We start from the raw sequence: 57,671 nt of genomic DNA on the forward strand, positions 1-57,671 counted from the left end.
ACGGGCGTCGGCGTCAGCCCGCGGAACACCAGCGTGCCCAGGGTGGTGAGCGCGGCGAGCCACACCCCCGCCAGCCACGGCCGGTAGCCGTAGCCCACGGTGACGTCCAGCAGGCCGCCCCACACGCGTCCCACCACGCTCGTCGCCGTCCGGCGGCGGTGGCGCTGCTTGTGCAGCAGGACGCGGCGGGCGTGGTCGTCGTGGCCTATGCGCCGGTAGTACGACGCGAGCTGCTCGTACGGCTGGGGCGTGTAGTCGCGGTCCCGCTGGAACCACAGCAGCCGCTGCGCCGGTGCGACGCCGCCGGGCATCGCGTCCTCGTCGTCGAACCGCACGGAGTCGTACACGAAGCCGTCGAGCCGCAGGACCGGCGGCCAGGTGCGCCGGTCGTCGACGACACCCGCGGCGCGGGCGTTGCGCAGGTCCACCCGGCCGCCCGGCGGGGCGGCGAAACGCAGGTCGAGGTCGGCCGTCCGCATGCCGACGCAGACCAGCGAAGTGTTCTCCCCGGCCAGGTCCGCCCCCTCGAACGACAGCAGGTCCGCGACCTGGGCGCCGCGCAGCCGGACCTTGCCGTCGGCGGTGAATCCGCGCGAGAGCCGCACCGTGCTGACGGCCATGCTGTCCCCGCTGAGCGCCACGCCCTCCGGGTTCTCCAGCCGCGCGCCCCGCAGGAACAGGCCGCCGTTCAGCTGCGCCCCCGGCAGCTGCACCGCGCCCCGCGCGTGGAACCCGTTCTCGCCGTACAGCGCTCCGTCCAGCACCATGCCGCCGCCGGACAGCGCGATGCCGCCGGGCGCCGAGAGGGTCGCCCCGGTCAGCAGCAGCTCACCGCTCACGTGCGCGTGGATGAGCTGGACGGCTAACCGGTCGGCGCTCCCCTCCACGACGGAGCCGCGCAGCGTCAGCCGGCCGCCGATGCGGGCGCTGGGCGCCCGGAAGCCGGGCAGCCGGCTGTCCACGATGCCCACGGCCAGGGTGGAGGCCGCTTCGAGGCTGATGTCCTCCTCCAGCACGCACTCCCTGAGGCGGAACAGGTGCCGGATCTCCGCCCCGTCGAGCACGATCCGGCCCGTGATCCGCGCGCCGGTGAGCCGGAGGGCGGGCACGGCTCCGGACGGCTCGGCGTTCTGGCCGAGCAGCAGGGCGACGACCACGGCCGCCCGGACCGTGCGCTCCTCGCCGCCGCGCAGGTCGGCCTCCCGCCCCTCGGGGAAGGCGTCCCACAACTGGCGCTCGGGCGGGGTCAGTTCCTCGTATGACAGCACGGGTGCAGGGTACGGGCGGGCGGACGCGGACAGCGCTCGTACGGTCACCGCGGTACGCCGCGAGCGGGTCGCCACCCGGCGGCGGTCGTGTGAGCCGGGACACCTTTCGCGTACCCCTGCCCGTCGCCGGGCAGGGGTCCCCGTCGAGCGGGCAGGACCTGCCGACGTGACCGGATCATGAGCGGGACATCTCACGATGTGGTATCGCGTGGGCAGGCCCCGTCCGCTCGGTAAACTGAGCCGACCGCAGTAATGACTAACGAGGAGCGCACGTGGGCCTTGTCGTGCAGAAGTACGGAGGCTCCTCCGTTGCCGATGCCGAAGGCATCAAGCGGGTCGCCAAGCGAATCGTCGATGCCAAGAAGAACGGCCACCAGGTCGTTGTCGTGGTGTCGGCGATGGGCGACACGACGGACGAGTTGATCGATCTCGCCGAGCAGGTATCCCCGATCCCTGCCGGCCGTGAATTCGACATGCTGCTGACCGCGGGTGAGCGGATCTCCATGGCGCTGCTGGCCATGGCGATCAAGAACCTGGGCCACGAGGCCCAGTCGTTCACGGGCAGCCAGGCGGGTGTCATCACCGACTCGGTCCACAACAAAGCGCGCATCATCGATGTCACGCCGGGCCGTATCCGCACCGCCCTCGACGAGGGCAACATCGCCATCGTCGCCGGGTTCCAGGGTGTGTCCCAGGACAAGAAGGACATCACCACCCTCGGCCGGGGCGGGTCGGACACGACCGCGGTCGCCCTCGCGGCGGCGCTGGACGCCGAGGTCTGTGAGATCTACACCGATGTGGACGGTGTCTTCACCGCCGACCCTCGGGTCGTGAAGAAGGCCCGGAAGATCGACTGGATCTCCTTCGAGGACATGCTGGAGCTCGCAGCCTCCGGCTCCAAGGTGCTGCTGCACCGGTGCGTCGAGTACGCACGCCGATACAACATCCCGATCCACGTGCGGTCGTCCTTCTCGGGACTGCGCGGCACCTGGGTCAGCAACGAGCCGCAAGGGGACCAGCAGGTGGAGCACGCCATCATCTCCGGAGTCGCCCACGACGTCTCCGAAGCCAAGGTCACCGTCGTCGGTGTGCCGGACAAGCCGGGCGAGGCCGCGGCGATCTTCCGGGCCGTCGCGGACGCCGAGATCAACATCGACATGGTCGTGCAGAACGTCTCGGCCGCGTCGACCGGTCTGACCGACATCTCCTTCACCCTTCCCAAGACCGAGGGCCGCAAGGCCATCGACGCGCTGGAGAAGACGAAGACCGCCGTCGGGTACGACTCCCTCAGGTACGACGACCAGATCGGCAAGATCTCGCTGGTCGGCGCCGGCATGAAGACGAACCCGGGCGTCACGGCGGGCTTCTTCGAGGCGCTGGCCGACGCGGGCGTGAACATCGAGCTGATCTCGACCTCCGAGATCCGCATCTCGGTCGTGACCCGCGCCGACGACGTCAACGAGGCCGTGCGCGCCGTGCACTCGGCCTTCGGCCTCGACAGCGACTCCGACGAGGCGGTCGTCTACGGCGGCACCGGAAGGTGACGCACCAGTGACGGGCAAGCCGACGCTCGCGGTCGTCGGAGCGACCGGAGCCGTCGGCGCCGTCATGCTCCAGATCCTGTCCCAGCACGCCGATGTCTGGGGCGAGATCAGACTCCTCGCGTCCCCGCGCTCGGCCGGCCGCAAGCTGGTCGTGCGCGGGGTGGAGACCGAGGTCCTGGCGCTGTCGGAGGAGGCCCTGGCGGGCGTCGACGTCGCGATGTTCGACGTACCCGACGACGTGGCCGCCCACTGGGCGCCGATCGCCGCCGCCCAGGGCGCGGTGGTGGTGGACAACTCCGCGGCCTTCCGCATGGACCCGGACGTTCCGCTGGTCGTCCCCGAGGTCAACCCGCATGCCGTACGGGTCCGCCCGCGCTCCATCGTGGCGAGCCCGAACTGCACCACGCTGTCGATGATCGTGGCCGTGGGCGCGCTGCACGCCGAGTTCGGCCTGGCCGGCCTCGTCGTCTCCTCGTACCAGGCGGTGAGCGGTGAGGGCCGCGCCGGCGTCGACACGCTGCGCACCCAGCTCTCCCTGGTCGCCGGTACGGAACTGGGGACGAACCCGGGCGACGTGCGGCGGGCCGTCGGCGAGGACACCGGCCCCTTCGCCGCGCCGATCGCGCTCAACGTGGTGCCGTGGGCCGGGTCGCTCGCCGACGACGGCTGGTCCTCGGAGGAGCTGAAGGTACGCGCCGAGTCGCGCAAGATCCTCGACCGGCCCGGACTGCCGGTCTCGGTCACGTGCGTACGGGTCCCCGTGCTCACGACCCACTCGCTCGCCGTGCACGCGCGGTTCGAGAACGAGGTGTCGGTCGAGCGGGCGCACGAGATCCTGGCGACCGCGCCGGGTGTGGTGCTGTTCGACAACCCGGCGGCGGGCGAGTTCCCGACACCGGCCGACGTGGTGGGGACGGACCCGACGTGGGTGGGGCGGGTGCGGCGGTCGCTGGACGACCCCACGGCGCTCGAGCTGTTCGTGTGCGGCGACAATCTCCGCAAGGGCGCCGCGCTCAACACCGCGCAGATCGCCGAGTTGGTGGCCGCGGAATTCGGGACGGCGTGAAGCGGAGTACTGCGTAGAATCTGTGACGCTCTGTGAGTAAGTCGAAGTCTGGACTACTTGAACCGGGGCGTCGTTCTGTTCGATCATTCGCTCCCCGCCCCTGCTGCAACCGCAGTCGGGAGGGGAGCGTCTTTGCGGTCGTCCCGGCAAAGGTCGCGACACATGGGGCATTCAGGAGGGGGAGTACGCATGCGGGCGTTTACTGCCGCGTCAAAAGCGGTGCGTCGCGCGTACAACCCTGACGGGGGGAAGAGTGTCCAACAGGCGTGGCAGAGGTTCTCGACATCACAGTGGTCCCGGTTCGCGGCGCGGCAGTGCGCCCTCTCCGCCGACCCCGCACGCCCGGCGGCATGCCGGTGATCGCTCCCATGCCGACGGCGCGGTCCGCGCGCATACCGTCCCCGCGCGAGGGCGTTGAAGACGCCATGACCGCGGGCACCACAGTTGACCACCTGACCGAAACCTATCGAGCCCACTACCGCTCGCTGCTGGGCCTGGCGGCGCTGCTGCTCGACGACACGGCCTCGTGTGAGGACGTCGTGCAGGAAGCGTTCATACGGGTGCACTCCGCGCGCAACCGCGTCCGCGACCCCCAGAAGACCCTGGCCTACCTGCGCCAGACGGTGGTCAACCTCTCCCGCTCGGCGCTGCGGCGCCGCATCCTCGGGCTGAAGCTGCTGTCGAAGCCGATGCCGGACATGGCGAGCGCGGAGGAGGGGGCGTACGACCAGCTGGAGCGCGACGCGCTGATCAAGGCGATGCGCGGACTCCAGCGGCGCCAGCGCGAGGTGCTGGTCCTGCGGTACTTCGCGGACATGACCGAGGCCCAGTGCGCCGAGACGCTGGGCATATCCCTGGGCTCGGTGAAGGCGTACGGCTCACGCGGCATAGCGGCGTTGCGCGTCGCCATGGAGGCCTCGGCATGAGCGGCAAGCAAGAGCGGCACGGGCCGGACGGGCCGTTGAACGACCTGACTGGAAAAGCGATTGTGAACGACGGGCCGAACAAGCGCGAGAACCGCGACGAGCCGGAAGCGGAGCCGACCGTCGAGCCGGACACCGAGCCGACCGACGAACAGAGCGCGGAGCCGGACATCGAACAGAGCGACGAAACGGCGGGGCCGGAAGCGGCGGGTCCCGAACCGGACGCCGAGACCCCGGACGCGGCCTCGATCTCGGACGCCATCCTCAAGTCGATGCCGGCCGCGGATTCGGCCCCGGACTCGGACGCGACCCCGAAGTCGGACCCCGGCACCGACTCGGACCTCGACGACTTCGGTACGGACGAGCTGGCCCTGCGCCGGATGCTGCGTGGCGCCGTCGAGGAGCTGGAGCCGTCGCGGAACGCCCTGGACCACCTGCGCAAGGCGGTACCCGCCCGGCGCGCCAGGCGACGCCAGGCCGTCGTCGGCATGGCGGCCGCCGCGCTGTTCGTGGGCATGGCGGTCCCCGCCTTCGTCCATGTGGCGAACACCGCCGACTCGTCCGACGCGCGTCCCTCGATAGCGGGCCACGGCCAGGACACGCACGGTGGCACCGGCTGGCAGAAGGGCAACGAGGGCGGCAAGAAGGAGGCGGAGAAGCCTTCCGACAAGTCGACCTCGAAGAGCGACAAGGAAAAGAAGGAAGACAAGAAGAAGAATCCCAGGAAGGGTTCTTCGGGGACCGGAACGGGAGCCGGCACCGGCACCGGGGGCGGTGACGCCGGCGAGGCGCCTGGCAGCGTGTCCGCTTCCGTGCCGACGTGCGGCGCGAGCCAGCTCGCCACCTTCGCCGCCTACGTGAACGCGCCGGACGCCGAGGGCAAGGTGTACGGCAAGTTCCAGATCTCCAACGCCTCCCAGATGGCGTGCACGATCGCCGGCAGCGGATCGGTGGGCGTCCAGGCGATGGGCGCGGCCGACCCGGCGCGCGTCAACGTCGTCGACCACACCTCGGGCGACGCGGCGTACGGCCTGCCGGACCCGTCCCTGGAGACGACCGGCCTGCTGCTGGAGCCCGGTATGAGGTACGAGGTGCAGTTCGCCTGGGTGCCGACGGAGACCTGCCCGACCACCGGTACGCCGCCCGACCCCACGCCCACCCAGGACCCCGGCCCCGGCCCGACCGGCGGCGGCACGGGAAGCGGTGACGGCGGCAGCGGCGCCGCGACCGGGGGCGGCGGCGACGCGGAGCAGACCGGCACGGAGCCGCAGCTCGGCTCGGAGGACGGCGGCACGGCGGACGGCAGCGTCGTGGTGAGCCACACCCCGGCGGCGGGCGGGCCGACACCGGTGGCGACGATCACGAACGCCTGCGCGGGGACGGTCTACCGCACGGGCGTGCTGGCGGCGTCGTAACGACGGAGCGGCGGGCAAGCGGGGCGGGCATGGCCGAAGGCGGCGCCCGCCCCGCTCCCGTACGACGTCAGCCGCGCGCCCCGGACCCGGAGTCCGTACTGGCCGCGGAGGCGGAGGCGGGGACGGCGGCCGGACCGGAGGCGGCGGCCACCGGCTCGCCCTCCTCCTGGATCCCGAGGGCGAGGTCCCGGGCGGCTTCCGCCTCGCGGCGCATGAGACGGAACCACATGAACAGCACGAAGCCGGCGAAGACGAACCACTCACCGGTGTAGCCGAGGTTCTGGAACGCCTTGAGGTCGAGGCCGCTGCCCTGCGGGGCCACCGCCGGGACGGGCAGCATGCCGGAATCGCTTTGGGTGAGCGTGATCCAGGCGTCGTACACGTCGTACGGAACGAGATTGACGAGCGAGGCGGCGCTGATCATCCCCAGCTGCCCCTTCGGCAGCCCGCCACCCGCGTGCACACCGTCGGTACCCGGGTTCTCCGACGCCTGGAGCGCGCCGGTCACGGTGACTTCGCCCGAGGGCGCGGCGGGGGCCCCGGCCCCGGCGGGCAGCCAGCCGCGGACGACGGGCAGTGCCTTGCCGCCGTCCGTACGCAGCAGGGTCAGCACGTACGCACCGCGCCGGCCGTCGACCTCCCGCCCGGGCACGACGAACTGCTCGGCGTAACGCCCGGTCGCGGTGGCCGGGCGCCCGGAGGTCTCCTTGTCGACGGGCAGCAGCCTGTCGAGCGGTACGGCGGCCTGCCTGCCGGGGTCGGGCTTCTCCTCGGCGGCCTGGTGGGTCTCGACGCGGTCTTCGAACCGCCCGAGCTGCCAGGACCCCATGAAGACGCAGAAGGGAATGGCCAGCACGACGAAGAGGTGGATCCCCCACCAGCGGGGCGTCAGCAGGAACCGGTACACCCCACCAAGGTACGGGCCCACCCGCCGGCACACCCAGTCCGGGGTCGAGCCACGCCTACCCGAGGTACCGCGCGGCGAAGTCGATCTCCAGCCGGACCTGCTTGATCCGCTCCTCCACCACCAGCGACCCGTGCCCCGCGTCGTACCGGTACACCTCGTACGTCGCCCCCCGCGCCTCCAGCCGGTCCACGTAGTTCTCGACCTGGCGGATCGGGCAGCGCGGATCGTTGACGCCCGCCGAGATGTACACCGGCGCCTTCACCGCGTCGACGTACGTCAGCGGCGACGAGGCCGCGAAGCGCTCCGGCACCTCCTCCGGCGTACCGCCGAACAGGGTGCGGTCCAGCGCCTTCAGGGCCTCCATCTCGTCGTGGTACGCCGTCACGTAGTCGGCGACCGGCACCGCCGCCAGCCCCACCGCCCAGGCGTCCGGCTGCGTGCCGAGCCCGAGCAGCGTCAGGTACCCGCCCCACGAACCGCCCGCCAGCACCAGCTTCGCCGGATCCGCGAGCCCGGACGAGACGGCCCATTCCCGCACCGCCGCGATGTCCTCCAGCTCGATCAGCCCGACCCGGTGCTTGAGCGCGTCCGTCCACTCGCGCCCGTACCCGGTCGAACCCCGGTAGTTGACCCGCACGACCGCGTAACCGTGGTCCACCCACGCCGCCGGCCCGGCCGCGAACGCGTCGCTGTCGTGCCAGGTCGGACCGCCGTGGATCTCGAAGACCGTCGGGAACGGCCCCTCACCCACGGCGGGCCTCTGCACGAGCGCGTGGATCCGCCCGCCCGGGCCCTCCACCCACACGTCCTCGACCGGCACCGAGCCGGGCGCCTTCATCCCCGGCGGATCGAGCACCACGCGCCCCGACGTCGACCGCACCACCGGCGGTTCGGCGGCCGAGGACCACAGGAACTCCACCGTCCCGTCCGGCCGGGCCGTGGCCCCGGACACCGTCCCGGCCGGCGTCGGCACCGCCGCGAGCTGCCGGGTGGCGAAGTCGTACCGCCACAGCTCGCTGCGGGCCTCGAAGCTGTGCGCGACGAGCAGCGCGGAGCCGTCGGGGCACCACTCGGCCGCCACGTCACCCGGCAGCTCGATCCCGAGCTCCGTCTCCTCGCCCGACGCGACGTCCCACACCATCGGCTCCCAGCGGCCGCGCCGCTGGTGCCGGACGAGCAGCCGGGTGTCGCCGTGGACCGGTGCGAAGCCCAGCACCTCCAGCCCCAGCTCGGCCTCCCCGCCACGGGTGTCGTCCAGCTCGGCCACGGACGTGCCGTCCAGCCGCGTCACCCGCAGCGCGGAGTGCAGGGCGTCGCCGTGCTCGGTGTGCTCGATCGCGACCAGCGTCCCGTCGTACGACAGATCCCCCACCCCGGCCGACTCCCGGTGCCGGTAGATCTCCACGGGCTCGGCGCCCGGTCGTACGACGTGCACCGTGGACCCGTCCTCGTCGGTCGAGCGCCCGACGACCGCCGTCCCGTCCCGCCCGAGCGCGAGCCCGGCGGGATACGACGCCTCCAGGCCAGGAGCGGCGGGCTGGTCCTCACCCCCGGCGAACGGCTGCCGCATCCAGACGCCGAACTCGTCCCCGTCCGTGTCGCTGAACCACCAGATCGACTCGCCGTCGGGCGTCAGCACCCCGTCGGTGGTGCCGTTCGGCCGGTCGGTGGCCTGCCGCTGCGCCCCGGTCGCCCGGTCCCACGCGTACAGCTCGTAGGTCCCCGTGGCGTTCGAGACGAACAGCGCCCGCTCCGGCGCCTCCTCGGCCCAGTCGGGCAGCGAAACCCGGGGAGCCCTGAAGCGCTTCTCCCAGTCGGGCATGTCCACGTCCTGCACGTCCCCGGTCTTCTCAGTCATCCCCCTATTCTGCTCCGCCCCAGTGACAGCGATCCTCCCCCCGGTGGCCTGAACCGCCTTCCAGCTGCGGCGGACCACCCTCGCCCACGGCTTGGGGACCGGCGGGGGTCGAGGGCCTGGCCGGCAACCCAGTGCACACGGGACTTCGTCCCGCTGGCTCGTTGCTGTCTGCTAGCAGTCGGCACCGGCGAGCGGCCAGGCGTGGAGAGCGGCACGAGCGAGCCACAGGCTGCGCAGGGCAACCCGGTCCTCGTCCCAGGTGACAGCCCATGCTTCGCCGTCCCAGTGCGCGCCGAGTCCCTCCGGCACGGAGAGAACGGACGAGGTGGTGAGCCGCATCAAGCTGTGCGAGCGGAGCTCCTCCTTCTTCCGCCCCCACGCCTGGTTGCTCAGCGAAGGATTGAGTTTGGTAGTGAGGAGCGTCAGGTTGCCCAGCTGGTGCACGGCATCCTGACGCCGTTTCAGCCGCTGCTCGTGGTCACCGTCACTGTCCTCGGTCAGAGGCCAGTGCGTTTCCCACTTCTGCGGAAGGATGTGCTCGATGTTCAGACTCGCGTCCGTACTCGAAAGGACGGGCCCCACCTCGGTTCTGGGCGTGCGCAAGTGGTTCTCCAGCCCTACGAGCAAAGCCTTGAGGCGGGCACGGTAGGAGCGGCGGTAGAGGTCCGGCGCGAGCAGTGCTTCCAGGAACATGGTGTCGTCGGGCCACAGGCGGGCGTCGGCTGTCTGTCCCCGCAGGCTCCGCACGACGGCGTCACCGGCCTGGGAAGGGTCGCTCTGCCGCGCGTCGGCGAGGACCTGTACGAACAGCCGGTTGTAGTCCTTGGACGTCAGCAGGCAGACAGCCCGCCGCATGAGAAAGGAGTCGATGGCCCGGGCCGCGATCGCACGCTGCTCGTCCGGCACCGCGTCCGTGGCGTGCAGGTACAGCAGAACCGGCCAAGGGGTCGCTGTCATGGTCTGCATGCGGTCGAGGAGACGCCCCGTCGGACTGGTCATCGGCAGATCACGCAGCCGCAGATAGGTATCGGCGTAGTGCCTGATGTCCAGGATGACGTCGGCGGCCTGTGCACCGCTGCCCCGCAGCCACGTCTTGAAGTCGGCGAAGAGGTGCTCAACCAGAACGTCCTCGCGCTTGTGGACGGTGAGCCAGTACGCCAGGAGCAGGTCGACCAAAGCACGTTTGATACGTCCGGTGGTGACCTGGCCGCGCCACGGTTCGGCGTCCAGCGGCAACCAGCCCTGCATGAGCAGCTGTTCGGCACGGTGGTGCTGACCCTGGGCGTCCACCGTCTGGAAGAGCAGGTTCTTCACCAGGTCGGCAGCATCCAGTCGCACACCGCGATGATTGAGCGCTTCGAAGATGACCTGCGGGTCATCGCCGGTGTCGAGAACGATCTCGACGAGCTGCATCCGCTCCTGAAGGGTGTAGTAAAGATCATCCAGCCGCTGCGCCGGCTTCTCGACCCCTCTCACCCAGTCGCCGACCTCCTGCTCGAACCACAACCGGGCCCTGACGAGCCGGTGCTGCGGGTCGGGCGCGGCCCGCTGGTCCTCGCCCCGGCGTACGGCCCACAGGAAGGCGTTCCGGTCCTGTGGCAGGGGCCACACCTTGTAGCGGTCGTCGGGGAAGGCCTCGTGGACGGTCTCGGCGCGGTTCTCCAGCAGGCTCGTGAAGCGGCCGGCCACACTGTCGGCGCCCAGCTCCTGAGCCACGGCGCGTGCCGCCGCGAAGAGAACCTGCAAGGTGGTCATGCGCTGCTGTCCGTCGATGATGTGCGAGGACCCGAGCCGCCGCGGTGGCCGGTGCCGCTCCTGCACGACCACGGCGCCCAGAAAGTAGGTACGCGCCTTCGCCGGCCCGGCCCCGCCTTCCTGCCCGGCCTCGGCCTCCACCTCCTCGGCAGCGGTGCGGACATCCCCCCATAGGGGCTCCCAGTTGCGCTCCTGATCCCAGACATACGGCCGCTGGAAGATCGGGATCACGCTCTGGTGGTCGTTCGCGAAGACTTTCCCGAGTTTTACGTCGCCGGCTTGCATCGCACCTCCGGTCGTACAAAAGAAAGATCCCGGCAGCGTATCGGCGCCCCGTACGACCGGGTGGCGGATGCGGAAACCCCAGCAGAGCGCGATCCGTGAGGGGGCTCCCGGTCGAGTACGTGTCGATCCCGCTTCTTGTTCTGAAAGCCCGTGGTGAGCCGGCCGGCCGGTCGAATCACCACCGGGCGTGCCCCGTGGACCCGCTCTTTCGGCACGCCACCCTTCGCCACGTGTCGCCGGACTTTCGCGCCACCCCCGTACGACCCTGACCTGCGGAGAATCGCCAGAAGACCTGAATTCGCCAGGGGACGCCATGCGAACGCAGCATGGGCACGCCACCCCGTGACCTGGGACAACGCGATCGGCGCCGCCTGGGAGTCGTGAAGCCCGTCTGTAAAGTGAGCTCAGCTGCAGGTGCGAGTCGTCGGACGAAGTCGTGACTGCTCACAGAGCCTTCCTGAACTCCCGTGTGCACGAAAGCCCGACCCCGGCGGTATCCGGGACCGGGCCTCGCGCGCGGGGACCGTGAGCCCGGCCGACTAACAGGCGGCCGGGCTCACTCTTGCCCGACCAGGCGTCCGGATCATCGGTGGTTCACCTCGTCAGAGGAGGAACCGCTCTACGCATCCCGCGATGGCGGTAACCGCGGTGAGGGCCGCGACGGCCGCCTGAAGCCAGCCTCGTGGCTGGCGCTCACGGCTCCGGGACCTCGACTTCTTGCGTCGCGCCATCAGATTCAGCTCTCCTCTTCTCGTCACCCGGCCGAAGCCGGGCCCCTGCTCACGCCGAGCAGGGGCACTCAGGGAGAGCCAGAGCTGAACTCCACGCAACGTACCTCGCGTTGCCCACAGGAATGGCCGGGCGCAATCAACCGCCAGGGTTCGCCAGGGGGCGCCACAAGGTGAGCCACTGGGAGCGACGCTCAGGGGCAGCCCGGAAACCCTCGGCCCTCTGCCGCAGAGCGCGCTCTCGGGTGAACGGGCCGGGCTCTCCCTCGCAATGAATCCCCATGACAGCCGTCAAGCGGCTCCGTGATCACGGGCCCATGACCACAGAGCCGGACCTTGTGCAGCGAGGAGTGCTGCGGCGTGCTGTACGTCACGGTCGGACGGGACGGCGGGCATGTGGTCTGGGCGGGCTGGCGCGACCCGGCCACGCCCGGCGTCTACCTGCCGGAGCTCCGGTGCGACGCCGGCCCGTACGAGGTGGAGGTGCGCCAGGCCACGGAGGGCGGGGCTTGGGAGTGGCCGGGCGGGGCGCTCGCCAGGCTCCTGGAGGCCAGGCTGCGGGGGCGCGCGGACTGGCAGGAGAGGTGGGACTGCGAGGTGGAGGGCGTCTGGGCCTCCCACACGGAACCCGACCGGATCCCTGTCGTCCTGATGCATCCCCGCATCCGGACCGAGCCCGCAACGCCCTGGCTCCAGTTCGGGATACCCCTCCCCGTCTCCGAGGACACCCCGCCCGACCAGACCGAACGCCTCGAGGCCCGCCTGACCGCGGCCGACCCCGCGCCGTCGCCGAGGTCTGGGGAGGCTCGGAACGGTACGCCGAGCAGCTCGGCCATCCATGGCCGCCGGTGAGGCAGGCGGCGCCGACCTCAGGCCCCGAGAAGCAGATCCGCCCCGGGATCCAGCCGGGCGCCGCCCGGACACACGGGCCGCACGCCGGGTGCCGTCCGGTGCCGCAAGCCCTTTACCGGGGGCGTCGGTTGGGTGATGCTGACCCGGCGTTGGAGTGATGATCAACGTCGTAGGGGCCGATCGGTCCGGAGGGGGAGACCGCCGTGGTGCGCGTGAAGTTGCTTGGCCCGATCCAGGTGTACGCCGACGAGGGGACGCCGGTAGAGGTGGGCGGCGTCCGGCTGCGGATGCTCCTCGCCAGGCTCGCCCTCGAAGGGGGCCGGACGGTGTTCGCCGACTCGCTCGTCAACGGGCTGTGGGGAGAGGAACCGCCCGCCGACGCGGCCAACGCGCTGCAGGCGCTGGTGTCCCGGCTGCGCAGGGCGCTGCGCGGGTACGCGACGGTGGAGTCCGCGTCCGGCGGCTACCGGCTGTCGGTGCGGGCCGAGGACGTGGACGTGCGCCACTTCGAGGACCTGACCGCTCGCGGCAGGCGGGAACTCGCGGCCGGGCGGGCCGACGAGGCGGCCACGCTGCTCACCACGGCGCTCGGGCTGTGGCAGGGCGCGGCCCTCGCCGACGTCCTCGACGCCCCGTTCGCCGCACCCGTGGCGACCCGGCTCGACGATCTGCGGACCGGGGCCGCCGAGGACCGCTGCGATGCCGAGCTGCGGCTCGGACGGTACGGAGAGGTGCTGGCCGACCTCGAAGCGGCCGGCGCTGAGCGGCCGTTGAGCGAGCGGGTCGCCGGGCTGCGGATGCGGGCGCTGGCCGCGGCCGGCCGGCAGTCCGACGCCCTCGCGGTGTACGAGGCGATACGGGAGCGGCTCGGCGACGAACTCGGCGTCGATCCGTCGGCCGAGCTGCGGGAGACCCATCTGGCCCTGCTGCGAGGTGAGCTGGAGACGCCCGTCGAGCGCGCCGAGGCCGCCCCGAGCCGCCTCCCCGCCAGGCTGACCAGCTTCGTCGGCCGTGACAAGGAACTGGGCCGGCTCGCGGCCCAGTTGGTCCGCAACCGGCTCGTCACCATCGTCGGCCCCGGTGGCGCGGGCAAGACCCGGCTCTCCCTGGAAGCGGCCACCCGGGACCGCGCCCACGCGCGCGGCCGGGTCTGGTTCGTGCCGCTCGCGGGCGTGAGCGCACCGGACCAGCTGGCCGACGCGGTGCTCGGCGCCCTCAGCTCCACCGACGGCCGCCTCTACGACGCCGGCCCGGGGCAGCGGGCCACCCCGGTCGAGCGCATGGCCGGGCTGTTCGGCAGCGGCGACGCCCTGCTCCTGCTCGACAACTGCGAGCACCTCGTCGAGGCGGCAGCGGAACTCGCCGCGGAACTCCTCGACCAGCTGCCGGAGCTGCGGATCCTCGCCACCAGCCGCGAGGCCCTCGCCATCACCGGCGAGTCCCTGTGCCACCTCGGCCCCCTCGACGTACCCACGGGATCTCCGGAGCCGGCCGAGGCCGCGCAGTCGCCCGCCGTACGCCTCTTCGTCGACCGGGCCGTCGGAGTCCGGCCGGACTTCACGCTCGACGACACGACCCTCGACGCCGTCGTCGAGGTCTGCCGGCGGCTCGACGGGGTGCCGCTCGCCCTCGAACTGGCCGCGGCGAAGCTCCGCTCGATGAGCGTCGAGCAGATCGCGCGGCGCCTCGACGACCGTTTCCGCCTCCTGGCCTCGGGCAGCCGCACCGCCCTGCCCCGCCAGCGCACCCTGCTCGCGCTCGTCGAGTGGAGCTGGGACCTGCTCGACGAACCCGAGCGGACCCTCGCCCGCAGACTGTCGGTGTTCCCGGGCGGCGCGACCGTCTCCGCGCTCGAAGCCGTCTGCGCGGACCCGTCGCTCCCGGCCGGCGACATCCCGTACGTCCTGGACGCCCTGGTCGAGAAATCACTGGTCGGCACCGTCGACGGCGGGGCGGGCGAGCCGCGCTACCGGATGCTGGAGACGGTACGGGCGTACGCGGCGAGGCGGCTCGCCGACGCCGAGTCCACCGACGCCGTGACCCAGCGCTTCGCCGCGTACTTCCTGGCCCTCGCGCAGGAGTACGAACCCCCTGCGTACCGGCGAGCAGCTGCGTGCGATCGGGGTCTTCGACGCCGAGCACGACAACCTCGTCCTCGCGCTGCGCTCGGTCGTCGACGCCCGGGACGGGGATCTGGCCGCACGCTTCGCCAGGGCGATGTTCTGGTACTGGGGGATCAGGGGGATGAGCACCCGGCTCGACACCTACCTGGCGGAGGTCGTCGGGCCGGACTCCCCGCAGGCGCCGGGTTCCACGGGGGCAGGGGGCCGTGAACGTACGCCCGCCGAGGGCGAGTCGGCGACGGCGCGCGAGTTCCACCCGGCCGTACTGCTCCTGCGGATGTCCCAGGTCTCCTTCCCCGCCGGCGCGTCGGGGCCGGGCGGAGCCGCTGACCAGGACCCCCTCGAATCCCCCGACCCCTGGGTGCGGGCCGGCGCCCACCTGGCACGGGACTTCGCCCTCACCGAACAGGGCGACCTGGTCACCGGCGCCGAGTCCCGGATCGAGGCCCTGCGCGGCTTCGAGGAGGTGGGCGACCGCTGGGGGATCGTGATGAGCCTGTTTCCGATCGGCCGCGACCACTCCCTGCGCGGCGACTACCCCCAGGCCATCGCCACCTTCGAACGGACCGTGGCGCTCAGCTCCGAACTCGGCACCGAGGACTACCTCTACCTCAGCAAGGCCCGGCTCGCCCGCGAACGCCGTCGCAGCGGCGACCTGGCGGGCGCCTTCCGCGATCTGCACGCCGCACACCGGCAGGCCCGCGAGCACGGACAGCTGCGCCTGGAGGCCAACATCCTCGTGGGCCTGGCCAATGTGCACCGCAGAGCCGGTGACCTGGCGCAGTCCGACGCGACGCTCGACCGTCTGGAGGCGCTGAGCGCCCGGCGCCCCGCCCTCAGAGAACTGGCCCGCGACCTGATCGTCAGCACCCGCATCGAGAACCGTCTCGCCGAGGGCGACGTCGTACGGGCCAGGGCCCTGCTGCCCGAGGCGGCGGGCTCCCTGTTCGGTCAGGGAGCGGGCGCCGCGCTCGCCTGGGTGGCCGAACTGCTCGGTGGCATACGCACCTTGGAGGGCGCTCCCGAAGAGGGCGCCAGGTCGCTCGGCATGAGCCAGGTGATGCGCGGCGCCTTCGACTGGGGCGAGCCGGAGTGGCGCGAACTGGTCGACCGGATCGTGGTGACGCTGGGCGAGGAGGGCTTCAAGAAGGCGTACGACGAGGGGGCCGCGTACTCCCGCGAGGACGCGTTGCGATGGCTGGAGGCGGAGACCCTGCGGGCGGTGCCGCGGAGCTGACGCGGCGCACGCGGACAGCCGGGCGGGGTCCGCACCATGGGTGCGGACCCCGCCCGGCCGGGCTCGTCATCGGAGGATCATCCGGCGTTCTTGCGGTAGGCGCGCATGGCCAGCGGGAAGAAGACCACGATCACGCCGGCCATCCAGGCGAAGGTGCCGAACAGGGAGTCGGCGACCGGGCCGCCGTTGAGCAGGCCGCGGACCGCGTCGGCCACCAGGGAGACCGGGTTGACGTCGGACCAGGCCTGGAGCCAGCCGGCCATGTCGTCCCGGGGGACGAAGACGTTGCTGGCGAAGGTGAGCGGCAGGATCAGGATGGTCATCAGGCCCTGCACAGAGGCGGGGTTCTTGATCAGCATGCCGAGGTAGACCGAGATCCAGGAGAAGCTGAGGGCGAAGCCGACGAGCAGGGCGAGCGCGGCGAGCGAGGCGGCCGGGCCGGTCTGGACGCGGTAGCCCATGGCCAGGGCGAGGACGACCAGGGTGCCCAGGCAGACGACGTAACGGATGATGTCGGCGAGTACGGCGCCGATCAGTGGGCTGGAGCGGGCGATCGGCATGCTGCGGAACCGGTCGAAGATTCCGGTACTGGCGTCGGCGCACAGCGAGGCGCCGATGCCGACGCTGGCCTGGAAGACGGCCATGACCATGACGCCCGGGGTGACGAGCTGCAGGTAGCGGTCGGTGTCGCCGCCGGACATGGCCTCCCCGAAGAGGTAGACGAACATCAGCAGGCTGATGATCGGGGTGAGGATCACGTCGACCAGCTGGATCGGCGACTTCATGAACTTGGTGACGCCGCGGCCGGCGAGGGCGAGGCTGTGCTGTGCGGTCTGCGCGAGGCCGATACGGCCGGGGAGCTCGGCGTGGGCGCTGAGGGGCTGGGTGCTCATGTCGGGGTCCTCTCGGGGGGATTCTTCGCGTAAGGGGGGAGCGGCGGGCTCAGACGGCGACGGGCTGGTCGTCGGCGACGGTGGGCGCGTGTCCGGTCAGGGCGAGGAAGACCTCGTCCAAGCTGGGCAGGCGCAGGCCGAGTTCGTCGGCGGTGATGCCGGCGCCGTCCAGGCGGCGGGCGACTGCGGCGACGATCAGCGGTTCGTCGGCCGGCACGGTGAGTACGCCGGAGTCCTGCGCGGGGGCGTGACCGGTCAGCTCGGCGAGCATCCCGGCGACCAGCGGCACATCGGCGGCCACGGTGGGCCGGACCTGGAGGATCTGGCCGCCGACGCGGCGCTTGAGTTCACCGGGCCGGCCTTCGGCGACCTTGCGGCCCTTGTCGAAGACGGTGATGGAGTCGGCGAGCTGGTCGGCCTCCTCCAGGTACTGGGTGGTGAGCAGCACCGTGGAGCCGTCGGCGACCAACCCCCGTACGACGTCCCAGACTTCCTGCCGGGCGTGCGGGTCCAGGCCGGTGGTGGGCTCGTCCAGGAAGAGGATCTGCGGCCGGCCGACCAAGGAGGCGGCCAGGTCCAGGCGCCGCCGCATGCCGCCGGAGAAGGTGGCGATCGGCTTGCGGGCCGCCTCGGCGAGGGAGAAGCTCTCCAGGAGCGCGGCCGCCCGCGCCTTCGCGTCGCGCCGGGACAGGCCGAGCAGCCGCCCGATGAGCACCAGGTTCTCGGCGCCGGACAGGGTCTCGTCCACGGAGGCGTACTGCCCCGTCAGCCCGATCAGCTGCCGGACCTTGACCGGCTCCTTGACGATGTCGTGGCCGCCGATGGTGGCGTGCCCGGCGTCGGGGCGCATCAGCGTGGCCAGAATGCGCACGGTGGTGGTCTTGCCGGCGCCGTTGGGCCCCAGGACGCCGACGACCTTGCCGGCCGGGACCTCCAGGTCGACGCCGTCCAGTGCGGTGAAGTCGCCGTACTTCTTGACCAGTCCCTCGGCCCGGATCGCGTACGCCATGTTCAACATCTCCTCGTCAGGTCCTCGTCGTTCTCGATGACCACGACCATGCCGAGCCCTCCTGACAGCCGGCGGACAGCGGGCTGACAGCGCTCGCCGCCACCTGTCAGGCGGTGTCAGCACACCCCGGGAACGGACGGTGCGACTGCTGGCCGGAGACACGTGAAGGGCCTGACCTCCATGAGGATCAGGCCCTTGACCTGGTACGACAACGTCGGGCGGCGGGCTTCGCACCAGGTGGGCGCGAACGCCGCTACGCGGAAGCCACGACCTCCCCGGCCATGACGTGGGGAGGGTGGGGCAGCAGGGACGCGAGGTTGTCGCGCACGAAGTCCGCCGCCTTCGCGACCGACTCCTCGGCGCCGGCCCGGCCCTGGAAGACGCTCGTCGACACCATGACTCCATCCCAGGCACCGAGCCAGTAGTAGGCCACGAAGCCGGGGACCTGGCGCATGAGCGGCACGAACCTCTCGTTCACCAGGCGTCCCGTCTAGGCGGGATCGGTCACCCCTTCGTACCGCCGGACTGCTGCGTACATGGCTGATCTCCTCGCGGGTGCCGGGCTCGTCCTGTGCTCCTACCTCGGCGACACCCACCTCGCTCGCGAGACGTCCACCCATTACCGGAAGGGCCGCCCACGGTGATCCGAATGGCGGCCTTCGGCCCGCCGGAAAGGTGGTGCGGCTTCGAACTCCGTCCGGCGCGGAAGTCGCACCGAAGGACACGCAGCAACGCCAGAGGGCCCTTACCTACCCGGTAAGGGCCCTCTGACCTGCTACTCAGCTGTCGGGGTGGCGGGATTTGAACCCACGACCTCTTCGTCCCGAATGAGGTTCGGTTGGTGAGCCTGCCAGCCCTCGACGGAGTTTGTGCTGGTCAGTAGCGTGGTCCCGATAGGTGCCGGATGGTGTGGAAGGGGGTTCGGAAGTAGGTCGGCTCCCAAACGGCTCCCAGGGTGAGTCCCGTCGACTGCCTCAGTGCCAGCCAGACCCGGTCCGCGCCAGCCTGTCCGCTCACGCACGCTGGAGGTTTGGCAGCCTGTTGCAGCAGCCTGAGCCTCTGGGCTTCCGAGACGAAGGGCGCAGCCCGTACGATCGCCACCATCGTTTCCCCCGTTGTCCCATGCGACCCCTCGTCAGGGTTCACCGAACCTCTACGGCGAAAGCTCAGCAGCGGAGTCGCCTGGCGGTCTCACATCAGTCCCGACAGACCCGATCGCCGCAGGGCAGACATGTTGGGTGCAAGCGTGCTCGATGCGCGCCGTCGAGTCGTCCGTGCGGAGGAAGAGGACGAATTCGCAGCCGCCTACCATTCCGTGCTCCTGAACCAACACCCGCAGGCTGGAGATCTGGGCCGCGCTCGTCGCCCGCTTGAGGACGATCGGTGTGGGCTGACCGGCGATGGAGAAGGTCCTGACCATAGGGGCCTGTCGCATTCCGAGCTGCCATGTGAGCCAGCTGCTGACGACTACGCCGCTACCCCGAAGGACGTCCTTGTCCACCGTCAGCCGGACGCCGAACACGTTTCCCGCAGGATCGACGGCCATCCTCGCCGGCCGTGTCGGCTCGCTTTCCTCGATCGGGGTAGCACCTCGCGCGACCAGCTCAATCCGACCGTCTTCCGTGATGCCCACTCTGTCGTCCAACAGGCACTGGTGCAGGCGCCACAGGGTCACCGGGTAGCGCTCTCCGACCTTCACGAAGAGAGCGTCCTTGGGCAGCGGCCCCAGTTCGGTCAGCACTGCGACGAAAGCCTCCACGGCGTTCGGGTAGGGAGTGACGTTCAGGTGAGGCCATTCGGCCAGCGCCCACTTCCCCTCCAGACGGAGCTGCACGAACCTATCGTCCCGCCTGAGCGCCTCAGCGACAGCGGGCTTCCGCTTGATCCCAGTCGGTGCCAGCAACTCCTCCGCGCGGCAGGGTTCGCCACTCGCCAGGAGGAACAGGTACGCCGCGTCCCTGCCGCGGGCGCGACGGCGTAGCCAGGTTCCTCCGAAGCCAGGCACTAGAGGGCTGTCCGGATGGCCGAGCAGATCCAGCAAGGGGACCTCGTCCGGCACTCCGGCAGCTGCGAAGGTCACCGTTACGTCCTCCCCACGCAACGGCGCCTCCTCCATTCCTCGCCGAAGCAGCACTTCCAGGGCGCCGGGGCTGCGGGTCCACCAGCCGCGCAGACGACCGGCCCACGTCAGCGGGTGCTCAGCCCCTACAGCTTCGACGAGAAGCCCCACGCCCACCTGGTCGCGTACGCCCAACGCCGCCGCCACCTCGGACTGGGGCACGGCCGAGCACTCGGTGAGGGTGGTCAGCCGATCACGCCAGTCATCCACAAAGGCGTCGGCGACAGAGCAGAGATGTTTCTGCGCCTTCACGAGCATCTGGCGGACCCTTTCGCGACTCACCTCATGCTCCTCCCCGATGCTTCGGAGCGTCTTCCCGTCGGCACGGTCCTCGATCATGCGACGTGACCGGGCGGGAAGCGCACCGAAAGCAGCTTGAAGCCAGTCGTCATCCCTCGTCATGGCGGAGCCCCGTTCAGCCATCGGTGACGTGCGCGCTGATCAGACCAAGCCGCTTCGCGATCCGCTCGTTGATCGCCTTCTGCTCCGGGGTGATCTTTCGAACGAACGAGTCCACCGTGCATATGACCCACGGCAGGGCATCGCCGCCGGCCTGCGACGCGATGGCCGCCCACGCGAGATGCTTGAAGTCGCGCATGGGCGCCCAGGCGAAGCGCCGCTCCATCTCCTCGTCGTCCTCGTGGCGAATCGTCACGCAGAGCGGCTTGATGTCGAGCGTCTCAAGGTCGACGTTCCAGCCGCGACCGAGGGCCTTGTCGACGAGTGTGCTGACTGGAGTGGCCGGCTTGACCACGAGCGGAGCCCACTTGCCCACCCCGTAAGTCGCCCGGATGTACTCCTTCATGGGCCTGTCCTTGAGCCACGGCCGGACGTTCTCCGGCTTCCCGATGAACGGGAGGAGCCGTCCTCCCACCTCGGGATCGGAGGTCCACGCCTGATAGTGACGGGTGCGCTCGGTGTCCGTGAGATAGGTCCAGTTGAGGTCAGCGGCCCGCCTGTAGAGGAGACGCACGACTTCTTCTTCCAGGTCCGAGGGGATCGCGTACTTGGTCATTCGATTCCAGTCGTCAGAGGGAACTGAAGGCGGACCTCGTCCGCCTTGGTCTCAAGGTCCGCCGCGTCCTGGATCCAGTGGTCCATCAGCGATCCGACCGTCTCGTCGCTGAATTGGATACGGGAGGCGTGCGGCATTCGTACGCGCAGGTGCTCGCTCTCCTGGGCCTCCAGCGATCGCCGGAGGTCCAAGGTCGCCGCCACCCTGCGGATGTCGGTCACGAAGTCGAGGACCCTCAGGGCCTCCTTGCCGGGGCTGAGTCGGAGTCCGCGGCCGAGTTGCTGGACGAAGATCCGCCGGCTGTGTGTGACCCGCAGGAAGGCGATGAGGTTCACGTCCGGGACGTCGACGCCCTCGTTGAAGACATCGACACACGTGATCACCGGCACCCGGCCAAGCCGGAACTCGTTCAGCAGGATCTGGCGTCGCTGCCGCGGGAGTGCGCTGTGCAGGAAGGACGCGTTGGCCCATGCCGCGTCGGACGAGGCGAACAACCGGGCCATGTGCTCGGCGTGCTCGATGGTCTGACAGAAGACGATGGCCCTCGGTTCCGTCGTGGTCCGCCACGCCTCACGGAAGTGCTCGATGATCTCCTCGTCGCGCTGCGGCAGGAACAGGGACTTGTTGAGGTCCTTGATCGACTGACCGTGCACGCTGGCGTCCCGGACGGCGTTCCAGTCGACGTTGTCGACGTACAACCGGTAGTCGACGGCGGAGAGGAAGCCAGCGGCCATGCCCTCCGCGATGCCCATCTTGAAGCTCGGGTATCCGAAGCGGGAGGTGATGTCGAACTTGTCACCGCGCCAGGGTGTCGCCGTCACACCGAACTGCTCAGCATCCCCACACAGATCGAGCAATTCCGCAAACCTGCCGGTCTCGGCCACGTGATGCGTCTCGTCGATCATGATGAGGTCGGGTCGATATCCCACGCGTACGGCGCTGAGAACGGATTCAACCGTTCCGACCACGACTCCGTCGAGGCCGCCGGGGCGGCTTTCTCCCGTGAGCAACCGCGTGGGAACGTACTTGGGGATGTGCCGCCACATCGCCTTCTCGAGCTGGGCGACGAGGTCCTTCATGTGTGCGACGACGAGAATCCTGGCGTTCGGATTGGTCTTGAGGTGACGGCTGATGATCTCCCCGCCCACCACGGTCTTGCCGAGACCCGTCGCGAGGACGAGCAGCGCGGTGCCGTTGGCATCGAGGTCCCGGACCACCGCGTCCGTCGCCTCGGCCTGGTACGGGCGCAGGGCGTACTTCGCGGGAACGGTCTCGGGCATCCGGTCCCCGATCGACCGCAGGGTCGCGCCGTGCCAGACGGTGATCGGCACGCCGACTCCGTTGAGCGCCACGCGACGGGCCTCCGCCACCGCGTTGATGTCGGTGTTGGTGACCAGGATGGCCTTGTCCGCGCGGTAGCGCGTACGCGCGCGCTCAAGGTCGTCGACACCGCTCCGGTCGACTTTCCCTCCGGCCTTCCACTTGCACTGGAAGACCCACTGCTCCCGACCGCGTACCGCCAGGAGATCCGCACCCTGGTCGTCGGCGCCGTCGATAACACGCACGTCGTTGAAGCCGAGGTACCAGAGAGCACGCTCGACGGCATGCGTGAGACCCACTGGCCCTCCCCTCAGCAACTCGTCCGCCGAGAGGAAGACGGCACTCACTTCTCCTCCGCGAGGTCGTCGGCCAGCAGACGAATACTCAGCCTCGTCCGCAACAGCTGGTCCGGAAGGCTGGCCCCGGCGTAGGTCGCCTGCGTCGCGATATCGGAGAGGTAGCCGACCGTGCGCGCGAGGCTGAGCCGCCGCGCGGACGCGGAGGCGACACCCTCGTAGACGCCCTGGAAGACGCGGTTGTCCATGAACAGCGACGGCAGCGACTCGACGAGACGAACCAGGAAAAGGGCGGGCACGTACAGCAGGAACTCGCCGCTCGCACCGAGGTCGGTCGTACGGGTGACCTTGCCGTTGGCGATCATGGTGTGCTCGGTGTAGGTGAGTTCATCGGGCGAGAGAAATTGAAACGCCTTCTCCGGTTCGCCGGCGCGGTCCAGCTCGGACGCCATGCGGCGACGGACCTCAGCCAGCAGTTCCTTGGCCTCGGCGCTGATCATCTCGGCGTCCAGAGCGCTGGCGGGCAGCGATTCCGCCCGGATCGCCGCGATGAGCTCCGAGTGGCTCCACTCCGAACTCGTCTGCACCCTGAGCAGCACGGCGATCTCCGCGAGCAGCAGATCCGCCGGGTCCGCTCCGAACCTCTGGAAGATCGGATGATCGAGGTCGAGGAACGCCACGAGGGCGTTGCCGCCGCGCTGGTCCAGCAGGACGGGAGTGGGGTGGAGGTTCTCGTCGGTCAGGCTTCCCACCGTGAGTCGGCGCGCCTCGACCTCGACGAAGCCGACGCGCGGGTGGCCGAAGGAGCGGCTCAAGCCCGGGTAGGTGGTCGAGTTCTCCGTGTAGCGCGTGACGCGTTCCTGCCGCGTCTCCTTTCGCTTCTCCGGGGTCGGCGCGGCGGGAGCGGACTCGCCGTCATTCGGGGGCTGCGCCTGGGCACCGGGCTTCATCTCGTCCGGACCGGTCGCGGGGGAACTCGGACTGCCGATTTCCGCGCCGTCGAAACCAAGCGCCTCCATCACGGCCGCCTCGTCGGGCTTTCCCGGGGTGACGGCGGCCGCCTTCGCGTTCTTGCCCCTGCTCTTCGTCGCCTCGTGGTCCTCGACCGCCTGCCACCAGCGCTCATCGGTCTGGTAGTCGGGGTTGCCCCGGTGGAACTCATGTCCCCACCGACGGGTGTCGTCGTGGATCGGCTTGCGGCCGTCTCCCGGGACCAGGTACCGCAGACCGGCGTCGTTACGACGGTATCCCTTGAAAAGGAGCGCGAGCGGGCTGGTGTTCTCCTCGTACTCAAGGTTCGCCGCGCGCTGGGGCAGCAGCGGCGCGACCCCCCTCACGATCTCGACGGCCGAGCGCCAGCTGCGGTCGCCGTACTCGAAGGCGTCCTTCTGGTACGTGACCGGGACGTGGTCGAGGTGGATCTCCCCGATGATGCGGCCGCCCTGGTGGGCGAGGTCCACCGGATACTCCGGCTCCTCGTTGCCCACCGCTCCGTCAGGATTGCGCCAGGTGAACAGCTGCTTGTCCCAGCGGAGGATTTTGCGGCCGTTGCGCAGGAAGTCGATCCCATAATCGTGCTTGTGCATGTAACGCTGGATGCCGAGCCACCCATGCACCCGGCGCTCACGAACGGTGAGCCGATCGCTCCCGCAGTCCTCGCAGGCGTCGCGATCAGTGAGCTGCCACTGTCCGCAGTCACCGCAGGCGAGACCGTTCTCCAGCTTCTGGTCGATCTCGATGTAGGCGGGAATGCGCTCCTTGTTGTTGTAGAGGACCGAGCGGTCGTCTCCCCAACGGCAGTGCCGGACAGGCTTCACCTGGAAGCCGCCAACCCACAGCTCGAACGGACGGTTCAGGAACATCCAGGAGTAGACCTGTCCCAGGATGTTGCGCAGGGCCGAGCCGTTCTTCTGCAGCCACCGGGCACGGACGGGATGCAGGCGGCTGATGACGATACGCGTGCCGTGCTCGTTGGGATCGGCCTTCGGCTCCGTGATGTCCTCGGCCTCGAAGTCGTCTCCGATGCGGTCCAGGTCGATCTCCACACCGATCCACTCGGTGTCGCCCTGGCGCGTGGTAAGGACGCGCGTGCGCTTGCCGAGCCGCGCCGTCGAGACGTTGAACCCCATGCCGAAGAGACCGAGCTTGTCGTGCATGTCGTTGCCCGACCAGCCGGCCCGCACGGCCCGCTCCAGCCGGTCGTACGTCATGCCGCGACCGGTGTCGGTGATCACGAGCTGGCCCTGCGCGGAGTCGGGGAGCTCGACGCTGACGCGATACCCGCCCGCCCAGGGGGTCCCGGATCGATGGATCTCCGTGAAGTCGTCGAAGGCGTTGTCGATCAGCTCCGCGATGCACTGCCACTCGTCGAACTCGATCTCACCAAGCATGCGCAGCACACGCGCGGAAGGAGTGATCTTCATAGGTGGACCCCCTGTCCTCGTCTCGCGTGGGCACGCCGAAGGAAGCCCTGCCGCGGGCAGCGTTTCGGCGCGCGGCTCGGGTAGAGCCGTACGCGTGATGAAGAGGGTAGAGGGCGCCACTGACAATCGACGGTAAGTTCCCTGCCACTCCATCCACTTGAGGGGTCTACGGCACGTTGCGGGATCCAGCCGCCAACCGTCGCGATCGCAAGGTCCCCCGACGATCCGCAGCGTCGGTGGCAGACGCCGGCGGTCCTTGGGAGACTCCTCCCGTGATCCGTGAACCCGCCGAGGTATCCGTAGAGCCCGATGGGCGCGTCGAACTACCGTTGGGGCTGTTGGCCGAGGCCGGCGTCAACGTTGGGGACGACCTGCTCGCGTTCAGCGACGGCGACGGGCGTATCGTCCTGCGCCGGGCCTCCGACGCCATCGACGATCTCCTGAATCACGGAACGTTGTGATCATCCCGTGCCGCAAAGTCGCGAACGACCGCGGCGATCCGGCCCGCCGCTTGTACGGGATCTTCGTGCTCCCAAATTCTGATGGCGCGCCATCCCGCCTCCGCCAAGAACTGGTCGGTCTGGGCGTCCCTGGCCCGGTTTCCGTCGATCTTGGCGCGCCAGAAGTCACTGTTCGTGCGTGCTGGGCGGCAGTGATCGGGGCACCCGTGCCAGAAGCACCCGTCCACGAAGACGGCGACACGGGCGCGGGTGAAGACGAGGTCGGCGGTTCGCCGCACCCCGGGAAGCGGCCGCGCCGATACTCGGTAGCGCAGACCCTCGCGGTGCAGCAGTGAGCGGATACGGAGTTCCGGTGCCGTGTCGCGGCCTCGGTTCCCGCGCATCGTTGACCGCGTGGCAGGGGACGACGCCCACGACCCTTCCGGGAGAGGACGCTCTCCAACCAAGCCCCGGTCCTTGGCGATCCGCCAAGCCTGTTCGAGATTCGCCGCACGCGTCAGGTGGTCCACTTCCCCGACATACAGGGCAGGCGAACGCCCGTCCTCCGACCAGCGGAGATAGGCCCTGATCCGACGAGTCCTGGGCAACAATTTCAGCGTGATCGAGGCCAGTGCGTAGTCGCCGTCTTTACGCTTGACATAGCGGCCCTCCCGACCACCCGCGGCACGATCCTGTTCGGCGACGATCGCCTTCCTGGTCCGTCCCTGCCGTCCCCGCCAGGCCCTTTCGGGCGGCGGCTTGTCCCTCCAGCCCATTTGCCGGGATTCGGCGGCGTCGTTCACGAGCGCCGTTCCGCGTCGTCGAGGGCTTTCGCGACGGCGCTGGTGAACACCTCGCCCAGCTTCACGGGAACCGCGTTGCCCAGCTGCCTCATGCGTTCACCACGCGGGCCCGCCATGCTCCAGCCATCGCCGAATGTCATGACCCGGGCAGTCTCGCGCACGGTCATGTACCGGTGCTCGGGGCGCAACTGACCGGTCTTCTCGTCACGCACCAAGTTGTCGAGCTGCATGACCGACTCGCCACCGGGCACACCATGCACCCCGGCCTTGACGGTCTTGGCCGGCCGGTCAAGTTCGTTGGGCGTGTGCCCGTCGTAGATCCTGGCTCCGGGCCACCCGATGTGGTCGGGGAATCCGCCCTGTTCCGTCGTCTTGTCCAACATGCCGGTGTTGATCTCGGGGAGCCCCATTACCGCGTCTCGAAGGGTGAGCCATGGCTGGAGCTCCTCATCCCCGCTCTCGAACGACAGCTGCTCATTCGCGTAGCGCGAGGTCACCAGATCGATGACGCGCTTCGGAATCTTGGCGCCCGCCTGCTTGTGGCGGTCCCAGTAGGAGCCATCGAGGATCGTCCGCGCGAGGGCCGCATGGGAGTGGGTACGCGCGACAGCGCGCTTGACCAGATCCGGGTTCACGCCCAGGTCGGCGCGGAACGCCAGGAGGATCACGCGGTTGCGGATCTGCGGCACCCCGTAGTCGGCGGCGTTCACGTCGTGTTGCGTGACTTCGTAGGTCTCCGCCGGATCGGTGTCCTTCGCGTCGAGCCGCTCCCGCAGCGCGTGGTCGTGCTTCTGCCACGTGGCGCCCTTTCGGCGCTTCACGTACGGCAGGGACAGCTCGCGCTTGATGTACTCGAAGTAGGGATTGAAGGACGGACGAAGGAGCCCGCGGACGTTCTCACAGATGACCGCCTTGGGACGGATCTCACGAACCGCCCGGAACATCTCCGGGAACATGTTCCGCTCGTCCTCGTCGCCCTTCGCGACTCCACCAAGGCTGAACGGCTGGCATGGTGGCCCGCCGGCCAGAAGGTCAACATCTCGATCCCTGAGGAAGCGCATGTCCAACCCTCGGACGTCGCCGGTGACCAGGGGAGGGTACAGGGGCCGCTCAACGGCGCCTGCGGCTTCGAAGCCCTCCGCGCGTTGCTCATCGATCTGGTCCAGCCACTTGGCCAGCACATCGGAATCGACGTCCGCCGGAAACGCCTCGAAGCGATTGCCCTCAAGCGTCTCGCACGCCCTCTTCGCGAACTCGTTCAGCAGCAGGTGCCGGAAGCCGGTGTTCGTGCTGGCTTGGACCAGCCCGCCGCCGCCCGCGAAGAGCTCTACCGACGTCCGTTGCATTTTCCACTCCTAGCAGTTCAGTGCAGCCAGAACCATACCGCGGAGTAGTGCCGATTGTGACCCATGTGCCGGTGAGAATCGTGTGATGTCGTACGCTCCACAGCGGCAGAACCCACGAAGAGAGCGACGGGGGCCATGACGGCGACAGCGGAGGGCCCGGAGGAGTCGACATTCCACCGGGGCTTCACCCTCAGCATCACGAAGGCACTCGGCGATCAGCTCGCGGCGGATCTGGCCAAGCTGACCAGGGCCCCCTTGAGCGACGTGAGCATCAACCAGCTGCTGCAGCGCCCCGGTGTCTACCAGCTCTACCTGCACGACGATTTCGTCTACGTGGGGAAGGCCGAGAAGTCCCTGCCGATGCGACTTCGGCAGCACCTCAAGAAGATCTCGGGCCGACGTGGGATCACGCCGAACGACATGACCTTCTCCTGTCTCTACGTGGCGGAGGACTTCTCGGCCCTGGCGCCAGAGCAGTTGCTCATCAATTACCACAAGGACCTGGGCGAGATCCCGTGGAACAACAACGGCTTCGGCAATAGGGATCCGGGTCGGCAGCGGGACCACACCGCTCTCAAACCCACCCACTTCGACGCCTTGTACCCGATCGATCTCGACCGACCGGTCGAGGGCCTCGTGGCAGGCGAGACAAACCTGCTCGACCTGTTGAAGTCGCTCAAGACGACGCTTCCGTACAACATCCGGTACGCGAAGTCAGGAGACTTGGAGAGCACCAAGCTCGTCATCACGGATGTAGAGCTCTCAACCGATGATCTCTTCAAGAGCGTTTCGGCTGCGGCTTCTGGCGGTTGGCAGATCACAGCGCTTGGGGGCTACGTCGTCATGTATGAGGACAACCCCACCGAGTACGCGAGCGCCTCGCGGTATTACCGGGGTGGAGAGGTAGTCCACGGAGTTCCACGCTTCGCTACCGAAGACGAGGGGACGGGAGACGACGGCTCGTCCACCCCGACCGGATCCTGAACGCGCCTGCGGAAATTCCGCGAAGTCTTGTCCTTTTGCTCAGCTCCTATGCTCACCGATCGCCCTGCGGGCGATCCCGCTCACCAGCGCACGCATCGCCGCCTTCGAGAAAAGCAGCGGCCGGCGGCCGATGTCCTTGGAGTCGCGCACTGCGGCGTGTTCGCCCAATTCCGCGACTTCCACGCAGTCGTTTGCACCCCCGCTGTACGAGCTCTTCCGCCACCGCGCGTGCGTGAGATCGACGTCGTGTGGAGCTGCCGTGATGTCGTGCGTGGCGGCGATGCTGGGCGTGCTCACTCTTCGAGCTCCTTGCTGATGCGTGCGATGTGGGTGTGGGTCTCCGACGGGTCGAAGGCGGTGCTCCTCAACTGGTCGAAGACGTCCGTGTAGTTCTCCACATCCTCTGGGGACTCGAGATACACGGAGTTCTTGGGATTCTCCAGCCACACCAGGTCCCGCGTGGGGGGCGGGAAGGTCAGAATGACGAACGGGCCGTACAGCCCGGGATGCGCTCCGAGCGAGAACGGCAGCAACTGCAGGGTGACATTCGAACGCTCGCTCGCCTCCACCAGCTTCCGCATCTGGTCACGCATCACGTCAACGGAGCCGACCGTCCTGCTCAGCACGGCTTCGTCGAGGATCGCCCAGAGTCTGGCGGGGACCTCACCATCCAAGCGGCTGTTCTGCCGCTCCATGCGGACCCTGACCAGGGACTCGACCTGCGGCGGGGACAGGTCCTTCCTCATCTGGGAGATCACGGCACGCGCGTAGTCCTCGGTCTGGAGCAGCCCCGGCACGAGCATCGGCTGGTAGCTGGCAAGGTGCGTCGCGCCGGCCTCCAGCGCGAGGTATCCGTCGTAGCGGGTCGGGGTGAGCACTGTCGAGTACTTCCGCCACCAGGGCTTCTGCTGTTCCTTGTCCGCCCGTACGAGATCGAGCACGTCGGCGCGCCGGGCCTCGTCCTTGACGCCGTATAGGTCCAGCAGAGCCCGGACGAGGACCGGCGTCGTACCGCGTTCGCCGTTCTCGATCCGGCTCAGCGACCCCTGGTTGACCTCTAGTTGGTCGGCGACCTCGGTGAGGGTGAGCCCGGTCGCGTCACGCAGTTCCTTCAGCCGTGCCGCGAGCTGTCGCCGGTACACCGACTGCGGGACCAGGCTTCTCTTCAAGGCCATGCCGGAAGTCTCTCCGTACCGGCGACACCTCTACAACCCATACGGGTCAACTTCACCAGACATATTGCCTAGTTGGTGGTTGCGTCGGCATGCTGTCAGGAGTCACGGCGCGCGTTCGTACGGGCGTGCGCCGCAGCCGACCGATGGGCGAGCAGGCCACGACCTCGCTACCGGCACGCGCCTTCGCGTCGGTCCTGCACGCCGCACCAGGAGGGTGGGCCATGCCACGGACAACGCTGCTTCGGCAGCTGCTCCAGCAACGGCACCTGACGACGCACGAGGCTTTCGCCGCCCAGTACGAGCGGGCCGCCGCCCGGCTGGCAGAGCTCGACCGAGACCCCCGCCTGGCGTCCCTCCAGGTCTCTCCACGTCAGTTCGACCGCTGGTACGGCGGGGAGTTGTTGACTCTGCCCCGTCCTGACGCCTGCCGAGTTCTGGAGCACATGCTGGGCAGACCCGTGTCCGAGCTGTTCTCCACGGCATACGACGGCGACTCCGCGCACGACCGCGACGAGGGGCCGAGCACGCGCCGGCAGGTGACGAGTGCCCCTCCGCCACGCGAGGACGACGAGAACCCACTGGACATCGTCGCCCAGACCCGGCAGCTCACGGGCAGCAACACCGACGACGCGACGCTCGCTTTCCTCGATTCCTCCCTGGAGGGCATCGCCAGCCGGTACGAACAGGACGGGCCGTACGCCCTCCGTCCCCAGGCCCGCCAGGTGCGGCAGCTCGCCCACACCCTCCTCAACGGCCGCCAGCCCCCACGTACGCGCCGGGATCTCTTCCGCGTCGCCGCCCGCGCCTCCGGCCTGCTCGGCTACATGGCGGTGAACACGGGCGACTTCGCGCTCTCGGAGGCGTACTGCACCGAAGCCCGGGATCTCAGCCGCGAGATCGGCGACCTGGACACCGACCTCTGGGCGTGCGGCACCCTCTCCTTCAGCCTCTATTACGCCGGCCGATACGACGAGGCGGACGCCTGCGCCGCCGCGGCCGTCGAGCGAGCCCCACGCCACGCCCAGTGCATCCGCCTGCTCGCCAACGGACGGGCCAGGGCCCTCGGCAAGACCGGCGACCGGCGTGCCGTCGAGCAGACCATCGGACAGGCACTCCGCCTCTCCGACCTCCACGAGGTACCCGTCGGGCTGACCTCCTGCATCTCCTTCGAGCCGTACGGACGGGCCAGGACGCTGGCCAACGCCGTCACGTCACACGTTGCGCTGGTCAACACGACCCAGGTACTGCGCAACGCCGAGCACATCGACGACCTGGTGGAGCACTCGACCTCCTCCTGGAGCCGTTCGCTCGTACGCCTCGACGTCGCCACCGCGCTGCTCCAGCAGTGCACGCCCGACATCGACCAGGCGATGGCACTGGGCCGTGAGGCCCTGCAGTTGTGCGGAGAGACACCGATCAGCTCCGTCTACCAACGCTCCCGTGACCTGCATGAGCAGGCCGGGCCATGGCGTGATCACCCGGCGGTACGCGATTATGGCGACGAGTTCCGGACCTGGAGCTCGCAGCCAGCGGCCCTGGCCATGGCGTCATCTGCGTCGTAGGCGCTGAGGGTGTCGTCGCGCTCCGGGGCAGTGTGAAGCCGAAGGAGTACGTCGGGTGCCCCTGCTCAGCGCCGATCCCGCCGCGTTCCCCGCCGAGCCCCCCGCCGACACGCACGATCCGGCGGTCACCGCGGCCTACGACTGGGCGGCGTTCAGCGCACTCGGCGAGATGACCGACCACTGGGCCCGCCCCGGCTGGTCGGACGGCAGCCGGGCGTACTACTGGATGCTGACCTTCCCGGATGATCAGCGGCTCGCGACTCTCGCCCGGCACTGCCAGGAGGAGCTGGCGCCCCTCGGCCTCGACCCGGTGCCGACGGACGGCCTGCACATCACCCTCGCCCGAGTCGGAACGCCGGGCGTCGTCACCCCCGGCCAGCTGGACAGCCTGGCGCGGGACGCCGAGGCGCTGCTGCCCTCCGCGTTCTCCGTACGCGCCATGCCGCTGGCCGGCTCCCGCGGCGCCGTCCGCCTGTCCCTCGGCCCCTGGGAACCCCTGCTCCGGCTGCACCACGCGCTGGCCAAGGCGGGGAGCAGCGTCGGTCTGGCTCCGAAGAAGCCGACGTCCGCTTTCCGGCCGCACTTGAGCCTCGCGTACAACAACCGTCGGCGCCCCGCCGCGCCCGTTGTGGAGACGGTCTCAGGGCTTCGCGCTCTACCGGCTGTCGAACTCTTTGTGTCCGCCGTCCAGTTGGTGGAGCTCCGCCGTGAGGGGCGGACGTACCGCTGGGATGTGCGGAGGAACGTCGCGCTCGGGTAGCCCCCTGGCGTCCAGGGCGAGAATTACGACCACTTCCTTGCCGATCGCGGTCGGCCGGACGGACCACGCGGAGGCCAACTCGCTGACGAGCAGCAGTCCGAGACCACTGCCCGTCAACTCATTCACCGACTCCTCCGCAGAGCGTGCCCGGACCCTGGAGACATCCCGTCCCGCGTCATGGACGCGCAGTACCGCCACGTCCCGGTAGACCTCCACACACATGCAGTCCGGTCCGCCGGCTGTGTGCCTGAGCGCGTTGCCCACGAGCTCCGAGGCGATCAGAATGGCGTCGTCGACCCGCTCCGGCGCGGCACGTCCATCGAGGAACTCTCGTACGTGTCTGCGCGCGAGGCCCGAAGGCTCGGTGCAATCGGCCAGCTTCACCCAATGACGCCGTACTGGCGTCCGCCTGCAGGGGCGCTCTTCGTCCACCGCGTCCATCGCCGCTTCTCGTTTCCGCTTGGCATTGGACCGATCAGCCTCGCTACGCCTGAGCCGCGGCGGTACGCCGCGGCTCCGCCTCCTCGCGCAACGCCGGACGGCGGACGAACGGCGTGCTGACGGCGTACCGCCGCCGACTGCCCCCGACGAGGCTCTTCGTCGAGGCGCCGGACCCTTGGCGTCTCGGCTCACCTGGCTGGAGGTAACGCGGAATGAGCGGCAGTGCGAGGCAGACCGCACCACACGAGGTGCCCCCGGGCACGCGCCTGGTGTTGTACGCCTGTCTGCCCGCGTCACTCGGTGAGGCCGCCGACCACAGCGTGGCCAGCGCACGGCGGTACGTGGCCGATGCCGGCTGGGAGGCGGTCGAGACGTACGTCGACCGGGCGGCACCGTTCGAGAGCCGCGCCCTGTGCGAGGGCTGGCACAACGCTTTGGCCGCGGTCGAGCAGGGGAAGGCGGCCGGGATCGTCACCCCTCTGCTCGTGATGCTGGGGCATCTGGAGGAGGACAGGGCGAACCTCGCTGCCTGGCAGGCTCGGACCGGGGCGCTGATCACGACGCCGTGGGCGGTCGTCGACGCCGCCGGATCCACGGCCTTACGGCGGTCGGGGGCGTGATGACCACCAAGCGTCAGGGGGTTCTCCGGCAGCTGCTCGGCCAGGTCGGATGGGTGCTGCGGCATCCGGCGACGTACGTCGGTCGGTTCGGCTTCGGCACCTTCCAGGTGCTGTTCCTGCCCGTCCTGGTGACCGGCACAACGTTGACCACGCTCTACGCGGGCCAGTTCCGGTAGCCCCGGCCCGTGTCCTCGACCCCCCTCTCCGCATGCTCCGAATCCATGTCTCCCACGGAATCCGGTCAACCGGAGAGGGGCCGCACCCAAGGTGCGAACGCAGAAACCCGGCCCTGCGGCAATCCATACGCAGGCCGGGCGGCACGACGAACCGTTCGGAACCTTCCGACAGAAGAGGAAGTGCGATGACCGCAACCATGCTCAGCCCGATCATGACGGCCACCATCGGGGCGTCCGCTGCGACGGCCGTCCCCGAGGCGCCCGCCGACCCGTTCGACGTCGACCTGACCATCGTCACGGAGATCGGCGCCGACCTGCTCCCCAAGGCGTGTGGCACCGGTGACGGGTGTGCGCCGTTCTGTGCCTCGTCCTGCGCCAGCGCCGTCTGACGGCGGCTCGTGCACGGGGTCGGGGGCGCTGCCGCCCCCGACCCCGCTCGTTCACAGCACTGACGGCGGAGGCATTGGATGGGAAGCGACGGAAAGCTCTACCAGCACACGGGCGCGGCGCTGCTGCGGGCCGCCGCGATGCCGCTGACGGGTCTGCCGGGATGGTGGCCTGATCCGTCCGACACGGAGGCGTGCGGCAGGTGGCTGAGGCAGGTGTGGGCCGATGCGCGGTTCGCCGACGCCGTGCGGCAGGCGAGCGGCGATCTCGCCACGCGGGTCGACGCGATTTGCGCCGGGCAGCCGGCACGCTCCAAGCAGGTCCGGCGCGCCGCCATGGCCACCGTCCGCTACTTGTTGCGGGCCACCGGGCGACCGACCCCGTTCGGCCTCTTCGCGGGAGTCACGGCGGCCAGCGTGGGTTCGACGCCACACGTGAGGTGGGGCGACGCACACCGGGCCGTGGCGCGGGTGGATACCGAGTGGCTGGACGACGTCATCGGTCGCCTGGAGGCGTGCCCGATCCTGCTGGAGCGCCTGGATGTCGTCCTGAACAACCTGGCGGCGCGCCGCGGCGGGCGGCTGCATGTCCCGCACGGCGGACCGATGGGGGCCACCGTTCGGCGCACCAGTGCGGTACGCGTGATCGAGGGCCTGGCACGTCGGCCGGTCCGCTTCGCCGCCCTCTCCGAGCAGTTGGCCGCCTCCTTCCCCCGAACCGAGCCGCAGAACATCCGCACACTGCTCGGCGCGCTGGTGCGCGAGAAATTTCTGATCACCAGTTTGCGCGCGCCGATGACCGACACCGATCCGCTGTCCCACCTGATTGACCGGCTGCACGGCGCGGACGCGGGCACGGTGCCGCAGGTCGCGGAGGTTTTGCACGAGCTGGAAGCGGTTCAACGCGCCGTACACGAGCACAACCGGCACCCTGCGAGCGCGCAAGGACTGGCTCGGGAGGAACTCACGGGTCGACTGCGTCGGCTTTCCAACGCGGGTCGAAGTCCCTTGGCCGTCGACCTGCGGCTGGATGCCGAGGTACGGATCCCCGAGAGCGTCGCGCAGGAGATGGAGAGGGCTGCCGATGCTCTACTGCGGCTCACGCGCCGACCGGCGGGCCAGGGCGTGTGGAAGGAGTACCAGGTCGCGTTCTGGGAGCGGTATGGCACCGGCACGCTCGTGCCGGTGAAGGAGGTCGTCGACCCGGCGTCCGGGCTCGGCTATCCAGCCGAGTACCCCGGCAGCCGCATGACCGCACCGCCCCCGACAGTCTCCGAGCGGGACGAGCGGCTGCTGGCCCTGGCCTGGCAGGCACTGGCTGATGGCAGCAGGGAGATCGTTCTCACCGACGACCTGATCGACCGCCTGGCCGGCGAGGCGCCGACCGGGCAGGAGGCACCGCCCCACGTGGAGATGTGCGCGCGCCTGCACGCCGACAGCTTGTCCGCCCTGGAGCGCGGGGACTTCATGGTCACGGTGACACCGGCACGCGCCGCGGGCACGCTCACCTCCCGGTTCACTCCGGTCGCCACCGGCACGGGACTCGACGAGGTCTACCGCCAAGTCCCCACGGGCGTCGAGAACGCGCTGACCGCGCAGCTCTCCTTCCCGCCGCTGTACCCGCACACAGAGAACGTCGCCCGCATCCCCGCTTATCTTCCACACGTGATCCCGTTGGGCGAGCACCGCAGCCCCGACGACACCGCGCCGACGGTCATCGACGTCGACGACCTCGCGGTCACGGCCACGCACACCCGGCTGTACCTGGTCAGCATCTCCCGCCGTCGCTTGGTGGACCCGCAGGTCTTCCACGCCATGGCCCTGGACAAGCAACCCCCGCCCCTGGCCAGGTTCCTGGCGCACCTGACCCGCTCCTTCGACCCTGCCTGGACCAGCTTCGACTGGGGGCCGCACGGCGCACGGCTGCCGTTCCTGCCGCCCGTCCGCTACGGGCGCGTGATCCTCTCTCCCAGTCGCTGGAACCTGACCGCCGACGACCTTCCAAGCCGCGGCGCGGACATGCGGGAGGGGACCGACGCCCTCGGCCGGTGGCGGAAGCGGTGGCACTGCCACGGTGCCGTCGAGCTGCGGGAGGACGACCGGACACGTCGGCTCCAACTCGACGTGCCCGCACACGCCACCGTCCTGCGTGCCCACCTGGACCGGGAAGGCCATGCCGTGCTGACGGAGGCGCCGGCCGAGGAGACCTACGGCTGGATCGGCGGCCACGTCCACGAGATCGCCCTGCCGATGACCAGCACCCGCCGACCGATACCCGACCCGCTCTCCGGCTTCCTCCCCGTGCTCACCAACGGGACCCTCGGACCCGTACCGGGGGCGGTGCAGGCACCCTGGCTGAACGCCAAGATCTACAGCCACCCCGAACAGTTCGAGGAGCTGATCGGCACTCACCTCGCGCGGCTCGTGCCCCAACTCCCAGGTACACCCGAGTGGTGGTTCGTCCGCTACCGCACCCCGAACGACCTCGACCACCTCCGCTTGCGCATCCGCACCCGCAGCCCCGGACAGTACGCCGCCTGCACTGAGCTCGTCGCTGGATGGGCCACAGGGCTGCGTCGCGAGGGGCTCAGCAGCAGGCTCGTGTTCGACACGTACACCCCCGAGATCGGCCGTTACGGCCCAGGCGCCGCCCTGCGCTGTGTCGAGGCGGTATTCACGGCCGACTCGGCCTACGCCCTCGCCGCCCTGCAGGGCCCCGGAGTCGACGGCGTCGGCGGACGCGCGCTGGCCGCGGTCGGCATGGTGGACATCGTCTGCGGCTTGCTCGGCCCCGACGAGGGCATGCGGTGGCTGGCGAACCGGCCCGCGCCTCCGGCTCGCGTCGAGCGAGGCGTCAGCGACCAGGCCATCGAACTCGTTCGCCGCACTACGCCTCATGCCCGGGGCTGGGGCGAAGCGCTCGCCCAAGCGTGGCACCGTCGCGCCGTGGCCCTGGCGCTGTATCGCGAGGGCCTCGCCGAGAGCATGGACCTCGACTCCGTCCTGGAATCCTTGCTGCACATGCACCACAACCGCCTGCGTGGCCTGGACCGGGAGGACGAGAGGATCTGCCGCCGCCTTGCCCGTCAGTCCGCCGTCGCATGGGCCGCCTGGCCGGGGGAGAGCCGCTGATGAACTACGGCGCGCCGCCCACACCCACCGGGCCCGGCTGGGGCCAGTCGCTGTACTCCGGCGCGGCGGGAGTCGCCTTGCTGCACGCCGTCAGGGCCCACACCGGCGAAGACGACAGGGACGCGCTCCGGCCATGGGCCGCTGCCATGCTCAAGGGCCCTATCCAGGCCGCCCCCGAGGCATGCGGTCTGTACGAGGGCGCCCCGGCCGTCGCGTACGTCCTCAGCTTCACGCACACGAACACCTCCACTCGCGCCCTGGCGACCCTGGACACACATCTCGCCGACGTCACACGCCAACGACTCCAGCGGGCACACGCCCGCATCGATCACGGCGCGTTGCCCACCCTGGGCGAGTACGACCTCATCAGCGGACTGACCGGGCTAGGCGTTTACCACCTGCACCGCGGCCACAAGACGGAACTTCGGGAGGTCCTCGTCTACCTGGCGCGGCTGACGGAACCGATCACCATCGAAGCGCAACGTCTGCCCGGCTGGTGGACAGGAGACAGCCCCGATCTGCGACCGACGCCGCGATGGCCCGGCGGACACGGCAACTTCGGCCTCGCCCACGGCATCGCCGGACCGCTGGCGCTGCTGGCCACGGCACTGCGACACGGCCACACGGTGCCCGGACAGACGCAAGCCATCACCCGGATCTGCAACTGGCTCGACCGGTGGCGCAACGGCACCGGCTCGCACGCCTGGTGGCCGGACCTGATCACCCGGGCCGAACACCGACGCGGCGAGCTCCAGCGTCCAGGACCGAGACGCCCGTCCTGGTGCTACGGCACCCCCGGCGTCGCCCGCGCCCAGCAACTCGCCGGCATCGCCCTCGGCGACCGTGACCGGCAACGGCAAGCCGAGCAGGCCCTGGCCGGATGTCTGGCCGACGACCAGCAGCTCGCCCAGCTCACCGACGCATCCCTCTGCCACGGCTGGGCGGGGCTCATACAGACCGTCTCCCGTGCCGCCGCCGACGCCCTCGACGACGAACTCGCGTCGCATCTACGCCGCCTGAACGTCCGGCTCAACAAGCACCTGGACCACCACGGACTGCCGGACGGCGCCGGCCTGATGGACGGCACGGCAGGTATCCACTTGGTCCGTCTCACCGACCCCGTCAACACAGCGATCACCGCCCCCTGGGACCGCTGCCTGCTCCTGACAGGGTGACGCCGCGAACTGCATCCGCACACCAGGACAAATGAGAACGATCTACCGCTGCCGTACGCACAGCCGGGCACTTTCCGAAAGGACGCGATGAACACCACCACTGGCGCCTCCCCCGAGGACCTGCGCAACCGCCTGGTCGACGCCATCCTGAAAGTGGACCTTTCCGGCCTCCGCGACGGACGCGTCGAGACCGCCATGCGGACCGTACCCCGCCACGCCTTCCTCCCCGACGCGCCCATCGAGGAGGCGTACGCCAACAAGAGCGTGACGATCAAGGAGAACCCCGACAAGGACGCACTCCCGCTGAGTTGCGCCTCCCAGCCCGACGTCGTGCACTTCATGCTGGTCCAGCTCGCCGTCCGCGAAGGCGACGACGTCTTCGAGATCGGGGCCGGCACCGGCTACAACGCCGCCCTTCTCAAGCACCTCACCGGGAAGTCCGGACAGGTCACCACATGCGACATCGCCCCCGACGTGACCGCCTACGCCCGCCGGACGCTGGACGCCAACGGATACGAAGACGTTCGCGTGGTCACGAGGGACGGCGCCCTCGGCGCCCAGGAGTTCAGCCCTTACGACCGAATGATCGCCACGGTCGGCATGTGGGACCTCCCCGGTGCCTGGTGGGACCAGCTCACCGTCGGCGGACGCCTCGTGGTCCCATTGCGGTGGCGCGGGCTCTCCAGGGCCGTGGCCTTCCAACGCGAGGAGGGGCGGATGCGGTCCGACTCCGTCAAGATGTGCGGCTTCCTCCCGGTGATCGGCCAGGACGGAGAGCGGAACGATTACATCGACGACGACCGGCTCGTCAGGCTCTACTGGGACGAGGACCAGTCCATCGCCCCGGAACTCCTTCGCGACGCGCTCACCCGACCGAAGTCGGTCGTCTGGACCGATGCGACGGTCGGCCCCGTCGAGTCGTTCGACGGCGTCTGGCTACGGCTGAGCGCCACCGAGCGAGCGACCTGCCGCATCACCGCGAAGCCCGCAGCGATGGAGGCCGGTCTCCACCGCCCCGCCTCACCCGCCCTGAGCCCGGCCCTCGTCGAGGGGGACTCCATCGCGTACCTCACCCTGGAGCGGACCGCCGAAGACCCCGAGACAGAACCCCGGTTCCGGCTGGGAGCCGTCGGCTATGGCCCGGCCGGCGCCGATCTCGCCGAGCGGATCTGCGCGCAGATCCGCGCCTGGGGCCCGGCCCGGGTCGCCGAACCTGTAGTCACGGCCTACCCCGCGGACACACCGGACAGTGACCTGGCCGACGGAGCCGTGATCGACCGGCCCTCTGTGCGGCTCGTCATCAGCTACTGATCTTGACGCAGGCGGGCGTGGCCGTTGACGGGTGAGGCCGCGCCCACCGAAGCGAGAACAGAGCGATGTCGCAGAACGGTGGTCAGCCCTGCGCGAGGTTCGCCTCACAGGTGGTGCACCGTCGCACAGCCCGCCGTCTCGGATTGCCCGCGGTGGCGGTCGCCGGAGAAGCACTGCTCAACCGCTCCCAGAGCCCGGGCGGAGGATTCGGGATCCACCCCCAGCGCGGCGGCTGTACGTCGTCCTCGGTCATGTGGTCGCACCATCCCGGCCTGTGCGCGCACTGGGCCGGGGAGATCAGGATTGTGTCCTCGGGGTGAGCACGCCACTCCGTCCTCACGAACGTACTCACCGAACGCAGGGTCGCCGACGCCGACGCGGACGAGCCCGGCGGACACTCGCATCCGAGCCCGATGACGATCTTGCCGCCGCACTCGTCGCAGCGCTCCACTTCCACTGGCCTCGTACCACCCTCACGCCGTGCCGGAGTCGACCCGGTAGACGATTTTCCCATCGAACTCGGCGAACCCAAGTGACTTATAGAAGGCCCGTGCCCCCGGGTTGTCACTGTCGGTCATCCATTCCACGCGGCTGCACCCGGGGCGCCCTGCGGCGATGGCACGGAGTTCGTCCATGAGGCGGGCACCGGTGCCCTGCCGTCGGAGCGTGTTGCGGACGTACAGCTCCTTGAGGAACAGAGAGTGTGAGGAGCCAGCAGCCGGCCAGAGGAATGAGTAGGCGGCGAGTCCGACGATGTCCCCGGTCTCGTCCTCGACGAGCAGCGCGGAGGCCAGCGGCGGCGAGCCGAACAGCGCCTCTTCGACCTGGGTTCGGCGTTCCTCCAGTGGCTGGATGTCGGTGTCGGTCGCACCGTAGAACCGCTCGATCTCCTCGATCAGCTCGGCCATGGCCGGGACGTCCCGCTTCTCCGCAGGGCGGATCGTCAGGCTCATCGGCGCCTCCTGTCATTCCTCGGTAGCTTCGGTCACTGCTGCACTCGTTCGTTCCAACGCGTGATCCCCCGTGGCGGTACGGCACACGCGTCTACGGCGACGAGGCGGCCTGCGCGTAGGGGTCCCAGCCGTGCTGCCGCAGGGAGCCCTGGACGTGTCGGATGAGGTACCCCAGGTCCGCGCTGTAGACAGACGGATTCCGGTAGCCCTGGGCTTCGCTGAAGCGGTGTGGGAGGTAGCCACCGCCGCACACGTCCACAACTGGGCAGGCGCGGCACTGCTCGGCGAGCGCTTCCTTGCCGTGTTGCCGGTGCAGCAGCTTTGGATGGGACAGAGCCTCGTCGAAGGAGTGGCGGAGGACGTCGAGCCCGAGCCAGGTGGCACCCTCCTCGACCGACCGCAGGGTGTCCACTGCTTCGATGGAGCCGTCGGACTCGATCACGACGCTTGTCGGCGGGGCCAGGCCGAGCGTCTCTACCGAGCCGCGCACGCCAGAGCTGAGGGCCACGATGTCCTCCAGCATCCGGACGCTGTGCCGGTACTCGGGCCGGTCGAGCCAGGCGTCGTACACTCTGCTCATCCACAGCCCGTACTCGGGCACGCTCGGATCGGAGCGGTGCGGCGGGTCGTCGTGGGTCGCGTGCGGCAGGCCGAAGTCGATCACCGGCGGTTCGAACGCCGCCAGGTAGTCGTGGACCTCCACGGGGTCGTTGGCCAGGTCCACGACGGCGAGCAGCCCCGCGAACAGGTGTGGCCGCGACCGCAGGAGTTCGATGCCGCGCACGGCGGAGGCGGCGCTCGACCGCCCGGCGTGCGTCAGCCGGTGCCGGTCATTGGCAATCGGCGGCCCGTCGAGGCTGACGCCGACCGCAACCTCGTACCGTTCGAAGAGGTCCAGCCAGGCACCGGACAGAAGAGTCCCGTTGGTCTGGAGCTCGAAGAGGACCTGGGTCCCGGCCGGCGCGGCGTCCCGGACGGCCTCCAGCAGACCGGCCATGTGCCCGATGCCGACGAGAAGCGGCTCCCCGCCGTGCAGTACGACGTGGATGGTTCGAAGGCGGTGTGCGGAGGCGTGTTCACCGATCCGCCGTGCCGCAGCCTGGGCCACAGCGAGGTCCATTCGGGCGGGCAGGCGCCGCGCCGCCTGGTCCTTGGAGTTGAAGACGAAGCAGTAGTCGCAGTCGATGTTGCAGCGGTTGGCGACCTTGAGGATGAACGTCTGGAAAGGAGCGGGGCCTTCGGGTTCTGTCATCGAGCGGATGTGCTTACAGCGGCCAGGGCCAGATGAGCGAGGCCGCGTGGGCACCGTCACCGACCCGGCTCGTCGCGCCCTCCTCGGCCTCCAGCCGCTGCCGGACGCGGGCGGCCACGCGGTCCAGGACGGCGGTGCCGGCCACCATCGGCTCCGCGGATGCCGGGCCGACGGGCGTGATGGTGCGTGGCTCGGTGACGGACGTGGGTGACGGCATTCAACGCTCCTCGTGAGGTACGTGCCGGAGGCGGCACGGTGCGACGGGGCTGAAGCGACAGATCAGCCGGAAACGTAGCATCCTCAACCACCCTTCTGGGACAGGAAATTCGGCCACCTGGTCGGCGTCAGCCGGACCGCTACACCAGCAACCGTTCGATGTCGTCCACGGACGCGCTCAGTCCTAACCGCCGGTACACGGTCACGGCGGCTCGCAGCGAGTCCACGCCGTGACCAGGCCAGTCAATCGTCCAGTCGCAGCGGCCGATGCCCTCCAGCGCCCGCGCCTCCTCCAGCGGGCAGCGGATGTCCCGCGCGAGCATGAGCGCCTGATCGAAGTGCCGACGGGCGGCCGGCGGTTCATCGGAGGTGAACAGCAGCGTCCCCCAGTGGTTCAGTACCTCTGCCTCGCCGCACCGGTCGCCCAGGTCCCGCAGAATCTCCAAACCGCGTTGGAACGCCTCGATCGCACCGTCTCGCTCACCGACGATGCCGCGTGCCACGCCCAGCTCGCTCAGCGAGGCGGCCTCACCCCCGCGGCTGCCGAGCTCGCGGTAGGCGTCCAGGGCCTCCTCCAGAAGCCGGATCGCCTGTGTCGCATCCCCGGTCACACGCTCCACGACGCCAAGGTGGCGGACGCTGGTCGCGCGGCCGAACCGTTCACCGAGCTCGGTGAAGTGCGTCATGGCCTGGTTGTGTGCCGTCCGCGCTCCCTCGATGTCCCCGGTCAGCCGTCGGACGACGCCCAATTCGTTCAGCGCGTAAGCCTGGTGTACCCGGTCATCCAGCTCCAGGTAGGTGTCGAACGCTTCCTGGTGACGCCGCGCGGCCAGGTCGTACGCGCCCATGAGGCAGTGCGCGACACCCAGGTCCCGCAGGGAGTTCGCCTCCCCGTACCGGTCACCGAGTTCTCGGTAGATCGCCAGGGCCTCGCTCTGCGCCTCTACCGCCGCGTCGAACCGGCTCATCTGCCGGTGTGTCATGCCGAGATCCGCGAGCGCGTTCGCCTGTCCGAGCCGGTCCCCCAGCTCACGGTAGAGGGCGAGGGCCTCGGTCTGGGCGCGGGCCGCGTCCTCGTTGTCCGCGGTCAGGTACCAGACGATGCCGAGCTGGTTGAGTGCGTCCGCCTTGCCGCGCCGGTCGGCGACCGCTTCGTACACCATGACGGCGTCGTTCAGGGCCTCGATCGCCTGTGGGTAGGCGGCCATGAAGCGGCGTACGACACCCAGCTCGGCGAGAGCATCGCCCCGCGCCCGCTGGTCGCCGGTATGACGGGCGGCTTCGGCGGCGGTCCGGTGGAGTCCGACGGCCTGGTCCCAAGGGCCGGCCTGGCGCAGGAAGGGCGCCATGGCCGCGGCGAGCCGGACCACGAGGTCGTACAGGTCGAGGCCGTTCGCTCGCCGGACACAGGCCAGGACGTTGGCCCGCTCTGTCTCCAGCCAGCTCAGGGCATCCGCCCGCGACTCCAAGGCCGGGGTCTCCACCCGCGAGGTGTCGTCCGGCGCCGGTGGCACCGCGGCTCCGCTGCGCACGATGTGCCCGTTAGCGACGGCGAGAGCGGCCAGGTAGTAGGTGCACACACGCCGGACGGCCTGTACGTGGTCCATGCCCTCTCCCTCGGCGGCGAGACCGCGAGCGTAGTCGCGCAAGAGATCGTGCAGCCGGTAGCGACTCCCTGGTTGCTCATCGATCAGGTGGTCGTCGTAGAGCGCCTCAAGATGCCGACGGGCCACCACGACCGAGACCTCACCAAGAGCCGCACCGACGTGCGGGTCGAGATCGGTGCCCGGGAAGAAGCCGAGGTGTCGGAAGAAGCGCTGCCTCTCCGGCGCGAGATCCCGGTAGGAGAGATCGAACGTCGCGGCGACGGCTCGTTCTCCGGCGTGCAGCTCCCCCAACCGGTCCCGCGCCGCCACCAGCCGCCCGCGCAGGTCCTCGGCGGTCCAGGACGGATGGTGCCGTAGCCGTGCCGCGAGAAGCGATACCCCCAGCGGCAGACACCCGCACAGCCGCACGAGCTCCTCCACCACATCCCGGCCGAGAGCGTCGGCCGGCCGACCACTGAGCCGCACGAAGAGCTCGACAGCGTGATCCGGCGGCAGCGCGTCCACCGACATGACCACCTCCTCGTTCGCCACCAGTCGCTTGCGGCTGGTCACCAACACCAGGCACCCGCTCCCACCGGGGAGCAGCGGCTCCAGTTGCCGGTAGCTGGCCGCGTTGTCGAGAATCAGCAGTGCCTTCTTGTCCGCCAGCCTGCTCCGCCACATGGCGGCCCGAGCCTCCGTGACGGCTCCGACGTCGTCACCGACGGGAATCTGCTGCGTCGGCACGCCGGCAGCCGCGAGAAGCGAGGCGAGCGCCTCGCCGGCCTGTACCGGAGTACGCCCCGGCGTGTGCCCGTTGAGGTTCACGAAGAGCTGTCCGTCGGGGAACCGCTCCGAGAGCAGGTGGCCGGCGTGCACGGCGAAGGTGGTCTTCCCGACGCCGGGCATGCCGTCGATCACGTGAACGGGCAGCCCCTCGCCACGCTCCTGTGAAGCCCGAACCGAGCCCACCAGCCGCTCCAGCTCCGCGGCCCGGTCGGTGAACGCGGCGGTGTCGCGCGGCAACGAACGCAGCACCTGGGCGGCCCCCGGTGGCCCCGCTCCATCCTCCGGTCGTCCCGGAGGGGTGGGCGGCCGCGTCTCGGAGAGCCCGGCGAGCAGGGCCGTCAGCCCCGCCATCGCCGCCCCCAACGCGACGAACGAGAACCAGGCGTGCTCCTGTAACCACCCCAGCCAGCCGGGCCACCGCGACTCATCGGACACGGCGTTCGTGACGAGCCCGACCAGCATGGTGGTCACAGCGCCGCCTCCGGCGACGACGGCGATCGCGATCCCGCGCCGGAGTCTCATACGGAGGCCCCGGCAGCCGAGGGAACGGCCGATTCCTGCCTGGTGCCGCTGATGAGACACCACGCACTGCCAACCGACCTGGTCACGAAGGCAACCCCCGAGTAGAACGCCCCAACTTCCCTAACGGAACAATCCTCGTAGACCTTGGTCAAGGGCGCGTCTGAGCCACGGCGTGCACCAGCTTCCGCAAGGCGCGGTGACCGCTTCCCTACCGGCCCCAGCCACGAACTGGTCAATCGGCTCGGGGCCTACTCGGCATCGCAGGTCGTGGCCTCGGGTTCAGCCGGTTCGGTAGACCTCGTGCCAGCACTCTCGCTCTTCTTGCCCGCCTCGATGGGGGCGTAGCGTCGCCGTTGCAGCTCATCGCGTTCAACGTCCGGGATCGTCATCGACTCGGCAAGCACGGCGGCGAGCGCGCCCACTTGAGTGTTGTCCATGTCAGCGTGAAAGAGCCACCGGATGTTCTCGTCGCGCGTGATGAGGTCGATCGCCAAGCGCGCGCTTTTGTCCTGTGTGGTCGTTGCTCGGACGTATCGCACTTGGTCAGTAGGGATGTCTTGCCGGATCTCGGCTTGCTCAAGGAATGCGTTCGTCTTGGCCGTCATGATGCGGCGATCCGTGACGGCGACCAGTGTCTTTGCCGCAGCCTTGTCCCTTGCTACCGCCAACCTCTCCTTCGCTCCGCCGACGATCGCAGAAATGGGGCCGAGGGCATCGACCTGGTCGGGGAAGCCGAGGACACGTAGGGTCTCACCGTCCTCGAGGAGCCATCGCAGGATACGAAGGTACGGCTCGGGATCCAGCGATTCGGGTGCGCAGACGACGCCCGGAGCCTCAAGCGGAGGGGCCAGCGGACGGAGAGCGTCGGCAAGAGGCTCGATCGTTTCCAGAAGACGGGCGGAGGTTTCGCGGGCTGCCTTCACGTCCTTCCGCTTCCCCGGTAGCGGCCATGTGTCGGGGCCGGGGAGTTCGGCGGTGATCCGCAGCTCCCGCGTCAGCGCGTCGACGAGGCTCGTCGACTCGGCGAGAGCGGAGTCGAACTCCGCGCGGGTGTCGCGCGCGATGACCTCGGCGTACTGCGCCTCGGCGGCGTCTTCGCGTCCAGCGGCTCTCGCCCTTGCGGCGCGGAGCGCGTGATACCCGGTCCATGCCTTGAGGGAGGACAGGAGGGCGTAGGCGTCGAAGGCGATCGCCTCGGCGTTCGTCTGCAGATATTCACGGTGGCTGCGTGCGTCGGCCCGACCGATCTGCCTGACGTGGTCGCGAGCGTTCCCCTGGTAGAGCTCAAGCTGCTTCTGCAGCAGCGCTCCACTGCCCGCGACGTCCTCCCACAAGGACGTCGGGACCGATTCGATCTCTCGCGCCTGGTCGACCGCGCGATCGATGGCGGCGACGAGCCCCGTCAGTTCAGCCCACTGATCCTTGCGGATGGCGGTGAGGACCTGACTTGTCACCGCGAGGTTGGTCCTGACGAGGCCCGAGACCTCACTCAACATCATCTGAAGGCCGACCATGGCCAGCGCAGGCCCGATCGAGGCTGCGGTCTGCGCCTTGCCCACCGCATTCACGGAGTAGAAGCGGGCCTGACGCAGGAAGCGGCCAGGAACCATCACCGCTCCGAGGTTCCCGCCGTCCTTGACGGCGAGCGTCGCGCCGCTGTTCAGCAGGGCCTGTGTCGTGGCGTCGATCCTGTAGAGCCCCTGCACGCCGGCGAACGCGTTTCCGAGATTGCCGACCACGGTCGCCGCGTTCCCGATCGAGGCGAGGATCGCTGAGATCTGCTTGCGGTCGGCAGCCGGCACGATCCCGAAGTCGATCAGATCGGGCTTCAGCTCCGGCGGGACCTCACCGGCGACGACAGCCACCCCTGGGAGCACCTCCACCAGGACCGTCGACACCGTCGTCGAGTCGATGTCCGAGTTGGACGTCGGATCGTCCACAACAGGTGAATCGGCGGTATTGCTCCGGCCGTTCTCCTCAGGCTCGGCGATCTCCTTCGAGTCCGAAGGGTCCTGCATGCGATCTCCTCCCCCGCGGGCGCGCGCAACGGCCGGACCTCGTCGGCGTTGACTGCCGAAGTCTACGGCTCAACGCCCTGCGGTTCAGCCCGAATCCGACGGGTTGATTCCGGACTGGATGGTGCCAGGCATGGTGCACCCGACGGCGCAAGACCGCTCCCGGCGGCGCTTGTCGGTCCCTCCAAGCAGGGCTACCAGCGGCCGAAATTTCTTCACTCGCTCGTTTCGCGGCAGATTGATGATCTTTGTCAGCTGCGCGGGCAACTGCCCGGGTGTGATCAGGACCGCCGAAGTATGCGTCGGCCGGATGCCGGCCCGCACGCCCTCGGGGCCGTCCTTCACCGTCGCGCGGGCCTGGATGCAAAACCCGCTCAGGTCCCGCAGGACCTCGAACTGCTCGTCAGCGGCAAGGCCCTCGAACCACTCGCCCCCGTACGAGCGGACGCAGTCCCTGCGCAAGCTTGGCGATCACATGCCGGAGTCGCGATGGGTGCGGCCCGCTTCTCTGGGTGAGCATGTCCCGGATCTTTGAGCATGCCGAGAACCACCTCACCCGCGTGATCATCGTGCTGATCGCCGTCCACGCGATGACGCCGACCACAGTCCGGCAGCTTCAACTGGCTCAGGTCGACATGGCCAACGCCCGTATCGACATGCGCAGTGCCACCCGCAGATACCTCTTCATGGACGAGCTGACCCACCGCGTGCTCAGCGACTGGCTGCGAGAGCGGCACGAACGGTGGCCACAGACCCAGAACCCCCACCTTCTGCTCCAGCCAACGGACCGCGGCCGACTACCGCAAACCGCCGATCACCGAAGCCCACCTGCACCGCCTTCTGCGGTAGTTGGGTGGCGCACACGCCACCCAACTACGCGTCGACCGCATCCTGGACGAAGCCCACGAGAGCGGCGACCCCGTGCAGATCATGAAGCTGTTCGGGCTGTCCTCCACGACCGCGATGAACTACGTGACCACGACGCACCCTGCGGAAGGGGCGAACGTCAGAAGGTAGGCGAGATGCAAGTGTCTCTCCCCTCCTACCAGTTGTGTCCACGGGCCAGCGCAATCGCCGTGTGAAGCCTGACCCCTTGCTTTCTCCGTTTCTGCATCAGGATGTCAGGGCTGGTCACTAGAGTGACTGCGTACTCCTTGTGGAGCCGCCCTCACTTGAAGTGGCGGTGGACCCCGAACATGGAAGGCCGCGATGCGGCCAAGAAGCCCATGGGCGGTGGGCCAGGGCAGCAGGAAGGGCAGCATGACTCCCCCTCCTGACTGACCAACCAGCACTGCAAGCGGGGTGGTGAAACCACGGGAGGCGGATGCGACGGCCAAGGGCCGCCGTACCGTCCGTCCTACCTCGAAGGAGAGCCACCGACGTGGCCGACGCACTGTTTGACCATGAAGACCCCGAGGACATCGACGACGCCGATCCAACGCTGATCGCCGTGCACGGATGGAATGTCGCCGAGCCCAAGAAGGCCAAGACCCGGGTCACCAAGCTCAGAAAACTGATCGACGTCGGCGCCGTCCACCTCCATCCCGACCATCTGGACTGGACCCGGTTCATCCTGAACTGGGCGGAAGTGGACCGAACGCTTCCCACCTACAGCCCCAAGACCGGCCGCTATCGCGACCGGGTCCGGCCCATGCGGCTCGGTGAGTATCGCGTGTACTGCCTCGACCTGCTGATGCCGACGGTGACCACCGTTCAGCAGCTCATGAACTACCGCACCCGGCAGGGGCGTTCGCTGCGCGACGTTCCCGATACCTTCCGACCCGTGTCACGGAGTCACCCCCTCCTGGACGCGCACGGCGTTCCCGTGGTGGGCGTCACGCACACCTACGTGACGGCGGAAGGGCTCTTCAACGAGCTCCGTACGGCTTCGCAGAAGGTACGGGAATCGCGGCAGCGTGAGCGCGGCTGGGAGCCACTTCACGATGCCGTACTCAGCGATGGGGTGGAGGATGGCGGCTTGTGGCTGCAGACAGTCTTCGCCCCTTTGGGCGACGACGGCGAGCCGGACTGGGCACGGGCCGTCAGCGCCCTGGCGCCAGCGGACGCGGCCAGTCGCAAGGCCGTATGCGACAGCCGGGTCGACCCGGACGGCAAGCTGGCCGCTCTGCCTCTGCTGAAGCCCCGGCGCTCGGACGTCTTTGACGGAACAGAGAAAGACCCCTCCGCAGTGGTCGGCGTCACGGAGGCGGTGAGCGTCCAACTGGGCAGGGTCAAGACAGCTGTTTCCGGTATCGACTTCCTCGATGATCTACCGGATGAAGCACGCGAGCTGCTGCACGCCACGGTCATGCCGGTGCGGCTTGCCTACCGGGTTACCGACTCGCGCGGACGTGACATCCGGCTGGACGGACCCGCGCTCTTCCGGAGCATCCAGAAGCACTTCCACGGGCCTGAACACTTGGGACACCCGCCCGCGGAAGCAGAGAGGCTCGTGGCCGACGACACGTACGCAGCACTTCGGCAGGCAATCGAAGAGGGCAAGTTCGAGACACCGACTGCCGTGTCCGGACCTGCCGCATTGACGTGGTCCGTCCCCCTGCTGGACGCGGTGTGTAGCGGTGAGCCGCTGGATGCGCTCGCGGAACTCGGCCTACCGACGACCTGGCAGGGCCGTGTTGCCGCCGCCGTGATGCTTGTCTTCGGCGACGGACCAGAGAGAGCGATCATCGGGCGGGTCCTCAAGTCGAGGCCGCAGGGCGGACTGTACAACGACCGCCTGGACGAGCGTCGCCTTTCGCTCCTACGCGAGTGGACCTTCGGGGAGACCCCTGTCAACCGCCGGGCATTCGAGCAGATCGAGGCCAAGGCGGTCTTCGAGGACCCGCTGCGCTCCTGGAACGGAAACACGGACGAGCTCGTGGAACTCGTGCGCGCTGGGCAGGCCACCCCCACCGAGACAGCGCTGTTCGAGGTGCTGGCCACCACAGCGGCCGGCCGCAATGGCATGCAGATCGTCGACATCGGATCTGCCCAGCAGGCACGCGGTTTCGCCAGCGTCAAGGCATACCAGGCTCTCCGCGGACGGCTGGTACGCACAGCGCCGGGCGCTGACGCGACCCTTGAGTTCGTTCAGTGCGGACCGGCCTATATGCGGGCGCTCCTTAAAGATCAGCTTCTACTGAAAGACCCTCAGCCCAGAAGCATCGGCGGCCTCACCCCAGAGGCGCCCACGGACGCCGACTGGAAAATCTGGTCGGCCAACAAGATCGGCGCCCTGAACGAGGACGGCGCTCCCGCTACATCCCGCTCGGTACGCGCAGCGATGACCGGCGACAGCGAGCTGATCCAGGACCCAGACGGCACCGTGCGCTATCACATGATCGACGTGCCGCAGCTCGTGCCCGACAACTTCCTTGACCAGTTCTCCACCCAGGCATTGACCCGCCGGGCCAAGGACCGCCAAGCCTCGGCCGAGAACAGGCAGCAGGAAAGGCCGCTCACGGCTGACGAACGGGTGGGCGAGGCACTCGACGCGGCGGTGAAACTGCTCCCCGCACTAGGCAGCGAGGTCGGGAAGCTCGAAGGTCTACAGGCGGGAGGCCACCTCTTCGACGTCCCCCAGCGAAGCCGACTCACCGAACTCGCTCTCGATGTCCGGGGAGCCGGCCAGCACGACCAGAAGGCCATCGCCGGCCGCATCGACACCATCGTGCGCAATGCCCGGGACCAAGAAAGCCAGCTCGTACAAGTGCAGGAGATGATCGAAGACGGGAACCATGCAGCGGCAGCCGACCATGACGATGGTGAAGACGGCGAGAACCCAGACGAACTGCTCCTGGCCAGCAAGGATGCCGGATGAGCCGCATAGTGCTGACTCCTGCCCTATGGCAGGCGATGAGCGACCGCGCTGGCAAGTGGCGACTGCAGCATGATCCCGTAGCGCATCCGATCTCTGCGCTGCGTCACATCAGCGCCTCACGCTGTGTCTACGTTCCGCTGATCGCTACTCAGCGACCGGCGGGTACCTTCGCCATCGATTACATCGGATCGGCCGCACGCGATCATCCGCGCTCGGTGTGGCGGCGCATCGCAGGTGAGCATCAACTTGTTCATCTCGACCGCAAGAGGGACTGGGATCGCGTCGTGGTCCTGCCTTTGAAGCCGGACACACCGTTGCCTGTGGTCCGGATCATTGAAGCGGCCGTTGCCGATCTTTGCGGGCGGCCACCGCGCTGCTCCCGACTCCCGCACCTGCCCACAGACTGGCGTGCTCGCGTAGGCATGTAGCAAGCGAGCAACGGAACCCCGTTCGCCCTCCAGTCAGGTGCGTGTCCTGGGGCGCCTCGGACGCGTTTCGGTGGGTTAGCCGGCGTCGGCTAACCCACCGAAACGCTAGGAACATCGGCCTGCCCACGGTCACCTACGCGGTAGGCGGCACTTGGAGGGGCAGAGACGATCCGGCGATCGCGGCAAGAGCATTGAGCAGCGGCATGAGCTGTACGACGGTCAGCGGGATGGTCCGGCCAGGAGGAGCGCGACCACGCTCCCGGCCTCGGTGATCCGGCCGGCTCGCACAGCTTCGACGGCGTCGCCCAGCTTCCACCGCTGCACCGTCATGCCGATCTCGGTCTCGTCGCGATGTGTACGGCCCGGCCGAAGGCCCGTGGCCAGGAAAAGATGGGTCCGTGCACCCGTGGTCGCCGGAAGCGGATCGATGACGCCGAGCAGACGTGTCTCGTCCGCAACCAGGCCGGTCTCCTCTTCCAGTTCCCGGACGGCTGCTGCCTGTGGCTCCTGCCCCCCGATGCCGCCCCCGGGGAGGTGCAGGATACGACGTTCTTGGAGGTAGAAGTCCTCCTCGACCAGCACGACATGGCCGTCGTCATCTAGGGCGATCACACGCACGCCGTCCTCGACAACGACGTGCTCGTACTTGCCAGCTACGCCGTCCGGCCTGATCACTGAGTCGCGGTTCAGCGTGATGGAGGGGCCTCGGTGAAGAACCTAGGTTGCCGTCCGTGTCCACCCCGTCATCGTGCCCCTTTCTGAACCAGCGCCGTGCTGGTCGTGGAGATCCACGCTATGCTCGGATGGGCGAACTCAGATGCCCGTACGCTGAAGCCGTGCCGATGACATGTGAGTTCCGACGCCAACCGGTCTCGGATTCTCGGAACCCACGCGCTTCTACGGTCACGACTCAGAATGTCCCCGCACCCCGGCTGGGGGACGAGCGGTAGAGCCTGCTGCTCACGATGGCCTCGTGCTGGCCCCCGGTCTTGATGGACTCGGCCAGGTCGTGCAGCTCGTCGGCGCTGAGTATCGGGAGCATGTCGGCGGTGGGGTGGGTCTGGATGATGTGCTCCTTGTCGGGTGGGGTGCCGGTGGCGCGCCGCAGATGTCCTGCGGCGTCGTGAGGCCGGGGGCAGGGCTGTTGTCGTTGATCGGTTGTCATCGTGACTTCGGTGGTTCTCGGTAGCGGGTGCGAGGCGTGCGCGGCCGCTGCGTGAGAGGGCTGGTGCTCACTGCGGCCGGTGAGTGCGGGATGGCGGTGGCGCGGATGTGGGGGCTACGGGCTTGTGCGGCTCGTGCACCTGGGCCGGGTGCGTGCCGGTCGCCGAGGCGTTGGATGCGCCAGACGAGGACTTCGGATGCTGACTTGGCGTCGTCCAAGGGGCGGTGCTGGGCTGCCTGCTGGAGGACGGTGGTCGGGTTGTGGCCAGCGGCTTCGGCGGCGGCGAGGGTGGCGGTGAGGGCAGGCCAGGCGTTTTCGGTGAGGATCTGTTCGGCGTGGCGGGGCAGGACCTCGTGCAGGGTGAGGGCGTACCGGTGCACCGTGTTGTCGGAGGGACTGTGCCTGGCGAGTGCGGCGAGGCTGGCGGGGGCTATCTGGGCGTAGGCGGCTTGCAGGTGCGTGAGCGTCTGACGGGCGGCGGCCACCTGCCGGTCGTGGTGGTGCAGTGCGCTGCGGCGCTGGACCGCGAGGACGACGAGGATGGCGGCGTCCAAGAGCATGGCGAGCCCGGTGAGGTCCGCGGGCTGGTAGCGCATGGCCTTCAGTGCGCCCCGCAGGGCGCGGGCGTGCTGGTGGTCGGCGCGGGCGCGGGTGTGGGCGGCGTTTTCGAAGGCCATAGCCGCACGGTGGAGTTCGGCCTGGAGGCTGGCAGGGGCATGGGCGGGTAGCGCGTAGAGGACTTCGCCGAAGACTGTCAGGTGGGCCTGGACGGCGCCGTCGTCGGTGTGGGCGAGGTGGTGGGGGATGCGTTCGGCGGCAGCGGTGGCCACGTGCCACGGGCTGGGGCGATGCTGGCGAGCTGATGAGGCTGCGGTGGGCTGTGCCTCGGCGGCGGCAAGGCGCTGTCGGATCTGGGGGAGGGACAGGTCGGTGGCGAGGCTGGAGCCGGAGAACCAGATGGGCGTGCCGGCGTCGGGCAGGGCGACCTTGTAGCCCTGAAGGTCACCTGAGGGCAGTGTGCGGGTCTCGACCTGAAGGCCGGCATCGGCGAGCAGGTTGAAGAACTCATCCAGATCCTTCGCGTGGGACAGCGCGGTACGCACGGTGTGCCGCAGCCGCTCACGCGCGGTCTTGTCGTGGCCCTGCCGCTTGGCTTTCTCCTCCTCGGCCCGGGTGGAGCGCTTCACCGCCGAGGTGCCAGCAGCAGCTTCGGGACCATGTGCAACCCGGGTGAGGACGAAGTCTTCCTCGACGGCTCTGAGTTCGTTCATGGCGCGGTGGTAGTCGTTCCAGTTCCGCGGCGGGCGCAGATCACCGCGCACCTTGGTGGCGACGATGTGGACGTGGTCCTCCGCGTGACGCACGGCAACCCACCGGCAGCCGTCCGGATCGCCATCGGGTGCGATGCCGGTCGCGTGCAGCACGCGCCGGGCGATGGTGGCCCACTCGGCGTCGGTGAGGATGCGGTCCTCGGGCGAGGCGCGGATCGAGCAGTGCCACACGTGTCCCTCAGGTGCCTTGTCGCCGGCTTGTTTGACCCGCAGATCCAGGGCCTGGGTGAGCTGGCCGAGCCTTTGCTTGTGGCCAGGGCTGTCCCAGGGGCCGGGGTCGGGGATGAAGTCGTCCCAGGAGGCGATGATGTGCTGGTCGGTGTGTTCGTTGGCGCGGCCTTTGTCGAAGAGGTAGGCCAGCACGCCGTACGTGTGGTTGCCCGGTTTAACGATGTTCGCGATCACCTCAGACCGCCCACTTCTGCCCGGCTGCCCGGAAGGCGGCGTCGTCGATCGCCCGGACCGTGTCGTGGGCGGTGGTGAGCAGGCGGTCCGCCCGGTGGAGGACCGCGGCGTCCACAAGGTGTGGATCGCCGTCCGCATTGAGGCGGCGGGCGATCTGGTTGACGTTGTTGCCGATCCGGGCGATCTGCGCCCGCATAGCGGCGAGCTCGTCTACCGCATCGTCGTAGACCGTGCGCTCGGCAGCGACGGTGATCTCACCGCGGACGCGGGCCATGGTGGCGTCGGCAATGTACCGGGCCATGGTCACGTGAGCGGTCTTCGCCGACGACTGGATGTCGTGCTTCTCGTGCGGCGCGAAGCGCGCGGTGACGTGCTCGGAGCGCTGCGCATCGAGGTTCGCGCGGCGGTACGGCGCACGCTGCGTGGCCCCAACGGAGGGATCGCGCGGCTGCTCGCCGGCGCTCACTCGCTCCTGTTCCGGCACGCCCTCGTGCCGGAGCTGCTCCTCCGCCACCCCCGGGGCGGAGGGGTCCGCGAGGGACCGGCCTATGGACGGTCCATCGCCATTGCTTGCTGCGCTGTCGAGGCCGGTGATCATCTCCTCCTGGGGAGTGGGGAGTTCGTTGTGCGAGTCGTGCATTGAGTGGTTTTCCTTGGGCGTTGAGGGTGGTCTCAGTGCGCGTGGCCGACGGGCGCCGTCGGCAGCTCGGCCTTGACGGTGCGGACCACCTCGCCGGCGGTGTCGCTGGCCACGCTGTAGCCGTCCTTGCGCACGGCTTCCTCCAGCAAGTCACGGGAGAGACGTCCGTGCTCGCGGTAGAGGTCACGGGCGTACTTGTGGAGGAGGTCCCGTGTCGCGCGGGGTTTGGAGGCCGGGCGCTTCGACTCCGCCCGCCAGGCTGGGCTTTGGCCGCTGCCCGGCAGTTCATCGCCCGCTTCTCGTTCCGGGCCGACGGTGGTGTGGACGGGCTGTCGCGGGCGGTTTTCGGGCTGGGGACGGGCTGCCCGGTCGGCGGCGTCATCGCCCGCGACCTTGGAGGGCGGGCGGCCCGAAATTCCTGCCCGCTCTCTTGCCGTGGCCCGCGGGCGGGCCGTCGCGGAGCCGCCCCTCGTACGCGCGGCGGGTTCGGGCCACCGCGCGGGCAATGGCTTGGAGGCCAGGGCAGAGACCTGTTGGCGGGTGGCGAGCTTGCGCAGCAGCAGCTCGTCCTGGCGTTCATCGCGGTCGACATCGGCCTGCTCCAGCGCCTGGTGCAGGCGACGAGTGAGGCGCCGGCCTCGCCACTTGGTGCGCTTGTCGGGCGGAATGATCTCTACCCGGAGGATCAGGGTGACGGCCCGGTCGAGGGCGCGGTCGCGGATGATCCGGGCGGCATCCGCGTCCCGGTCGGTAATCCCCAAACGAGCCAGCAGCCGTTCGCGTGCCTGTCGGGTGAGGACGGCGGTCAGGCTGCGGGAGTCGGCGTGCGGGCTGCGGTGGCGCAGTTCGATGCCCATGGCCAGGTGCCAGAGCACGGCCGCCAGGACCGGGCCGACGACGGCCCGCACAGTCCCGCCGACCAGGCCGGACTCGGCGTAGGCAGGCACGATCTGCACGCCGGTGATTACCCAGGTAAGAGTGCCGGGCGCGCCAGGCGCCTGCTTCGGGCCGTTGAGGTTCTGCCGGGCCATGAGCGCGGTGGCGAACAGAGCGAGTTCGGCGGCGGCGAACATCGCAGCGCGCTCGATGGTGCTGCCCATGTCGAGGTAGTCGGCGGCGAAGCGCCAGCTGGTGTCCGCGCTGTAGGCGGTGCAGCCGATCGCGGCGACGGCGGCGACCGGGATCGCGGCGGTTCTACGGCGCTGTCCAGCGTTCGGCTTCCGTAGGTACCGCTGCAGGGACCATGCGGCGGACAGTGCGACGACGAACATGGCCGCGATGGCCGCAGGCGCAGGGAGCCAGTGCGGCAAGGCGGGCATGCCGATGTCGTTGGCGTTGATGAGTGTGGTGGTGCCAGGAGTCATGCAGAGGCTCTCCAAGGGGTCCGCGCGTTCGAGGGCATGCGGAAGCGCGGACGGGCGGGGCGGTGAGGAGGGAGCGCGCGCCGTTCAGGCGGTGGGCGCGGTGCGGCGGCGGTCGGGGCCGGTGAGGATGACCCGCTCGGTCATCTCGGCGAGGCGAGAGGCGACGCGGTCGCCGAGCGCGGTGCGGAACTCGGCGGTGGGGAGGTTGGTGGTGATGAGGGTGGGGAGCATGTGCTCGTACCGGTGGTTGATGAGCCGATAGGTGAGCTCCTCGGTCCATTCGCTGGTCTTGGCCGCGCCGAGGTCATCCAGGAGCAGCAGCGGGCAGCGGGCCAGCGTCTGGAGTTCTCGTTCGCCGTCGTGGCCGGCGCGGGGGCGGAGCCGCGCGTGGAGGTCGGCGGAGGTGATGGCCTCCCAGCGCAGGCGGACGCCTCGGGTGAGGAGGGCACGGACGGCGCCGTATGCCTGGTGGGTCTTGCCGGTGCCGGTGGGGCCGGCGATCAGCAGCGACGGGCCTTCGGCGATGCCGGGGCCGGTCGGCCCGGGGCGTCCGGCGCGGGCGATCTGGTCAGCCCAGGTAGTGATCTGGGGGTGGTCGGCCAGGGCGCGGCGGTAGCGGGCGGGGATGCGGGCGTCGGCGAGTTCCAGGGCGGTGACCGACTCGGGCGCCGGCGCGTGTGCGGCAGCAGTGGTGGGGTCGATGCCGCGGTTGGCGAGGATCGTGTTGAGCCGGTCGGTGATCGCGCCGACGGGCTGGGGTGCGCGGGTGAGGGTGGCGGTCAGAGCTCATCTCCGTAGGCGGCGACGACGTCGGTGGGGTTCGTCCACGCCCGGTGGGCGGCGGGCGGGGCAGAGGATGCAGCGTTCATGACCTCGTGGACCAGGCTGGGCAGGACGCCCGGGGACAGGCCCTTGACCCGATGGCGCTCGAGGGCGGCCCGGAGATGGGCGGGAGCGATGCCCTCGTTGAGCAACTTGCGCACCTGACCGCCGAGATGGTTCAGGAAGGCACCCGGCGGGCGGTGATTGCAAGCGGCGACGTACTCGCCAAGGAGCTGCTTGGCCGAGACGGTGTCGGGCGCGTGGGCGCTTGCGCCCCCCGAAGGGGTATCTCCTAGATCCACGGTCCTAGGTCCTAGATCCGGACGGTGAGACGCCACTGCTGCTTCATGGAGCGCTCCCTGATCCGTCACGGAGGACTTCGTGACGCGCTCCTCACCTGCGGTTTCGCTATCACGCCTCGGATTCAGGGCGGACTTATGGGACTCGCCGGAGCCCTCACCGAAGACTCCGTGAGACGGCGGTGAGGACTCCGTGACACTGGCGCTCATGGCGGGAGCGGCAGCGACCGAAGCGTCGTGAATCGGGCAGGCAGGGAGGCGGCTCTTGCTGGGCCGGTTGATCTTCTGATGCTGGTGCCAGGTCACGACGTGCAGGTACCGCTTGTGATCCGGCCCCTTGTAGCGGCAGATCAGTCCGGCGTCGGCGAGCTGGGCGAGGTCCGTCTCGACATCGGACGGGGTGTGCTCGGGGCGCAGCACCCACAACTGCCCGGCGATGATCGCGGCGTGGTCGCGGTGGCGGCCCTGGTCGTCGGCCTGTGTGAGTAGGCCGAGGAAGGTGCGCTCGGCCGTCAGGGAGACCGCGGCCAGGGACTCGGAGACGAAGGCTTCGGGCTTGATGGTGCGGATTCGTGCCAAGTGCGGGGCGGTCCTCACTCGGTGGCCTGTGCGTGGACATCACGGCTCACCGTCGGTCGGGGCGGGATTCGAGGGGGTGTTGGCGCGGACGCGCGCCGGGAAGCGATTGCGTTTCCGAGGGGTGTCGTCAACATAGCC

Annotated in this window: 49 protein-coding genes (1 of these 49 running past the window's edge); 20 read left to right on the plus strand and 29 right to left on the minus strand. The window is 69.4% G+C overall.

The genetic code is table 11. The features are described from left to right. Positions 1–1,268, minus strand: partial view of an oxidoreductase gene (locus IE185_RS25895; RefSeq protein WP_138896385.1) — the 5' portion only. Its footprint begins 202 nt before the window's first position; only the first 1,268 of its 1,470 coding nucleotides appear in the window; the start codon lies at positions 1,266–1,268; its stop codon lies beyond the left edge, outside the window. Between the two features lie 272 nt (positions 1,269–1,540). Between IE185_RS25895 and IE185_RS25900 the strand changes: the two genes are divergently transcribed. From IE185_RS25900 to IE185_RS25915, 4 genes are all read left to right on the plus strand, one after another. Then, positions 1,541–2,812, plus strand: a complete 1,272-nt coding sequence (locus tag IE185_RS25900; RefSeq protein WP_138896386.1) for an aspartate kinase — start codon at positions 1,541–1,543, stop codon at positions 2,810–2,812. A 7-nt stretch (positions 2,813–2,819) separates the two neighbouring features. Next, positions 2,820–3,878 carry an aspartate-semialdehyde dehydrogenase gene (locus IE185_RS25905; RefSeq protein ID WP_138896387.1) on the plus strand — a complete coding sequence of 353 codons (1,059 nt, stop codon included), beginning with the start codon at positions 2,820–2,822 and terminating at the stop codon, positions 3,876–3,878. A 266-nt stretch (positions 3,879–4,144) separates the two neighbouring features. Next, entirely contained in the window at positions 4,145–4,804 is a 660-nt protein-coding gene (locus tag IE185_RS25910) for a SigE family RNA polymerase sigma factor (protein WP_138896388.1), read from the plus strand. Beyond that, complete coding sequence (locus tag IE185_RS25915; protein WP_189716097.1) at positions 4,801–6,216, plus strand: hypothetical protein; 1,416 nt, start codon at positions 4,801–4,803, stop codon at positions 6,214–6,216. Before IE185_RS25910 ends, IE185_RS25915 begins: the two co-directional genes overlap by 4 nt. 67 nt (positions 6,217–6,283) lie before the next feature. On the opposite strand, the gene IE185_RS25920 is transcribed toward IE185_RS25915, so the two are convergent. The 3 genes from IE185_RS25920 to IE185_RS25930 form a co-directional block, all read right to left on the minus strand. Then, complete coding sequence (locus tag IE185_RS25920) at positions 6,284–7,123, minus strand: SURF1 family protein (protein ID WP_138897953.1); 840 nt, start codon at positions 7,121–7,123, stop codon at positions 6,284–6,286. A gap of 55 nt (positions 7,124–7,178) precedes the next feature. Next, positions 7,179–8,981, minus strand: a complete 1,803-nt coding sequence (locus IE185_RS25925) for a S9 family peptidase (protein WP_138897952.1) — start codon at positions 8,979–8,981, stop codon at positions 7,179–7,181. A gap of 171 nt (positions 8,982–9,152) precedes the next feature. Further along, on the minus strand, positions 9,153–11,021 hold the full coding sequence (locus IE185_RS25930) for a DUF262 domain-containing protein (RefSeq protein WP_189716099.1): 1,869 nt from the start codon (positions 11,019–11,021) through the stop codon (positions 9,153–9,155). 1,088 nt (positions 11,022–12,109) lie between these two features. Between IE185_RS25930 and IE185_RS25935 the strand changes: the two genes are divergently transcribed. From IE185_RS25935 to IE185_RS33290, 3 genes are all read left to right on the plus strand, one after another. After that, complete coding sequence (locus IE185_RS25935; protein WP_189716100.1) at positions 12,110–12,601, plus strand: hypothetical protein; 492 nt, start codon at positions 12,110–12,112, stop codon at positions 12,599–12,601. Positions 12,602–12,804: 203 nt separating this feature from the next. Continuing rightward, entirely contained in the window at positions 12,805–14,934 is a 2,130-nt protein-coding gene (locus tag IE185_RS33285; RefSeq protein ID WP_229843693.1) for an AfsR/SARP family transcriptional regulator, read from the plus strand. Next, positions 14,846–15,961, plus strand: a complete 1,116-nt coding sequence (locus IE185_RS33290; protein ID WP_211362612.1) for a tetratricopeptide repeat protein — start codon at positions 14,846–14,848, stop codon at positions 15,959–15,961. Before IE185_RS33285 ends, IE185_RS33290 begins: the two co-directional genes overlap by 89 nt. A 77-nt stretch (positions 15,962–16,038) precedes the next feature. Here IE185_RS33290 and IE185_RS25945 read toward each other — a convergent pair whose 3' ends face one another. The 7 genes from IE185_RS25945 to IE185_RS25975 form a co-directional block, all read right to left on the minus strand. Next, positions 16,039–16,854 carry an ABC transporter permease gene (locus IE185_RS25945; protein ID WP_138906817.1) on the minus strand — a complete coding sequence of 272 codons (816 nt, stop codon included), beginning with the start codon at positions 16,852–16,854 and terminating at the stop codon, positions 16,039–16,041. Positions 16,855–16,903: 49 nt separating this feature from the next. Then, entirely contained in the window at positions 16,904–17,863 is a 960-nt protein-coding gene (locus IE185_RS25950; protein WP_189716102.1) for an ATP-binding cassette domain-containing protein, read from the minus strand. 253 nt (positions 17,864–18,116) lie between these two features. Beyond that, positions 18,117–18,341: a hypothetical protein gene (locus tag IE185_RS25955; protein WP_229843694.1), complete on the minus strand. Its 225-nt coding sequence runs from the start codon at positions 18,339–18,341 to the stop codon at positions 18,117–18,119. A 675-nt stretch (positions 18,342–19,016) separates the two neighbouring features. Next, positions 19,017–20,405 carry a sigma factor-like helix-turn-helix DNA-binding protein gene (locus IE185_RS25960; protein ID WP_138893882.1) on the minus strand — a complete coding sequence of 463 codons (1,389 nt, stop codon included), beginning with the start codon at positions 20,403–20,405 and terminating at the stop codon, positions 19,017–19,019. Continuing rightward, entirely contained in the window at positions 20,398–20,997 is a 600-nt protein-coding gene (locus IE185_RS25965; RefSeq protein WP_138893883.1) for a hypothetical protein, read from the minus strand. Before IE185_RS25965 ends, IE185_RS25960 begins: the two co-directional genes overlap by 8 nt. Continuing rightward, positions 20,994–22,616: a DEAD/DEAH box helicase family protein gene (locus IE185_RS25970; RefSeq protein ID WP_229843695.1), complete on the minus strand. Its 1,623-nt coding sequence runs from the start codon at positions 22,614–22,616 to the stop codon at positions 20,994–20,996. The genes IE185_RS25965 and IE185_RS25970 overlap by 4 nt, the downstream gene beginning before the upstream one ends. A 44-nt stretch (positions 22,617–22,660) precedes the next feature. Continuing rightward, on the minus strand, positions 22,661–25,036 hold the full coding sequence (locus IE185_RS25975; protein WP_170198238.1) for an ATP-binding protein: 2,376 nt from the start codon (positions 25,034–25,036) through the stop codon (positions 22,661–22,663). Between the two features lie 272 nt (positions 25,037–25,308). Between IE185_RS25975 and IE185_RS25980 the strand changes: the two genes are divergently transcribed. Beyond that, a complete protein-coding gene (locus IE185_RS25980) occupies positions 25,309–25,497 on the plus strand; it encodes a hypothetical protein (protein ID WP_138893885.1) in 189 nt (62 codons plus the stop codon). Here the strand turns inward: IE185_RS25980 and IE185_RS25985 are convergent. Next, positions 25,482–26,279, minus strand: coding sequence for a very short patch repair endonuclease (locus IE185_RS25985; RefSeq protein WP_229843696.1), 798 nt, complete (start codon positions 26,277–26,279; stop codon positions 25,482–25,484). The two genes, IE185_RS25980 and IE185_RS25985, sit on opposite strands and share 16 nt — an antisense overlap. Next, complete coding sequence (locus tag IE185_RS25990) at positions 26,276–27,625, minus strand: DNA cytosine methyltransferase (RefSeq protein ID WP_138893886.1); 1,350 nt, start codon at positions 27,623–27,625, stop codon at positions 26,276–26,278. The genes IE185_RS25985 and IE185_RS25990 overlap by 4 nt, the downstream gene beginning before the upstream one ends. Positions 27,626–27,760: 135 nt before the next feature. Between IE185_RS25990 and IE185_RS25995 the strand changes: the two genes are divergently transcribed. Continuing rightward, positions 27,761–28,609, plus strand: a complete 849-nt coding sequence (locus tag IE185_RS25995; protein WP_138893887.1) for a GIY-YIG nuclease family protein — start codon at positions 27,761–27,763, stop codon at positions 28,607–28,609. A 39-nt stretch (positions 28,610–28,648) separates the two neighbouring features. Here IE185_RS25995 and IE185_RS26000 read toward each other — a convergent pair whose 3' ends face one another. Both IE185_RS26000 and IE185_RS26005 read right to left on the minus strand, forming a co-directional pair. Continuing rightward, entirely contained in the window at positions 28,649–28,906 is a 258-nt protein-coding gene (locus IE185_RS26000; protein WP_308432818.1) for a DUF397 domain-containing protein, read from the minus strand. Continuing rightward, complete coding sequence (locus tag IE185_RS26005) at positions 28,903–29,784, minus strand: helix-turn-helix domain-containing protein (RefSeq protein WP_138893888.1); 882 nt, start codon at positions 29,782–29,784, stop codon at positions 28,903–28,905. The genes IE185_RS26000 and IE185_RS26005 overlap by 4 nt, the downstream gene beginning before the upstream one ends. A 221-nt stretch (positions 29,785–30,005) precedes the next feature. Between IE185_RS26005 and IE185_RS26010 the strand changes: the two genes are divergently transcribed. Together IE185_RS26010 and IE185_RS26015 are read left to right on the plus strand one after the other, a co-directional pair. Next, positions 30,006–31,346, plus strand: a complete 1,341-nt coding sequence (locus IE185_RS26010; RefSeq protein ID WP_138893889.1) for a tetratricopeptide repeat protein — start codon at positions 30,006–30,008, stop codon at positions 31,344–31,346. A gap of 55 nt (positions 31,347–31,401) precedes the next feature. Beyond that, positions 31,402–32,106, plus strand: a complete 705-nt coding sequence (locus IE185_RS26015) for a 2'-5' RNA ligase family protein (RefSeq protein ID WP_138893890.1) — start codon at positions 31,402–31,404, stop codon at positions 32,104–32,106. Here IE185_RS26015 and IE185_RS34045 read toward each other — a convergent pair. After that, on the minus strand, positions 32,002–32,547 hold the full coding sequence (locus tag IE185_RS34045) for an ATP-binding protein (protein ID WP_138893891.1): 546 nt from the start codon (positions 32,545–32,547) through the stop codon (positions 32,002–32,004). The two genes, IE185_RS26015 and IE185_RS34045, sit on opposite strands and share 105 nt — an antisense overlap. A 212-nt stretch (positions 32,548–32,759) precedes the next feature. On the opposite strand from IE185_RS34045, the gene IE185_RS26020 reads away from it, so the two are divergent. The 6 genes from IE185_RS26020 (at position 32,760) to fxlM (ending at position 39,347) form a co-directional block, all read left to right on the plus strand. Next, positions 32,760–33,167 carry a hypothetical protein gene (locus tag IE185_RS26020; RefSeq protein ID WP_229843697.1) on the plus strand — a complete coding sequence of 136 codons (408 nt, stop codon included), beginning with the start codon at positions 32,760–32,762 and terminating at the stop codon, positions 33,165–33,167. Next, positions 33,167–33,343 (plus strand): hypothetical protein, encoded by a 177-nt coding sequence (locus IE185_RS26025; RefSeq protein ID WP_170198239.1) that lies wholly within the window; start codon positions 33,167–33,169, stop codon positions 33,341–33,343. The genes IE185_RS26020 and IE185_RS26025 overlap by 1 nt, the downstream gene beginning before the upstream one ends. A gap of 185 nt (positions 33,344–33,528) precedes the next feature. Continuing rightward, positions 33,529–33,732, plus strand: a complete 204-nt coding sequence (locus tag IE185_RS26030) for an FxLD family lanthipeptide (RefSeq protein WP_189716104.1) — start codon at positions 33,529–33,531, stop codon at positions 33,730–33,732. Positions 33,733–33,810: 78 nt separating this feature from the next. Further along, positions 33,811–36,861 (plus strand): lantibiotic dehydratase, encoded by a 3,051-nt coding sequence (locus IE185_RS26035; RefSeq protein ID WP_138893892.1) that lies wholly within the window; start codon positions 33,811–33,813, stop codon positions 36,859–36,861. Continuing rightward, the gene (locus IE185_RS26040; protein WP_229843698.1) at positions 36,861–38,036 is read left to right on the plus strand and encodes a lanthionine synthetase C family protein; all 1,176 of its coding nucleotides are present in this window, start codon (positions 36,861–36,863) and stop codon (positions 38,034–38,036) included. The genes IE185_RS26035 and IE185_RS26040 overlap by 1 nt, the downstream gene beginning before the upstream one ends. 87 nt (positions 38,037–38,123) lie before the next feature. Continuing rightward, the gene (fxlM, locus tag IE185_RS26045; RefSeq protein ID WP_138893894.1) at positions 38,124–39,347 is read left to right on the plus strand and encodes a methyltransferase, FxLD system; all 1,224 of its coding nucleotides are present in this window, start codon (positions 38,124–38,126) and stop codon (positions 39,345–39,347) included. Between the two features lie 473 nt (positions 39,348–39,820). Here the strand turns inward: fxlM and haaN are convergent, their stop codons facing one another. From haaN to IE185_RS26075, 6 genes are all read right to left on the minus strand, one after another. After that, positions 39,821–40,300, minus strand: a complete 480-nt coding sequence (gene haaN / locus IE185_RS26050; protein WP_138893895.1) for a cyclophane-containing RiPP N-acetyltransferase HaaN — start codon at positions 40,298–40,300, stop codon at positions 39,821–39,823. A 91-nt stretch (positions 40,301–40,391) separates the two neighbouring features. After that, positions 40,392–41,552, minus strand: a complete 1,161-nt coding sequence (locus tag IE185_RS26055; protein ID WP_138893896.1) for an FxsB family cyclophane-forming radical SAM/SPASM peptide maturase — start codon at positions 41,550–41,552, stop codon at positions 40,392–40,394. 13 nt (positions 41,553–41,565) lie between these two features. Next, a complete protein-coding gene (haaA, locus tag IE185_RS26060) occupies positions 41,566–41,769 on the minus strand; it encodes a HaaA family cyclophane-containing RiPP peptide (RefSeq protein WP_134040030.1) in 204 nt (67 codons plus the stop codon). A 139-nt stretch (positions 41,770–41,908) separates the two neighbouring features. Beyond that, complete coding sequence (haaT, locus tag IE185_RS26065; protein ID WP_189716105.1) at positions 41,909–44,665, minus strand: cyclophane-containing RiPP biosynthesis TPR protein HaaT; 2,757 nt, start codon at positions 44,663–44,665, stop codon at positions 41,909–41,911. Between the two features lie 248 nt (positions 44,666–44,913). Continuing rightward, positions 44,914–46,683, minus strand: coding sequence for a hypothetical protein (locus tag IE185_RS26070; protein ID WP_138893897.1), 1,770 nt, complete (start codon positions 46,681–46,683; stop codon positions 44,914–44,916). 84 nt (positions 46,684–46,767) lie between these two features. Then, the gene (locus tag IE185_RS26075) at positions 46,768–47,142 is read right to left on the minus strand and encodes a DUF5958 family protein (RefSeq protein WP_189716106.1); all 375 of its coding nucleotides are present in this window, start codon (positions 47,140–47,142) and stop codon (positions 46,768–46,770) included. Between the two features lie 387 nt (positions 47,143–47,529). Here IE185_RS26075 and IE185_RS26080 point away from each other — a divergent pair, with 387 nt between their 5' ends. The 3 genes from IE185_RS26080 (at position 47,530) to IE185_RS26090 (ending at position 50,928) form a co-directional block, all read left to right on the plus strand. Beyond that, a complete protein-coding gene (locus IE185_RS26080) occupies positions 47,530–47,697 on the plus strand; it encodes a hypothetical protein (protein ID WP_170198240.1) in 168 nt (55 codons plus the stop codon). A gap of 364 nt (positions 47,698–48,061) precedes the next feature. Further along, positions 48,062–50,500, plus strand: a complete 2,439-nt coding sequence (locus tag IE185_RS26085) for a hypothetical protein (RefSeq protein ID WP_138893898.1) — start codon at positions 48,062–48,064, stop codon at positions 50,498–50,500. Further along, positions 50,497–50,928, plus strand: a complete 432-nt coding sequence (locus IE185_RS26090; RefSeq protein WP_138893899.1) for a hypothetical protein — start codon at positions 50,497–50,499, stop codon at positions 50,926–50,928. The genes IE185_RS26085 and IE185_RS26090 overlap by 4 nt, the downstream gene beginning before the upstream one ends. A gap of 219 nt (positions 50,929–51,147) precedes the next feature. On the opposite strand, the gene IE185_RS26095 is transcribed toward IE185_RS26090, so the two are convergent. The 7 genes from IE185_RS26095 to IE185_RS26125 form a co-directional block, all read right to left on the minus strand. Beyond that, a complete protein-coding gene (locus IE185_RS26095) occupies positions 51,148–51,603 on the minus strand; it encodes an NUDIX domain-containing protein (RefSeq protein ID WP_170198241.1) in 456 nt (151 codons plus the stop codon). A gap of 235 nt (positions 51,604–51,838) precedes the next feature. Beyond that, positions 51,839–52,093 (minus strand): hypothetical protein, encoded by a 255-nt coding sequence (locus tag IE185_RS26100; RefSeq protein ID WP_138893901.1) that lies wholly within the window; start codon positions 52,091–52,093, stop codon positions 51,839–51,841. Further along, the gene (locus IE185_RS26105) at positions 52,090–53,829 is read right to left on the minus strand and encodes a relaxase/mobilization nuclease domain-containing protein (RefSeq protein WP_138893902.1); all 1,740 of its coding nucleotides are present in this window, start codon (positions 53,827–53,829) and stop codon (positions 52,090–52,092) included. Before IE185_RS26105 ends, IE185_RS26100 begins: the two co-directional genes overlap by 4 nt. A 1-nt stretch (position 53,830) precedes the next feature. After that, complete coding sequence (locus IE185_RS26110) at positions 53,831–54,469, minus strand: MobC family plasmid mobilization relaxosome protein (RefSeq protein WP_138893903.1); 639 nt, start codon at positions 54,467–54,469, stop codon at positions 53,831–53,833. 32 nt (positions 54,470–54,501) lie between these two features. Then, positions 54,502–55,833, minus strand: coding sequence for a hypothetical protein (locus IE185_RS26115; protein ID WP_189716107.1), 1,332 nt, complete (start codon positions 55,831–55,833; stop codon positions 54,502–54,504). 84 nt (positions 55,834–55,917) lie between these two features. Next, positions 55,918–56,616, minus strand: coding sequence for an ATP-binding protein (locus IE185_RS26120; RefSeq protein ID WP_189716113.1), 699 nt, complete (start codon positions 56,614–56,616; stop codon positions 55,918–55,920). Beyond that, positions 56,613–57,533, minus strand: a complete 921-nt coding sequence (locus tag IE185_RS26125; RefSeq protein ID WP_189716108.1) for a hypothetical protein — start codon at positions 57,531–57,533, stop codon at positions 56,613–56,615. Before IE185_RS26125 ends, IE185_RS26120 begins: the two co-directional genes overlap by 4 nt. Between the last annotated feature and the right edge of the window lie 138 nt (positions 57,534–57,671).

Source organism: Streptomyces chryseus (assembly GCF_014650755.1).
GTDB classification, from domain to species: Bacteria; Actinomycetota; Actinomycetes; order Streptomycetales; family Streptomycetaceae; genus Streptomyces; species Streptomyces chryseus.

Bases quoted from the DNA above. Each gene is read 5' to 3' on its own strand.
- IE185_RS25960 (WP_138893882.1), bottom strand. From the start codon at position 20,405: ATGGCTGAACGGGGCTCCGCCATGACGAGGGATGACGACTGGCTTCAA.
- IE185_RS26025 (WP_170198239.1), top strand. From the start codon at position 33,167: ATGACCACCAAGCGTCAGGGGGTTCTCCGGCAGCTGCTCGGCCAGGTC.
- IE185_RS26010 (WP_138893889.1), top strand. From the start codon at position 30,006: ATGCCACGGACAACGCTGCTTCGGCAGCTGCTCCAGCAACGGCACCTG.
- IE185_RS26035 (WP_138893892.1), top strand. From the start codon at position 33,811: ATGGGAAGCGACGGAAAGCTCTACCAGCACACGGGCGCGGCGCTGCTG.
- IE185_RS26070 (WP_138893897.1), bottom strand. From the start codon at position 46,683: ATGCAGGACCCTTCGGACTCGAAGGAGATCGCCGAGCCTGAGGAGAAC.
- IE185_RS34045 (WP_138893891.1), bottom strand. From the start codon at position 32,547: ATGGACGCGGTGGACGAAGAGCGCCCCTGCAGGCGGACGCCAGTACGG.
- haaN (WP_138893895.1), bottom strand. From the start codon at position 40,300: ATGAGCCTGACGATCCGCCCTGCGGAGAAGCGGGACGTCCCGGCCATG.
- IE185_RS33290 (WP_211362612.1), top strand. From the start codon at position 14,846: ATGAGCACCCGGCTCGACACCTACCTGGCGGAGGTCGTCGGGCCGGAC.
- IE185_RS26055 (WP_138893896.1), bottom strand. From the start codon at position 41,552: ATGACAGAACCCGAAGGCCCCGCTCCTTTCCAGACGTTCATCCTCAAG.
- IE185_RS26115 (WP_189716107.1), bottom strand. From the start codon at position 55,833: ATGACTCCTGGCACCACCACACTCATCAACGCCAACGACATCGGCATG.
- IE185_RS25925 (WP_138897952.1), bottom strand. From the start codon at position 8,981: ATGACTGAGAAGACCGGGGACGTGCAGGACGTGGACATGCCCGACTGG.
- haaA (WP_134040030.1), bottom strand. From the start codon at position 41,769: ATGCCGTCACCCACGTCCGTCACCGAGCCACGCACCATCACGCCCGTC.
- IE185_RS25945 (WP_138906817.1), bottom strand. From the start codon at position 16,854: ATGAGCACCCAGCCCCTCAGCGCCCACGCCGAGCTCCCCGGCCGTATC.
- fxlM (WP_138893894.1), top strand. From the start codon at position 38,124: ATGAACACCACCACTGGCGCCTCCCCCGAGGACCTGCGCAACCGCCTG.
- IE185_RS26110 (WP_138893903.1), bottom strand. From the start codon at position 54,469: ATGCACGACTCGCACAACGAACTCCCCACTCCCCAGGAGGAGATGATC.
- IE185_RS25990 (WP_138893886.1), bottom strand. From the start codon at position 27,625: ATGCAACGGACGTCGGTAGAGCTCTTCGCGGGCGGCGGCGGGCTGGTC.
- IE185_RS26030 (WP_189716104.1), top strand. From the start codon at position 33,529: ATGACCGCAACCATGCTCAGCCCGATCATGACGGCCACCATCGGGGCG.
- IE185_RS25975 (WP_170198238.1), bottom strand. From the start codon at position 25,036: ATGAAGATCACTCCTTCCGCGCGTGTGCTGCGCATGCTTGGTGAGATC.
- IE185_RS25965 (WP_138893883.1), bottom strand. From the start codon at position 20,997: ATGACCAAGTACGCGATCCCCTCGGACCTGGAAGAAGAAGTCGTGCGT.
- IE185_RS25930 (WP_189716099.1), bottom strand. From the start codon at position 11,021: ATGCAAGCCGGCGACGTAAAACTCGGGAAAGTCTTCGCGAACGACCAC.
- IE185_RS26100 (WP_138893901.1), bottom strand. From the start codon at position 52,093: ATGACAACCGATCAACGACAACAGCCCTGCCCCCGGCCTCACGACGCC.
- haaT (WP_189716105.1), bottom strand. From the start codon at position 44,665: ATGAGACTCCGGCGCGGGATCGCGATCGCCGTCGTCGCCGGAGGCGGC.
- IE185_RS26005 (WP_138893888.1), bottom strand. From the start codon at position 29,784: ATGGCCTTGAAGAGAAGCCTGGTCCCGCAGTCGGTGTACCGGCGACAG.
- IE185_RS25950 (WP_189716102.1), bottom strand. From the start codon at position 17,863: ATGGCGTACGCGATCCGGGCCGAGGGACTGGTCAAGAAGTACGGCGAC.
- IE185_RS25915 (WP_189716097.1), top strand. From the start codon at position 4,801: ATGAGCGGCAAGCAAGAGCGGCACGGGCCGGACGGGCCGTTGAACGAC.
- IE185_RS26040 (WP_229843698.1), top strand. From the start codon at position 36,861: ATGAACTACGGCGCGCCGCCCACACCCACCGGGCCCGGCTGGGGCCAG.
- IE185_RS26090 (WP_138893899.1), top strand. From the start codon at position 50,497: ATGAGCCGCATAGTGCTGACTCCTGCCCTATGGCAGGCGATGAGCGAC.
- IE185_RS26020 (WP_229843697.1), top strand. From the start codon at position 32,760: ATGAGCGGCAGTGCGAGGCAGACCGCACCACACGAGGTGCCCCCGGGC.
- IE185_RS25995 (WP_138893887.1), top strand. From the start codon at position 27,761: ATGACGGCGACAGCGGAGGGCCCGGAGGAGTCGACATTCCACCGGGGC.